At 42.9% G+C, this 57,671-nt stretch carries 53 protein-coding genes (2 of these 53 cut by a window edge); 38 read left to right on the top strand and 15 right to left on the bottom strand.

Features of this window, described 5'->3' with window-relative positions; genetic code table 11:
* The 5 genes from STRCR_RS00595 to STRCR_RS00575 form a co-directional block, all read left to right on the top strand.
* Positions 1-325, top strand: partial view of a DUF975 family protein gene (locus tag STRCR_RS00595; RefSeq protein ID WP_004227032.1) — the final stretch only. Its footprint begins 932 nt before the window's first position; the window shows 325 of its 1,257 coding nt (coding positions 933-1,257); its start codon lies off the left edge, out of view; it ends in the stop codon at positions 323-325.
* 941 nt (positions 326-1,266) lie between these two features.
* Positions 1,267-5,673: a PolC-type DNA polymerase III gene (locus STRCR_RS00585; RefSeq protein ID WP_004228830.1), complete on the top strand. Its 4,407-nt coding sequence runs from the start codon at positions 1,267-1,269 to the stop codon at positions 5,671-5,673.
* Positions 5,674-5,881: 208 nt separating this feature from the next.
* Positions 5,882-6,040 (top strand): hypothetical protein, encoded by a 159-nt coding sequence (locus tag STRCR_RS12185; RefSeq protein WP_004229868.1) that lies wholly within the window; start codon positions 5,882-5,884, stop codon positions 6,038-6,040.
* 785 nt (positions 6,041-6,825) lie between these two features.
* Positions 6,826-7,263: a MarR family winged helix-turn-helix transcriptional regulator gene (locus STRCR_RS00580; protein ID WP_004225599.1), complete on the top strand. Its 438-nt coding sequence runs from the start codon at positions 6,826-6,828 to the stop codon at positions 7,261-7,263.
* A gap of 117 nt (positions 7,264-7,380) precedes the next feature.
* The gene (locus STRCR_RS00575; protein WP_004229555.1) at positions 7,381-7,929 is read left to right on the top strand and encodes an NADPH-dependent FMN reductase; all 549 of its coding nucleotides are present in this window, start codon (positions 7,381-7,383) and stop codon (positions 7,927-7,929) included.
* A 967-nt stretch (positions 7,930-8,896) separates the two neighbouring features.
* On the opposite strand, the gene STRCR_RS00570 is transcribed toward STRCR_RS00575, so the two are convergent.
* The gene (locus STRCR_RS00570) at positions 8,897-10,330 is read right to left on the bottom strand and encodes an MFS transporter (protein WP_004229887.1); all 1,434 of its coding nucleotides are present in this window, start codon (positions 10,328-10,330) and stop codon (positions 8,897-8,899) included.
* Positions 10,331-10,508: 178 nt separating this feature from the next.
* On the opposite strand from STRCR_RS00570, the gene STRCR_RS00565 reads away from it, so the two are divergent.
* Positions 10,509-11,153 (top strand): TetR/AcrR family transcriptional regulator, encoded by a 645-nt coding sequence (locus STRCR_RS00565; RefSeq protein WP_004228848.1) that lies wholly within the window; start codon positions 10,509-10,511, stop codon positions 11,151-11,153.
* A 28-nt stretch (positions 11,154-11,181) separates the two neighbouring features.
* On the opposite strand, the gene def is transcribed toward STRCR_RS00565, so the two are convergent.
* On the bottom strand, positions 11,182-11,796 hold the full coding sequence (gene def, locus STRCR_RS00560) for a peptide deformylase (RefSeq protein ID WP_004229969.1): 615 nt from the start codon (positions 11,794-11,796) through the stop codon (positions 11,182-11,184).
* Positions 11,797-11,874: 78 nt separating this feature from the next.
* Positions 11,875-12,528 (bottom strand): Crp/Fnr family transcriptional regulator, encoded by a 654-nt coding sequence (locus STRCR_RS00555; RefSeq protein ID WP_004227710.1) that lies wholly within the window; start codon positions 12,526-12,528, stop codon positions 11,875-11,877.
* 89 nt (positions 12,529-12,617) lie between these two features.
* Here STRCR_RS00555 and STRCR_RS00550 point away from each other — a divergent pair, with 89 nt between their 5' ends.
* The 10 genes from STRCR_RS00550 to STRCR_RS00500 all read left to right on the top strand — a co-directional run bounded on the left by STRCR_RS00550 (position 12,618) and on the right by STRCR_RS00500 (position 25,633).
* Positions 12,618-13,790 (top strand): MFS transporter, encoded by a 1,173-nt coding sequence (locus STRCR_RS00550; RefSeq protein WP_004226522.1) that lies wholly within the window; start codon positions 12,618-12,620, stop codon positions 13,788-13,790.
* A 581-nt stretch (positions 13,791-14,371) separates the two neighbouring features.
* On the top strand, positions 14,372-15,202 hold the full coding sequence (locus STRCR_RS00540) for a hypothetical protein (RefSeq protein ID WP_115265117.1): 831 nt from the start codon (positions 14,372-14,374) through the stop codon (positions 15,200-15,202).
* A gap of 162 nt (positions 15,203-15,364) precedes the next feature.
* Positions 15,365-15,634 carry a 30S ribosomal protein S15 gene (rpsO, locus tag STRCR_RS00535; RefSeq protein ID WP_002998712.1) on the top strand — a complete coding sequence of 90 codons (270 nt, stop codon included), beginning with the start codon at positions 15,365-15,367 and terminating at the stop codon, positions 15,632-15,634.
* A gap of 460 nt (positions 15,635-16,094) precedes the next feature.
* Entirely contained in the window at positions 16,095-18,764 is a 2,670-nt protein-coding gene (adhE, locus tag STRCR_RS00530; RefSeq protein ID WP_004228226.1) for a bifunctional acetaldehyde-CoA/alcohol dehydrogenase, read from the top strand.
* Positions 18,765-19,595: 831 nt separating this feature from the next.
* Positions 19,596-21,872, top strand: coding sequence for a polyribonucleotide nucleotidyltransferase (pnp, locus tag STRCR_RS00520; protein WP_004226327.1), 2,277 nt, complete (start codon positions 19,596-19,598; stop codon positions 21,870-21,872).
* Positions 21,865-22,614 (top strand): SseB family protein, encoded by a 750-nt coding sequence (locus STRCR_RS00515; protein WP_004227385.1) that lies wholly within the window; start codon positions 21,865-21,867, stop codon positions 22,612-22,614. The genes pnp and STRCR_RS00515 overlap by 8 nt, the downstream gene beginning before the upstream one ends.
* Positions 22,615-22,625: 11 nt before the next feature.
* Positions 22,626-23,210 carry a serine O-acetyltransferase gene (cysE, locus tag STRCR_RS00510; protein ID WP_004229686.1) on the top strand — a complete coding sequence of 195 codons (585 nt, stop codon included), beginning with the start codon at positions 22,626-22,628 and terminating at the stop codon, positions 23,208-23,210.
* Between the two features lie 70 nt (positions 23,211-23,280).
* The gene (locus STRCR_RS12180; RefSeq protein WP_003048902.1) at positions 23,281-23,457 is read left to right on the top strand and encodes a hypothetical protein; all 177 of its coding nucleotides are present in this window, start codon (positions 23,281-23,283) and stop codon (positions 23,455-23,457) included.
* A gap of 432 nt (positions 23,458-23,889) precedes the next feature.
* On the top strand, positions 23,890-25,233 hold the full coding sequence (gene cysS, locus STRCR_RS00505; RefSeq protein WP_004226942.1) for a cysteine--tRNA ligase: 1,344 nt from the start codon (positions 23,890-23,892) through the stop codon (positions 25,231-25,233).
* A complete protein-coding gene (locus STRCR_RS00500; protein WP_004227328.1) occupies positions 25,226-25,633 on the top strand; it encodes a Mini-ribonuclease 3 in 408 nt (135 codons plus the stop codon). Before cysS ends, STRCR_RS00500 begins: the two co-directional genes overlap by 8 nt.
* Positions 25,634-26,416: 783 nt before the next feature.
* Here STRCR_RS00500 and pbp3 read toward each other — a convergent pair.
* Positions 26,417-27,652 carry a D-alanyl-D-alanine carboxypeptidase PBP3 gene (gene pbp3, locus STRCR_RS00495; RefSeq protein ID WP_004229241.1) on the bottom strand — a complete coding sequence of 412 codons (1,236 nt, stop codon included), beginning with the start codon at positions 27,650-27,652 and terminating at the stop codon, positions 26,417-26,419.
* Positions 27,653-27,887: 235 nt separating this feature from the next.
* Positions 27,888-29,255 carry an aspartate kinase gene (locus STRCR_RS00490; protein WP_004226580.1) on the bottom strand — a complete coding sequence of 456 codons (1,368 nt, stop codon included), beginning with the start codon at positions 29,253-29,255 and terminating at the stop codon, positions 27,888-27,890.
* Between the two features lie 167 nt (positions 29,256-29,422).
* Between STRCR_RS00490 and STRCR_RS00485 the strand changes: the two genes are divergently transcribed.
* From STRCR_RS00485 to STRCR_RS00400, 18 genes are all read left to right on the top strand, one after another.
* Entirely contained in the window at positions 29,423-30,079 is a 657-nt protein-coding gene (locus STRCR_RS00485) for an HAD family hydrolase (protein WP_004228050.1), read from the top strand.
* 169 nt (positions 30,080-30,248) lie between these two features.
* Entirely contained in the window at positions 30,249-31,040 is a 792-nt protein-coding gene (gene fabM, locus STRCR_RS00480) for a trans-2-decenoyl-ACP isomerase (protein ID WP_004230133.1), read from the top strand.
* 392 nt (positions 31,041-31,432) lie between these two features.
* Positions 31,433-32,386, top strand: coding sequence for an IS30 family transposase (locus STRCR_RS00475; protein ID WP_004225294.1), 954 nt, complete (start codon positions 31,433-31,435; stop codon positions 32,384-32,386).
* A 138-nt stretch (positions 32,387-32,524) separates the two neighbouring features.
* Complete coding sequence (fabT, locus tag STRCR_RS00470) at positions 32,525-32,959, top strand: fatty acid biosynthesis transcriptional regulator FabT (RefSeq protein ID WP_004229930.1); 435 nt, start codon at positions 32,525-32,527, stop codon at positions 32,957-32,959.
* Complete coding sequence (locus STRCR_RS00465) at positions 32,959-33,933, top strand: beta-ketoacyl-ACP synthase III (RefSeq protein ID WP_004225267.1); 975 nt, start codon at positions 32,959-32,961, stop codon at positions 33,931-33,933. Before fabT ends, STRCR_RS00465 begins: the two co-directional genes overlap by 1 nt.
* 64 nt (positions 33,934-33,997) lie before the next feature.
* A complete protein-coding gene (locus STRCR_RS00460; RefSeq protein WP_004227037.1) occupies positions 33,998-34,222 on the top strand; it encodes an acyl carrier protein in 225 nt (74 codons plus the stop codon).
* Positions 34,223-34,445: 223 nt separating this feature from the next.
* On the top strand, positions 34,446-35,414 hold the full coding sequence (fabK, locus tag STRCR_RS00455; protein ID WP_004228910.1) for an enoyl-[acyl-carrier-protein] reductase FabK: 969 nt from the start codon (positions 34,446-34,448) through the stop codon (positions 35,412-35,414).
* Between the two features lie 73 nt (positions 35,415-35,487).
* On the top strand, positions 35,488-36,408 hold the full coding sequence (gene fabD, locus STRCR_RS00450; RefSeq protein ID WP_004228478.1) for an ACP S-malonyltransferase: 921 nt from the start codon (positions 35,488-35,490) through the stop codon (positions 36,406-36,408).
* A gap of 9 nt (positions 36,409-36,417) precedes the next feature.
* A complete protein-coding gene (gene fabG / locus STRCR_RS00445; RefSeq protein WP_004229639.1) occupies positions 36,418-37,155 on the top strand; it encodes a 3-oxoacyl-[acyl-carrier-protein] reductase in 738 nt (245 codons plus the stop codon).
* Between the two features lie 59 nt (positions 37,156-37,214).
* Positions 37,215-38,447 (top strand): beta-ketoacyl-ACP synthase II, encoded by a 1,233-nt coding sequence (fabF, locus tag STRCR_RS00440; protein ID WP_004226416.1) that lies wholly within the window; start codon positions 37,215-37,217, stop codon positions 38,445-38,447.
* 6 nt (positions 38,448-38,453) lie between these two features.
* Complete coding sequence (gene accB / locus STRCR_RS00435; RefSeq protein ID WP_004227594.1) at positions 38,454-38,915, top strand: acetyl-CoA carboxylase biotin carboxyl carrier protein; 462 nt, start codon at positions 38,454-38,456, stop codon at positions 38,913-38,915.
* The gene (gene fabZ, locus STRCR_RS00430; protein ID WP_004229915.1) at positions 38,912-39,334 is read left to right on the top strand and encodes a 3-hydroxyacyl-ACP dehydratase FabZ; all 423 of its coding nucleotides are present in this window, start codon (positions 38,912-38,914) and stop codon (positions 39,332-39,334) included. The genes accB and fabZ overlap by 4 nt, the downstream gene beginning before the upstream one ends.
* A 201-nt stretch (positions 39,335-39,535) precedes the next feature.
* Positions 39,536-40,903: an acetyl-CoA carboxylase biotin carboxylase subunit gene (locus STRCR_RS00425; protein ID WP_004228940.1), complete on the top strand. Its 1,368-nt coding sequence runs from the start codon at positions 39,536-39,538 to the stop codon at positions 40,901-40,903.
* Between the two features lie 8 nt (positions 40,904-40,911).
* On the top strand, positions 40,912-41,775 hold the full coding sequence (accD, locus tag STRCR_RS00420; protein WP_004227176.1) for an acetyl-CoA carboxylase, carboxyltransferase subunit beta: 864 nt from the start codon (positions 40,912-40,914) through the stop codon (positions 41,773-41,775).
* A complete protein-coding gene (locus STRCR_RS00415; RefSeq protein ID WP_004229347.1) occupies positions 41,772-42,542 on the top strand; it encodes an acetyl-CoA carboxylase carboxyl transferase subunit alpha in 771 nt (256 codons plus the stop codon). The genes accD and STRCR_RS00415 overlap by 4 nt, the downstream gene beginning before the upstream one ends.
* Before the next feature lie 500 nt (positions 42,543-43,042).
* Positions 43,043-43,669 carry a hypothetical protein gene (locus STRCR_RS00410; RefSeq protein WP_004229403.1) on the top strand — a complete coding sequence of 209 codons (627 nt, stop codon included), beginning with the start codon at positions 43,043-43,045 and terminating at the stop codon, positions 43,667-43,669.
* Between the two features lie 17 nt (positions 43,670-43,686).
* Entirely contained in the window at positions 43,687-44,343 is a 657-nt protein-coding gene (locus tag STRCR_RS00405; RefSeq protein WP_004227617.1) for a DNA alkylation repair protein, read from the top strand.
* A 290-nt stretch (positions 44,344-44,633) separates the two neighbouring features.
* The gene (locus STRCR_RS00400; protein ID WP_004225415.1) at positions 44,634-44,867 is read left to right on the top strand and encodes a leucocin A/sakacin P family class II bacteriocin; all 234 of its coding nucleotides are present in this window, start codon (positions 44,634-44,636) and stop codon (positions 44,865-44,867) included.
* Between the two features lie 364 nt (positions 44,868-45,231).
* Here the strand turns inward: STRCR_RS00400 and serS are convergent, their stop codons facing one another.
* From serS to STRCR_RS00350, 10 genes are all read right to left on the bottom strand, one after another.
* Complete coding sequence (gene serS / locus STRCR_RS00395) at positions 45,232-46,512, bottom strand: serine--tRNA ligase (protein WP_004228337.1); 1,281 nt, start codon at positions 46,510-46,512, stop codon at positions 45,232-45,234.
* 258 nt (positions 46,513-46,770) lie between these two features.
* Positions 46,771-47,148 (bottom strand): DUF956 family protein, encoded by a 378-nt coding sequence (locus STRCR_RS00390; protein ID WP_004229603.1) that lies wholly within the window; start codon positions 47,146-47,148, stop codon positions 46,771-46,773.
* Positions 47,149-47,223: 75 nt separating this feature from the next.
* Entirely contained in the window at positions 47,224-48,135 is a 912-nt protein-coding gene (locus tag STRCR_RS00385) for a PTS system mannose/fructose/sorbose family transporter subunit IID (protein ID WP_004229354.1), read from the bottom strand.
* A gap of 14 nt (positions 48,136-48,149) precedes the next feature.
* Positions 48,150-48,962 carry a PTS mannose/fructose/sorbose transporter subunit IIC gene (locus STRCR_RS00380; RefSeq protein ID WP_004227884.1) on the bottom strand — a complete coding sequence of 271 codons (813 nt, stop codon included), beginning with the start codon at positions 48,960-48,962 and terminating at the stop codon, positions 48,150-48,152.
* Between the two features lie 40 nt (positions 48,963-49,002).
* Positions 49,003-50,001, bottom strand: a complete 999-nt coding sequence (locus STRCR_RS00375; RefSeq protein WP_004226457.1) for a PTS sugar transporter subunit IIB — start codon at positions 49,999-50,001, stop codon at positions 49,003-49,005.
* Positions 50,002-50,474: 473 nt separating this feature from the next.
* Complete coding sequence (locus STRCR_RS00370) at positions 50,475-50,861, bottom strand: DUF956 family protein (protein ID WP_003048817.1); 387 nt, start codon at positions 50,859-50,861, stop codon at positions 50,475-50,477.
* Positions 50,862-50,874: 13 nt separating this feature from the next.
* Positions 50,875-51,795 (bottom strand): PTS system mannose/fructose/sorbose family transporter subunit IID, encoded by a 921-nt coding sequence (locus tag STRCR_RS00365; RefSeq protein WP_004229098.1) that lies wholly within the window; start codon positions 51,793-51,795, stop codon positions 50,875-50,877.
* A gap of 15 nt (positions 51,796-51,810) precedes the next feature.
* Complete coding sequence (locus STRCR_RS00360) at positions 51,811-52,614, bottom strand: PTS mannose/fructose/sorbose transporter subunit IIC (protein ID WP_004228622.1); 804 nt, start codon at positions 52,612-52,614, stop codon at positions 51,811-51,813.
* A gap of 17 nt (positions 52,615-52,631) precedes the next feature.
* The gene (locus STRCR_RS00355) at positions 52,632-53,642 is read right to left on the bottom strand and encodes a PTS sugar transporter subunit IIB (RefSeq protein WP_004226012.1); all 1,011 of its coding nucleotides are present in this window, start codon (positions 53,640-53,642) and stop codon (positions 52,632-52,634) included.
* A 267-nt stretch (positions 53,643-53,909) separates the two neighbouring features.
* Entirely contained in the window at positions 53,910-54,722 is an 813-nt protein-coding gene (locus STRCR_RS00350) for a Cof-type HAD-IIB family hydrolase (RefSeq protein WP_004229810.1), read from the bottom strand.
* Positions 54,723-54,975: 253 nt separating this feature from the next.
* Between STRCR_RS00350 and STRCR_RS00345 the strand changes: the two genes are divergently transcribed.
* From STRCR_RS00345 to lytR, 4 genes are all read left to right on the top strand, one after another.
* The gene (locus STRCR_RS00345) at positions 54,976-56,394 is read left to right on the top strand and encodes an NCS2 family permease (protein ID WP_004228403.1); all 1,419 of its coding nucleotides are present in this window, start codon (positions 54,976-54,978) and stop codon (positions 56,392-56,394) included.
* A 102-nt stretch (positions 56,395-56,496) separates the two neighbouring features.
* Positions 56,497-56,937: a tRNA (adenosine(37)-N6)-threonylcarbamoyltransferase complex ATPase subunit type 1 TsaE gene (gene tsaE, locus STRCR_RS00340; RefSeq protein ID WP_004226629.1), complete on the top strand. Its 441-nt coding sequence runs from the start codon at positions 56,497-56,499 to the stop codon at positions 56,935-56,937.
* Positions 56,930-57,442 (top strand): GNAT family N-acetyltransferase, encoded by a 513-nt coding sequence (locus STRCR_RS00335; RefSeq protein ID WP_004228153.1) that lies wholly within the window; start codon positions 56,930-56,932, stop codon positions 57,440-57,442. The genes tsaE and STRCR_RS00335 overlap by 8 nt, the downstream gene beginning before the upstream one ends.
* A gap of 8 nt (positions 57,443-57,450) precedes the next feature.
* A protein-coding gene (lytR, locus tag STRCR_RS00330; protein WP_004229289.1) for a glycopolymer--peptidoglycan transferase LytR crosses the window boundary here: on the top strand, positions 57,451-57,671 show its 5' portion. Its footprint extends 1,003 nt past the window's final position; the window shows 221 of its 1,224 coding nt (coding positions 1-221); its start codon is at positions 57,451-57,453; its stop codon lies beyond the right edge, outside the window.

Raw genomic sequence — 57,671 nt, 5'->3', positions numbered from 1 at the left:
TGAAAAGGTTGCCGAGAAGCGCAAAGAGCGCGAAGAAAAAGAAGCTAAAAATCCTAAAAAGAAAACATCTAAAAAAACTAAGACAGCTGATAAGAAGTCGGTTGAATCCAAAGAAACAGAAAAACGAGCGGAAAAAGTAGAGGATTCTAAACCAGAAGTTCAAAAAGAATCTAATAAGAAAAGCCTTGAGGCTGAAAAAGAGGCAAGAGAGCAGGCCAGTCAATCGTCCAAGAAGCCAGGATCTAAGTTAGACAAGGTTTATCACTCAACGTCTAAAAAACCTAAGATCAAAGCTAAAAAGAAAAAAGGTAAGAAGCGTAAGTGATTATCTAAACCTTTTGTATTTGTGAAAAGGTAAGATAATCAAGCTGTCTAAAACTAAATCTATAAGGAATGGAGTAGACAGTTGCAGTCAATCTACCCTATTTAAGGCAGTTAACATGAGAGTGGGACTCAATCAGTAGAGGCTGGGCAAAAAATCCTCCAGTATTCCTTTTTTGAAATAAACTCTTGGCGCAGTGGTTGGCAGTGAGACTAGCTCTGCTAGCCCTATCTACAATCTTCAACTGTCTCCCAGACAGTTGAACTCCATTTTTCCACAAGGTCAAAGCAGAAAACCTAGCCAATTGTGCGGGGGTGGGAATACGAACCAAAATTTTCAATTTTGGGGTTCTTTCCCACTCCTTTGATTTTCCTCGCTCTCCCATTTAAGGCTCAGGCCTCTGCCACTTTCCTATTTTAAGGTGACAGGCTTTGGCAGTCTATCCCCAGACTGCCAAAGCCCACTGGAGCATTTCAATCCCACCCCCGAACAGTTCAAAAGGCCTGAGAGACCTTTTGAGGTTAGAAACAAGATGAACAAATATAGGTTGGCCACTATCACTTGCATGGCAGTTAAGCAGTCTAGGGGACTGTTTAAGGGGGCACCTGAAGATAGGAATGCGCCCCAAGAGGACCGCCAATCAGCAGTGGTTCATTGGTGCTAAAGCACCTAATAAACTGTGCAGGGGTAAGACTTCTTGGCCTAGCCAACAAGTCTTACCCCCAACCACTGCGTCAATCTAGTTCGAACTATAATAATGTTAACGAGGCAGGACTTTGTCCAGCCTCTTTTTGCCTTGACTAAGGGAATTTATGGCCTAAATATGCTATAATATAAGGGCTAATTGGCCAAGGCTGGGTTGAAATTTAAGTTAAAGGTCTAGGTCAAATGCTACAAGTATCATCAGGAGCCTCGTCATTTTTAGGAAAAAACGGGAGTAAGTCATGTCAGAGCTATTTAAAAAATTGATGGAACAGATTGAAATGCCGCTTGAGATGAGACAGTCTCAGGCCTTTTTGTCTGCCGACATCAAGGAAGTCAAGGTTCATGCCCTTAGTCGTCAATGGGATTTTCATTTTAGTTTTGAGCAAATTTTACCAATTGAGCTCTATCAAGAGCTGGCTTATCGCCTTGTTTCGACCTTTAAGGCAGCAGACATTAAAGCTACCTTTACCATTGAGGTAGAAAATAGGGATTTTTCTGATTCTGATTTATTACAGGCCTACTATGCAGAGAGTTTTAACCACCCCCTTTGCTCCAGTGCCAGCTTTCGCTCGAGCTTTTCAAATCTGACGGTCTCTTATGATCAAACCAAGGAACAGATTCTTATCCATGCTCCAGACTTTTTGAATAATGACCATTTTAAACAAAACCATCTGCCTAAGCTGGAGCAGCAGTTTGCTCAATTTGGTTTTGGTCCGGTTTCTTTTGCCATTGAGGTTGATGAGGATAAGACTCAAGAGCTTACTCAAGCCTTTGAGTCCAGCCGACATAAGAAGATTGAGCAGGCTCAGGAAGAAAATGCCCAAGCAGTTGCTTCTCTGGAAGCCTCTATGCCATCTCAGGAAGAGTCAGCGCCGGCTCCTCAATTTGATTACAAGGAAAGAGCGGCCAAACGTCAGGCTAGTTTTGATAAGGCGGAAATTACGCCGATGGTTGAGATTGAAACTGAGGAAAACCGTATTGTCTTTGAGGGAATGGTTTTTGATGTGGAACGTCGGACGACGCGGACCGGCCGGCACATCATCAGCTTTAAGATGACCGACTATACTTCTTCCTTTGCTATGCAGAAGTGGGCCAAAGACGATAATGATCTCAAAAAGTACGACATCATTGCCAAAGGAGCCTGGCTCCGAGTTCGAGGAAATATTGAAAATAACCAATGGACCAAGACTCTGACCATGAATGTGCAGGACGTGAAGGAAATTGTCCATAAGGACAGAAAAGACTTGATGCCGGAAGGACAGAAGCGGGTTGAATTTCACGCTCATACTAATATGTCTACCATGGATGCCCTGCCTACGGTTGAACACTTGATTGACAAGGCGGCTAGTTGGGGGCACACAGCAGTTGCTATTACCGATCATGGAAATGTGCAGAGCTTCCCTCATGGTTATCATCGGGCCAAAAAGGCTGGCATCAAGGCCATCTTTGGTTTAGAGGCCAATATCGTTGAAGACCGAGTGCCCATCACCTATAATGAAGTCTCTATGGACTTGCATGAAGCGACCTACGTTGTCTTTGACGTGGAAACCACGGGGTTATCTGCTGTTAATAATTCCCTGATTCAAATTGCAGCCTCCAAGATGCACAAGGGGAATATCATTGAACAGTTCGATGAATTTATCAATCCTGGACATCCTTTAAGCCAATTTACGACTGATTTGACAGGGATTACGGATAACCACCTTAAAGATGCCAAACCCCTCTTGCAAGTTTTGCAAGAATTTCAAGAATTTTGTAAAGACACTGTCTTGGTGGCCCACAATGCCACCTTTGACGTCGGCTTCATGAATGCTAATTATGAACGCCACAACCTACCTATCATTACTCAGCCTGTTATTGATACCTTGGAGTTTGCTCGCAACCTCTATCCTGAGTATAAGCGCCATGGTCTAGGCCCCCTAACTAAGCGCTTCCAAGTTGCTCTGGATCACCACCACATGGCCAACTACGATGCGGAAGCAACTGGGCGCCTGCTTTTTATCTTCATTAAGGAAGCGCGTGAAAATCGTGGCATTAATAATTTAGCCGACCTTAATACAAAATTAGTATCGGAAGATTCCTACAAAAAAGCCCGTGTCAAACATGCCACTATTTACGTGCAAAATCAGATTGGTCTTAAGAATATTTTCAAGCTGGTCAGTCTGTCTAATGTTAAATATTTCGAGGGTGTGGCTCGGATTCCCAGAACGGTGCTAGATCAATATCGAGAAGGCTTGCTTTTAGGCTCGGCCTGCTCAGAAGGGGAAGTCTTCGATGCTGTTCTCTCCCATGGGGTCGATAAAGCTCTTGAAGTAGCTAAGTATTATGATTTTATCGAGGTCATGCCACCGGCTATCTATCGCCCCTTGGTTGCCCGTGAGCTTATTAAAGACGAAGAGGGAATTCAGCAGGTTATCCGTGACTTAATTGAGGTTGGACGCAAACTCAATAAGCCAGTTCTGGCAACAGGCGATGTCCACTATCTTGAGCCAGAAGACCAGCTCTACCGAGAAATTATCGTTCGCAGTTTGGGACCGGGGGCAATGATTAACCGTCCAATTGGTCGAGGTGAAGATGCCAAACCAGCCCCCCTGCCCGATGCCCATTTTCGAACCACCAATGAAATGTTGGATGATTTCGCCTTCTTGGGTGAAGACTTAGCCTACGAAATCGTTGTAACCAATACGCAAAAATTTGCTGAACGGTTTGAAGAAGTGGAAGTCGTCAAGAATGACCTCTATACGCCTTACATTGATAAGGCTGAAGAAACTGTTGCGGAAAAAACTTACGCCAGAGCCTTCGAAATCTATGGCAATCCTCTGCCGGACATTATTGATCGCCGTATTGAAAAGGAATTAACTTCTATTTTAGGGAATGGTTTTGCTGTGATCTATCTGGCTTCCCAAATGTTGGTTGACCGTTCCAATAAGCGCGGCTATTTAGTCGGTTCGCGTGGTTCTGTTGGATCTAGTTTTGTGGCGACCATGATTGGGATTACCGAGGTCAACCCTATGCCCCCCCATTACATCTGCCCAAATTGTCAGTATTCAGAATTCATCACCGATGGTTCGGTCGGATCAGGTTTTGATTTGCCAGATAAAGATTGTCCAAACTGCGGTCACAAGTTGATTAAGGATGGTCACGATATCCCCTTTGAAACCTTCTTGGGATTTGATGGTGACAAGGTTCCTGATATAGACCTTAACTTCTCTGGGGACGACCAGCCATCTGCCCATTTAGATGTTCGCGATATCTTTGGTGAAGAATATGCCTTTCGGGCCGGAACCGTTGGTACTGTCGCGGAAAAGACAGCCTATGGCTTTGTCAAAGGGTATGAGCGCGATTACAATAAATTTTACCGTGATGCTGAAGTTGACCGTCTTGCCATGGGGTCAGCCGGTGTTAAGCGGACAACAGGTCAGCACCCTGGCGGTATCGTTGTTATTCCAAACTATATGGATGTCTATGATTTTACGCCGGTTCAATACCCTGCTGATGATACCTCGGCAGAATGGCAAACGACCCATTTTAATTTCCACGATATTGATGAAAATGTCCTCAAACTCGATATTCTGGGCCATGATGATCCAACCATGATTCGTAAGCTTCAGGACCTGTCAGGGATTGATCCTACAGACATTCCGGCCGACGATCCAGATGTCATGAAACTCTTCTCAGGCACGGAAGTCCTTGGCGTTACGGAGGAACAAATTGGTACACCTACGGGTATGCTGGGAATCCCAGAATTTGGTACTAACTTTGTTCGAGGGATGGTTGATGAAACGCACCCGACAACCTTTGCCGAATTGCTCCAGCTCTCTGGGCTCTCCCACGGTACGGATGTTTGGCTGGGCAATGCTCAAGATTTGATCAAAGAAGGCATTGCTACTCTTTCAACGGTTATCGGCTGTCGTGACGATATCATGGTTTACCTCATGCACGCAGGCCTTGAGCCTAAAATGGCTTTTACGATTATGGAGCGGGTTCGTAAGGGACTTTGGCTTAAGATTTCTGAGGAAGAGCGCAACACCTATATTCAAGCGATGCGGGATAATAATGTTCCAGATTGGTACATCGAATCTTGTGGTAAGATCAAATATATGTTCCCTAAGGCCCATGCAGCGGCCTACGTTATGATGGCCCTGCGGGTAGCTTACTTCAAAGTGCATTATCCTATCTACTACTATTGTGCTTACTTTTCTATTCGGGCTAGAGCCTTCGAACTCAAGACTATGAGTGCCGGACTGAATGCTGTTAAGGCTCGCATGGAAGATATCGCGAATAAACGCAGGAATAACGAAGCTTCTAACGTTGAGATTGACCTTTACACCACCCTAGAAATTGTCAATGAAATGTTGGAGCGCGGCTATAAATTCGGTCAGCTAGATCTTTATAATAGTGAAGCAACTGAATTCAAGATTGAAGGTGATACCCTGATTCCGCCATTTGTCGCTATGGATGGTCTTGGTGAAAATGTTGCTAAACAAATTGTTGCTAGCCGCCAAGAAGGAGAGTTCCTGTCTAAAACCGAGCTGCGTAAGCGCGGTGGTGTTTCAGCAACCCTAGTCGAAAAAATGGACGAAATGGGTATTTTAGGTGATATGCCAGAAGATAATCAGCTATCTTTATTTGATGATTTCTTTTGATTATTTACAGCGATTGCTTCAGTGGGGTGCAACTCCTTCGCTAATAGCCAAATGCAACACTGTTCGGTTGTCTTTCATCCCATCAGCTGTTAAACAACTTATAAAATTTAGGGAAACCATCTAGCATAAAAATCTATATAAGTATGACAGCTAATGTTAACTCGCGAAAGGAAAACAGTACGAAGGTCGAACAAGAAGGGAGATTTCAATGCAATTAGATATCAAATGGGATGACAAATCCAAAAACGAACATTTTGATTACCATTTAGAAATTTCTGGTAAGCAGGCTTTTGGGGTAACCATAGTCATCTGTGGGACAGTTATTCTAGGAAAATGTTTGAAAGCTATATACAGCAATAAACACTAAAAACACCACTAAACATTTAGCATAAAGTGGTCAGGACAGACAATTTTTATTTTGAAATTTATTTGTCATTACATCAAGCTTCTTGATATAAAAAGTAAAACCGAACACATTAGAATTTTCACCTTTAAAAATCTAATCGTGTTCGGTTTTTAATATTACTGTCGGATTATGGTGCGTCATACCCTTTGAAAGTCAAAACGATAGGCCGTTGCTTCAGACGATACTAAGTAAAGCAACAGGTTAGTAAGGAAACAAGGTAAGTTAGTAGGGGCTTTGCTTTCGTCAAGGTTCCACAGGACCTGACGTGTTAAGCCTGATAGCAGCGGATTTAACCAAGGCCCCGCCTTGTCTATTTTGTGATTTTCAGAAAGTATAAACTGATGAAGCACATGATATTGTCTGTGAGAACGCTGCTCAAAGATGTCTATTCCAGCCTCGAAAGCCTCAAGAAGTCAACTCGCTTGCTTGACGTACTTTTTAGTGCTACAATGAATGAGATTGGATGTCATTTTAGGAAAGAATTACTAATTAGTGCAAAACGTTTGACAGGAAAATTCTTTCGCTCTACAATAATCACACCCTGCTTAATAGCTGGCGCATTTGAGTCAAATTTGCGCATGTGAGCAGAGAAGAACGTAGAAAGGAAGCCTTCCCTAACAGACCCTCTATAACCTGAATCTAGATTTTTCACAATTCCGAGAAGTCTAGATTCTAAAGCTTAGTGGCTAAATGCCTCTTCTGCTTAGGTTGTTCTGTCTCGTTTTGTTGGTTTTAGGAGAACGTCCATGACAAAATTTAAGAATTCTGCTGTCAAGAGTATGGTTGTAATGCGTAAGGCATTTCGAACTATTGATACCAGAGTTTCCGCAACTTTCCGTGATTTTGATTTAACACCTGCTCAATTTAGTGTCTTAGATGTCCTTTATGCTAAGGGTCCTCTGCGTATTGGTGATCTGATTTCTAGTATCTTATCAACGTCAGGCAATATGACCATTGTCATTAAAAATATGGAAAAAAATGGCTGGGTCCAACGTCGGGTCAGCAGAAAGGACCATCGCGCCTATATTATCTCGATTACAGATAAAGGGCGACGCATTATAGAAAAAGCCCTACCGGCTCATATTGAGGCCGTTGAAGAAACCTTTAGCGTTTTGACTGAAGATGAGCAAAACCAATTAATTGAACTTTTGAAGAAATTCAAAACTCTTAATGATAAGGACTGAGCAAATTACTGTGCAGTCTTTTAATTTAATGCTATTATTACTACATAGTAATAATATGCAGGGCAGTTTTATGTCAAGCATTACTAAAAAATCTATTTCAAAAGGAAAACCAAAAAAATGAAAAATATTCTTTTTATCGTTGGCTCGCTTCGTGAAGGATCCTTCAACTATCAAATGGCTGAACAAGCTGAACAAGTTTTAGCTGAAAAAGCTAAGGTGTCTTATCTTGACTGGTCGCAAGTGCCAATGTTTAATCAGGATCTTGAAACACCAGTTTTGCCGGCTGTTCAAGCTGTTCGCGATGCCGTTGAAGCAGCAGATGCTATCTGGATCTTCTCACCAGTTTACAACTTCTCAATCCCAGGTTCTATTAAGAACCTTTTGGACTGGTTGTCACGTGCTAAAGATCTTTCAGATACAACAGGTGTTTCAGTCTTTCAGGATAAAGTTACAACAGTTTCTCTCGTAGCTAACGGTGGTACTGACCAGACAGCAGAAATTTACCGCAACCTTTTGCCATTCATCCGTACTAATTTCGTTGACGAAGTGACGACTTCTCGTGTTAATGATTCGGCTTGGGCGGATGGTCAATTCGTTGCTGAGCAAGAAACTCTGGAACAGCTGAACAAACAGGCTGATGCTCTTCTAGCAGCTTTGGCTGACTGATACTAAAGCAATAGAAAAGAGTGTGGGACAGAAGTCGATTTTTTATATAAATTGACTTCGTCGTCCCACTTCCGTACAGTTGATTAGGAAGACCGCTAACAATTACGGCGTAGTTAAACAGTCCAGTGGACTGTTTAAGAGGGTGCCTGAAATGCCAGGGTAAGGACTCCCAATTACTGCGTCAAACTGTTATTACTGAAAAAATAGAAGGCTGGAATACTTTTTTCCAGCCTCTTTTTGAAAGTTGAAAACACCTTCCAGCAAGCAGAATTAGAAAGATTTTAAGATTTTTGAAACCATCAAATGGGTACTGTACGTCCTCTACTTTATTGCTTTACATAAGAAAGGTAAACAAGATAGCTACTAGATTATTGAAAAGACAGAGGCTGTAGCCTATTCATCACAGTTACAAAACCAGTCACAAATCTCCTGTCTTCGTAAATACTCTGAACTTCTGGAGCAGGAAACAAGAAAGGGTGATGAAAAGTTGGAGAAAACCAAAAAGTAGAGAGGCAAAGCCCCCACCCTCCAATCATTTTGGCCAGCTATCACAACTTAAAAGCCTTTTTAGAAGGCATTGCAGAAATATCTTTTTCAACTATAGGAGCAAATCACAGGTAAAAAAGATGGGGTAAAGGCAAAGGACATGCCAAATTTAATAATAGCTGCCTGACTAGCCGAGGTCGTTGTAGGGCTAGCCATCATCACCACAAAGCCACCGATAGATAAATTTAACAGCTAATAACACCGCGATACCAAAGACGTAAAGACCATGTATGTTCCATCTAAGCTTTTTAAAGTTTCTAGGTCCTTGTAATAATTAGAGAAACAACCAAACTAGGGCGGCAAAGACGACTGAACTCAAACTAGCGACTAAAGCTGGTTCAATTTGTGATAAGTGCTCATGAGTCATAAATAGAATTTAAACCAAGTAGTCAAGAACGAGAAAGGCAGGGACTAGGACAAGCTATTTTATCTTATTTCTAGAGAGAGTTTTTGATATTTTTTTATCAGCTGTCCCTTTTAGATAGTCTTTTCTCCTAGGGAAGAGGAGGGTCAAAGCCAGCATCAGAATCATGAAAGGAATCCAAATCTTGTAGATGGAGATATAGGCATCTGCCATAGTGCTTGGTGTATAGAGCTTTAGGGCCTTAAGATTATTGGTCGCCATAGAAATGAAGACAGAAACGGCTAGAACAGAGCCGATTTGACGGACAACTCCAAGAACACTTTGGGAGGAAGTTAAGAGCTCCCCTTGCAGACTGGAGGCCGCCAAGACATTGACAGGACCAGCAATAGTCCCAAAGCCGATACCGAGAATAATAGTAGCAGCAGTCATTTCCCAAGTCTTGGCAGGGTTAACGGTGACTAGTAAGCCATAGGAAAGGAGGATGCTCCCCAAACCGATTAGGACCAAAATCCGTGGGCCTAGCCTATTGATGAGCAGGCTTCCTAGACCACCAAAGATGAAGACAATGATGGACATAGGTAAGAGAATGAGAGCTGCACCAAGCTCCGCCTTACTTTGCACGTTGGTGAAGTAGGTTGGGAGAATAACGAGCACACCGACATAGAAGAACTGCACGACCGTGGCTATAAAGGTGGAGGCAGAGAACTCTCGGAATCTAAATAGATTAAGGTTAATCATAGGGTGCTCAATCCGCTTTTCCAGAGAAATAAAGATGATAAGAGCTATGAGGAAGACAAGAAAACATGCCAAACTTTTAACATCCCAAAATCCCCAGTCACGAATTTTAATGATACCAAGGGAAGCAGCAAAGAGACTCATCATAGAAAGGAGACTACCTATCCAGTCAATCTTGGTTAAAATTCGTTCGTCATTGCGAAAATGATAAGTAAAGCAAATAAGCAAAAAAGCGAATAGAACAAAGGGGAGATTGATAAAGAAAATCCAATGCCAAGACAGACTATCTGTTAAGAATCCACCGAGAGTAGGACCGATAGCGGCAGCTCCTCCTTGGGTCAGGCCTAAGGCAGCAACGACCTTAACCCGATCCTCAATGGACCAAGTGGAAATACCTAAGGTATTTCCAACGGGCAAGAGAATGGCAGCTCCAAAACTGGCAATGAGACGGCCGACTAGCAGCCAATTAAACCCTGCTGAAAAACCAGATATTAAACTGCCGCAGCCAAAGAGGCAGAGACCAAGTGCAAAGAAATGTCCCTTGCCGTAAATATCGGCGAGCTTACTTAGGGGGATAGTAAAACTGGCAAAAATAATAGTGTAAATATTGATAGCCCAAGACAGTCTGTCCAAGCCGATGTTAAAACTTTTCTGAATAGCTGGAATAGTGATATTCATGATGGTGGTATCTAGCATCACCAGAAAAACTCCCAGACACATGGCCAGTGTCAGTAAAATCTTTTTCAATTTAGTCATAATGACCTCCTTTTTGTATTCACACAAATATGAGCAATTGCTCATATTTTAGACATATTATAGTCTCACTTAGGAATCTTGTCAAGACAAAAAATGAGTCAATGCTCATGTTTTTAAGGTATTTGAGTAGCTCCATCATGTGCTATAATAGGAGTAGCTTTGATAAAGAGGAAATCACATGATAGAAAAAAAGGTTCGCTCTCCTCGGCAGGAGAGAAGCATTGAAAAACGAGAAAAAATTTTAAGGATAGCTAAGGAGCTGTTTTCAGAAAAAGTCTATTTTAATGTGACAACCAACGAAATTGCCAAGACGGCTGGTCTGTCTGTTGGGACTCTCTATTCTTATTTTGCCAGCAAGGAAGATATTTTAATTACGCTCTTGGAACGCTACAATCACGCCTTTATCGATAAGATTTTTACGGAACTCAGCACCAAGGAGTCTTTAGACCTGTTTGCTCAGGCTCCTAAAAAATGGCTGCATTCTCTGGTAGAGCAATTGCTGCGGGTAGAGGATACAAAATTTCATGCCCAGATCGAAATGCTGGCTTATGCGGTTCCTCAAGCCAAATCTCTTCTTGAAGAGCACAATGAGAAAATAAAAACTCTGACTTATCAATGTTTCTTGGATTACCAAAACAAGCAATCAGATATTAGTCTCAAAACCTTGTCACTTGTAGTCTTTGACTTTATATCCGCCTTGGTTGATGAGCTACTCTACCATGATCATAGCCCAAAAGAATTTGAACAGATAAAAAAGACTGGTATCGACAGCCTTTACCTAATTATAGATACTTATTTAAGTGAACCCCAAAACAAGCCCTGACTTTATTAGCCAGAGCTTGTTTGCTTTTTTATTGAATAATCAGCATGCCTTCCTTTATTTCGAAAGGATTGTTTTCATTGATGCGATCGTAGAACATGATACCGTTAGTGTGGTCAATTTCGTGTTGAACCACCATGGAGTTGTAGCCTCGAAGTTTGACTTTTTGTTTATTACCGTCTTTATCAAGATACTCAACAGTCACCCGTGAATGGCGAACAACGTAACCGGGGACCTCACGGTCGACAGAGAGACAGCCTTCACCGTCGGCTAAGGCTGCATCCTGTACAGAGTGGGACACTATACGAGGATTGTACATAATTTCCTGCAGACTATAGGGTTGAGCTGGTGGATTGCCTTCTTCGTCTTCAGGATTGGGGACTAGAACAGCGATAATCCGTTTAGAAATGTCTAGTTGAGGAGCTGCCAAACCAACCCCCCCTCGAAGGCCCATTTTTTCAGCCATAGCAGGATCTTGTGAATTCTTGAGAAACTGCATCATTTTTTCGCCTAGAATAATATCTTCATCAGAGAGCGGTAATTCCACATCCTTGGCAACTGCTCGTAATGTTGGATTTCCTTCACGGATAATATCGGACATATCAATCAGATGACTGGCCTTAATGATTTTTTCTTGTGGTGACATGATTAAACCTCTTTAAATGTAAAATTTATACTTGAGTTCAGTATAGCACGAAAAAATGGAGAAAGAAAGATTGGGACACTAGTTTCGAATACTAGCTATTTCTAACTGTGAACGATCGATAATTTTATAAGTCTTAAAAGCAATCTTTTTTATAATGCCTCGATCCTGCAATTGCTTGACCACTCGGCCGAGGTGGCGGTAGGAAGTCCCGAAGACATCGGCTAAAACACTGGGGTGTAACTGAAAGATGTTATCGACCTCCTGAGTCAGAATATAAGTAGCCAAGCGCTCCTTGACGGAATAGGAAATATTGGTCGAAGAGATGATGTTTTGTTGCTCCAATTTTTGAGCAAGCTGGCGACCGATCTGATAGAGAAAGAGAGGATCTTGGTAGAGCTGATCACGATTGGTCAGGGGTAATTGGATGATTAGGCTAGGCTTTAGGGCTATGACAGATGAGACACTGACCTCGCTAGTCATCAGCTCAATATCACCGATAAGGGTTGGTTGTTCCTGAGTTTCTAAGATATGTTCCTTACCATTAAAGAGCCGCCGAACAATCTTAATGTGGCCTTCGATAAAATAGAAGAGATGCTGTAAGTCCTGCCCTTGCTGGCAGATAGCCTGTCCCTTGTCGTAGGTCACAATCTGGAGTTGCTTAATATAGTGCTGAGGGAAAATACGATCTAGCTGGTATTTGTTTAGGTAGTATTCTAAGGACTTTTTTGCCATAGCGACCTCTTTTTAGGACCTATGTCCTATTTTTCTTTTCTAATTTTCATTATACTGGTATCATTACTGTTTTTCAAGAAGGAATTATTATGAAAATGACGATGGAGAAAATCAGCCTCTTGGCCTTATCCCTGATGCTGGTTTCAACCTATGCGATCTCTCCAGCCCTACCGGAGATGATTCATTATTACAGCCAGAGAGGGATTAGTCCTGACCGAGTGGAACTGCTTGTTTCCCTGCCTTCCTTTGCTATTATTGCGGTCCTATTGATAACGCCTTGGATCAGTCGGGTCTTTTCTGAACGCTTGATTATTGTCAGCGGTCTTTGTTTGCTTTCGCTGGGAGGCTTTTTCCCTTTAATTAATCAAACCTATAGCCTGGTTTTTCTCTCACGCCTGGTTTTGGGGTTTGGGATTGGTCTCATCAATGCCCGTGCTATCAGTATTATCAGTCAACGCTTTACAGGACGAGACCGCATCAAAATGCTGGGCCTTCGTGGATCAGCAGAAGTCCTAGGCTCAGCTCTTTTGACCTTTATAGCAGGTCAATTACTGAATTTTACATGGTCGGTAACTTTTGCAATTTATGCGCTAGGTTTCCTTATCTTGGGGCTTTACTTGGCATTTGTTCCTCGATCACCTGAGTTAACGCCTGTCCAGCAAGAGCCTGTTAAAGATAAAAAGCAAATAAAAACTGATCATTTAAGTCCTCGTCAATTGCTGTATATTTTATCCCTTGCCCTCTATGCAGGTTTTGTTATCCTTATTAATTCGGCTAATACTCTGAGAATTCCTCTCGTTGTGACCCAGTACGGATTGGGCAGTGCCCAGCAGGCCAGCCTGATTCTCAGTTTGATGATGCTGATGGGGATTGTGGCGGGAACATTCTTTAGCAGCTTAGTGGAGTTCCTAGGTCGCTCTTTAATGAGTCTAGTTGTCTTCATTTTGGGCTTGGGACTTCTTATCATGTGGCTGGCCCCCAATATTATTATATTGGGCTTAGGGGCTCTTCTGACAGGCTTTGTCTATAGCCTAGGTGTCACCTATGTCTTCAACCTCATCTCTGAAACCATTCACAAGCGCCACCTCCATACAGCTACCACCTTGGTTCTTCTGGGCTGTAATCTGGGCGGAGCTTGTGCCTCGCTGGTCCTGCGCCTCTTTGGCTTCTTTGCCAGCGGACCAGCAGCAGCCTTTGCTATTTTTGGAGGCCTGAGTATGGGCTTAGGTTTGGTTCTTCTATTAAAAAAATATTTTACTTAGAGAGTGGGATCAACCCAAAAATTGAATATTTTGGGTCTCACCGCGTCCTGATTTTCAGGTGGTAACCTGAAACGGTCTGGGGAGAGAATGTTTTTGACACTTGCTTTGCAAGCTTCATTTCCCGATTAAAAAGGTCTCCCAGACCTTTTTAACCCACTCCCGCACAGCTCAAAGGTTCGGAGGACCTTTTGAGGTTGAAAATAAGATAAACGCTGGTCATCACATTCGTTTAGGTTTTCCGCTCTGCCTTGTGGCAAAAGGGGGGCCAGCCAGCAGTGGTTCATTGATGCTAAAGCACCTAATCCTAATCAACTGTGTAGGGGTAAGACTTCTTGGTGCAGCCAACAAGTCTTGCTCCCACCCACTGCGACAAGAGTTTATTCCGAAACAGGAATACTGGACAAGTTTTGCCCAGACTCTTTCAATGACTGTTAGATTTGAGATTTTTAAATTTTTCTTAATTATAATACCATGGCATAAAATATTGAATTTGAGGAAATAAATGAAAAAGATAGAACCGAAAAATTTTGAAGAGAAAAGACAGGAAGAACTGACTGTTCTAGCTAAGAATGATGGGAATTATGACTAAAATAAAAGATAATCAGGTAGAAAGAAGTGTCAAAAAGAATCGAACACTAGCAATCCTAGGCTGGTCATTGTTGGGAGGATGCTCAATTTGCTTGATCTTTCTTGGAATTTTAACGCTTGCTCTTTACTATATCCTTATAAAGCCTGTCTCAATGAAGTCACATCAGTCTAGTTCTGCAAAAAGTTCTTACTTTTGGACTGAGCCAAAATCTCATGATATTGAGGAATATATGGATGCTGACTATCAGTTTGACTGGACACTAAAGGAAGTTAAGCAATTGAAAATCAATGAAACCAGTCTCAATGAAGTGCTAAAGAAACATGGGAAAGCCTCACAAGCCAGTAGTTACGATGAGGATAATAGTGAAATATATTTGGATTACAATAGTAACGACAATGATTGGCAGGTTGATGTCCATTTAACCTTCAAGAAAAATGTATTTAACAAGTACCAATTGACAGATGTTGATGGGGGATTAGTAGCTGATGATATCGAAACTGTCAAACAAGAAAACCCCATAATCGGTTGGTCACGAGAACAATTTAACCAGCTGATTGAAGGTGACTATGAAAACCAAGCTAAGGGAGGGACAAGTTGGAAGACTATCCAGAAAGCTCATCCTCATCCTTACTCTGCCCACTATCTATTTGAATATGATGAGACTTCTCCAGATGCAAAAAAAGGATCCCTAAGCTATAAGTTAGAGGTCAGGTATGGTGATGATATTGATCCCAATAGTATTGTTCTGGATTTTTTATCCCCAGATAGAGGAAAAAATTATTACCTAAGTGAGAAAGCCGGGCCAGACTCATTCTCAGGATAACTTGTTAAGGGATTAGCATTTATTCTGACCAAATTAAAATACTTTGACAGACCTCACCCATTTTGCTAGAATATAAGAGTCGCAAAGACAAACTAACTTCTTCTTGGTTGTAGGATTTGCCAAAACCTACCACTCGGATGAAGCAATAAAAGGAGAAAAAATATGGCAATTTCAAAAGAGAAAAAAAATGAAATCATTGCTCAATACGCTCGTCACGAAGGCGATACTGGTTCCGTTGAGGTGCAAGTTGCAGTCCTAACTTGGGAAATCAACCATCTTAATGAGCATATTCAGCAACATAAAAAAGACCACGCAACTTACCGTGGTTTGATGAAAAAAATCGGTCACCGTCGTAACCTTTTGGCTTACCTTCGCCGTACTGATGTTAACCGTTACCGTGATCTCATTCAATCACTCGGACTTCGCCGGTAATAAAATGATGCTGAGGGCCTTGAAAAAGGTATATGATCTTAGAGGCTGGTCAAGAACTTTTAATTTCTGAAGACAGCCATCTAATCACTAACCTTTAGCCCGAACTCGAATGACTAAGCTTGGTTTTGCAACTAAGCTTATTTTCATAGGCTGTCATCCTCAAAGAAAAAAGGAAAACAGGCAATGAAGCAGGATACTTCAAGCCTGTTTTCTCTTTTTTTCACAGACTTGCTAGTTGTTTGGACTGGTAGCTTTTTTATGGGAAAGAAAGTAGCGAAATAGCTGTTTGTGGTATAAAACCAAAAAATCGTGAAAAAAATCACAAAAGTGCTTGACATTATTTCGAAAAGGGTTACAATATTAACGTGAAGAAAATCACAAACTAATTTTTTTGAATTTTTACGAGTGATCATCTTCTTAGTCAACCATTCGTTAATGATTATCTTTGGAGGATAAATTTATGGCAAAAGCAACTAAAACTGCAGAACTCAGTGCTGAAGAATTGGCGCAACAGTATACGGGGGAACTTGTAGACAAAGCCGTAGAAGCTGAACGTGTTTACGCAACTTACTCTCAAGAGCAAGTTGATAAAATTGTTGCAGCTATGGCACTTGCTGGTTCGGAAGCTGCTCTTGAATTGGCGAAAGAAGCACACGAGGAAACAGGCCGCGGTGTTATCGAAGATAAAGATACTAAAAATCACTTTGCGACAGAATATGTTTACGAACGTATTAAAAATGAAAAAACTGTTGGCATTATTGGCGAAGATAAAGTAGCTGGCAGTATTCAGATTGCAGCCCCTCTTGGTGTTTTGGCTGGCATCGTGCCAACAACAAACCCAACATCAACAACCATGTTCAAAATTTTGGTTGCTTTAAAGACACGCAATGCGATCGTCTTTGCTTTCCACCCTGCAGCGCAAAAATGTTCTGCACACGCGGCTCAAATTTTGTACGATGCAGCGGTAGCAGCTGGTGCTCCTAAGAATATTGTACAATGGATTGAGACACCATCGATCGCTAATACCAATGCTTTGATCTCAAATAAGAAAATTGCATCAATCTTAGCAACTGGTGGACCTGGTATGGTTAATGCCGCTCTTAAATCTGGTAACCCATCAATGGGGGTTGGTGCTGGTAATGGTGCTGTTTATGTAGATGCTACGGCTCACCTTGACCGTGCAGTTGAAGACCTTCTTTTGTCAAAACGATTTGACAATGGTATGATTTGTGCGACTGAAAACTCAGCAGTGGTTGAAGCACCGATCTACAAAGAATGGTTAGCTAAAATGCAAGAAAAAGGTGCTTACTTAGTACCTAAGAAAGACTATAAAAAACTTGAGGATTTCGTCTTTAATGACAACCACGGTGTGAACGGTCCAGTTGCTGGTATGTCAGCTGCTTGGATTTGTGAACAAGCTGGTGTGAAATTACCAGAAGGTAAAGATGTACTCCTGTTTGAATTGGACAAGAAGAATATCGGTGAAAAATTATCTTCAGAGAAGCTTTCTCCGCTCCTTTCGGTTTACAAAGCGAAAGACCGCCAAGACGGCATCGAGATTGTCGCTGCCTTGCTTGACTACCAAGGTGCCGGTCACAATTGTGCCATCCAAATTGGTTCACAAGGAGACCCGTTTGTTGCAGAATTTGGAGATGCCCTTAATTCATCTCGTATCTTGGTTAACCAACCAGACTCAGTCGGCGGTATTGGCGATGTCTATACAGATGCATTGCAAGCCAGCCTAACTCTTGGAACAGGATCATGGGGGAAAAATTCATTGTCACACAACCTATCTACTGGCGACCTCTTGAACGTGAAAACTGTTGCGAAACGCCGTAATCGTCCTCAATGGGTACGTTTGCCAGAAAAAACTTACTACGAAAAGAACGCTATTTCTTACCTTCAGGATGAATATGAACCAATGAAGCGCGCCCTCATTGTTGCAGACCCAGGTATGGTTCAATTTGGCTTCGTTGATACGGTTTATGCACAATTAGCCCTACGTGATGAAAAAGTGGTGACATCGCTTTACGGCACCATCAAGCCAGACCCAACTCTTGGTCAAACCATTGAAATTGCTAAACAAATGCGTGACTTCAAGCCTGATACCGTTATTGCTATCGGTGGTGGTTCCGCTATTGATGCCTCTAAGATTGCCCGTTTGATTTATGAAGTGTCTCTTGACCGTGAAGAAGGATGGCTTGATGCTTATGAAAATGTGAGTGAGTTCTTCCTTGAATTGCAACAAAAATTTATTGATATCCGTAAACGTATTGTGAAATTCAAGCATCAAACAGAAACTCGTCTCTTCTGTATTCCAACAACATCAGGTACAGGTGCAGAGGTAACGCCGTTCGCTGTTATCACAGATGATTTCACACATGTAAAATACCCACTTGCCGACTATGAATTAACGCCACAAGTGGCTATCGTTGACCCAGAGTTTGTGATGACTGTACCAAAACGTACAGCAGCTTGGTCAGGCCTTGACGCCTTATCGCACGCCCTTGAATCTTATGTATCTGTTATGGCATCGGACTTCACACGTCCATGGTCACTTGAAGCTATCAAGTTAATCATTGAAAACTTGGAAGATGCTTATAACTATGATCCTAAGAATCCAACACTTCGTGGTGAACAAGCCAAAGAAAACATGCACTATGCTTCAACGCTTGCTGGTATGGCCTTCGGTAATGCCTTTCTTGGTATTAACCACTCACTGGCCCACAAGACTGGCGGTGAATTCGGACTTCCGCACGGTCTTGCTATCTCAATTGCTATGCAGCATGTTATCCGCTACAATGGTGTAGCAGGAAATGTCAAACGTTCAGTTTACCCACGTTATGAAGAATACCGTGCACAGCGTGATTACGCAGATATTGCCCGAGCTCTTGGACTTGAAGGCAAAGACGATGCTGAATTGGTTGAAGCACTCTGCGCACGCATTGATAAATTGATGCACGCAGTAGGCGTTGAACCAAAACTTTCAGCTAACGGAGTTACCAAGGAAGCCTTTGATGCAGCTGTTGATCGTCTAGCAAGCTTGGCTTATGATGACCAATGTACGCCAGCCAACCCACGTCAGCCATACATTGAAGATATGAAACAACTCTTGATTGATCAATTCTAAGTGACAATCGGATAGACTAGAAGGACCTGAATTTTTCAGGTCTTTTTTGGATGTCTGGCTTTTCAAGCTTTATGCTATAATAGGGCCATGTTAGTTCAGCTTCTCTTTATTTTTATACTAGCCATGCCAGCCCTAGGCCTAGTTTTTATCGGTCTAGCCCTAGCCCCAAGCTACCGCAGATTGATCTGGCTCAGTCCTTTTGGGGGACTTGTCTTTGCCCTATCTTTTTACAGCCTTTATCTAAAAAATGATACCTTTTTTTATAGCTTCTTTATTCTGGGTCCCTTTTTCTTTGGCTTAGGACTGCCACTAAATTTAACTAGATCAAAGAGGATTCAAGCCGGATTTTCTGGCTTAGGAATTATTGTCGTGTTTTTCTTGGCCTTAGTAATCATGTCCCAGATGCTTAATCATTTCTAACGCTCTTTGAAAAGTCAAATGATATGTCTTTGCTTTCGCCTTGCTGCCTTTTCAGTGCTACAAGCTGTCGTTTGCCTTATCTTCACTCTCAAGCTGTCTGTGGCTTGTTTCCTAACCTGATTTTGATTTTCTATGGCTATAGATTTCAAAGGAATATTTTGAAACCTTTTCTTAGCCTTAATCCTGTTCCTAATCTTATCATTAGCCTTCTTTTGTGGTAGAATATAAGCGATACCATGGTTTTATACAAAATTAAGTCAAGAGATCTTGCAGCAAACGTTTAAGCTTCATCTTCATTTAATTTTGTAAAAAACGGGTATCAATTTTAACTAGAACATTCAAGGATTAGCGAGGGTCAGGCTCTTGGCCTAGAAAGAGGCTCTTGCTTATCCATGAGTATGAGGTAGATTCATGGCAAAACAAACTTTTCAAATGACTTTTGCAGGGAAACCCCTAGTGGTTGAAATCGGTCAAGTAGCCAAACAGGCTAATGGTGCTGCTATTGTGCGTTATGGAGATTCAACAGTCCTCTCCGCTGCAACCATGTCCAAAAAAATGGCTACAACTGACTTTTTTCCTCTGCAAGTCAACTATGAGGAAAAGATGTATGCCGCTGGTAAATTTCCCGGTGGATTTATGAAACGGGAAGGTCGTCCTTCGACCGATGCCACTTTAACAGCCCGTTTGATTGATCGTCCTATTAGGCCCATGTTTGCCGAGGGGTTCCGCAATGAGGTGCAGGTCATCAATACGGTCTTGTCCTACGATCCAGATGCATCTGCTCCAATGGCAGCCATGTTTGGCAGTTCTCTAGCTCTCTGTATTTCTGATATTCCTTTTAACGGACCGATTGCAGGCGTTCAGGTTGCCTACCTAGACGGTGATTTTATCATTAATCCTACAACTGCACAAAAAGAAGTCTCCAGTCTGGAGTTGACGGTGGCTGGGACCAAGGCGGCCATCAATATGGTTGAGTCGGGTGCTCAAGAATTATCCGAAGATATTATGTTGGCGGCCTTGCTCAAGGGACATGAAGCCATTCAGGAATTGATTGCCTTCCAAGAAGAAATTGTCGCTGCGGTTGGTAAGGAAAAAGCAGTGGTCGAGCTCTTGCAGGTTGACCCTGAGCTTCAGGCTGAAATTATTTCAGCCTATAACAGTGATCTGCAAAAAGCTGTTCAAGTTGAAGAAAAACTGGCTCGTGAAGAAGCAACGCAGGCAATCAAGGACCGAGTTTTGGCAATCTATGAAGAACGCTATGCTGAAGACGAAGAACTCGAGCACATCTTACGTGATGTTGCTGAAATCTTAGAAGAAATGGAACATGCTGAAGTTCGTCGCCTGATTACCGAGGATAAGGTTCGTCCAGATGGCCGCAAGGTCGATGAGATTCGCCCTCTAGATGCTGAAGTAGATTTCTTACCCCAAGTGCATGGCTCAGGACTCTTTACCCGAGGCCAGACTCAGGCTCTGTCGGTCTTGACTCTGGCACCTATGAGTGACAGCAAGATTGTCGATGGCTTAGATCCAGAGTACCGTAAACGCTTTATGCACCACTATAATTTTCCTCAGTATTCTGTTGGAGAAACCGGTCGCTATGGAGCACCTGGCCGCCGAGAAATCGGTCACGGTGCTCTAGGTGAGCGAGCCTTGGCTCAAATTTTACCGCGTTTTGAAGACTTTCCCTACGCTATCCGTCTGGTAGCAGAAGTACTGGAATCCAATGGTTCCTCTTCCCAAGCATCTATCTGTGCTGGGACTCTAGCTCTGATGGCAGGGGGAGTCCCTATCAAGGCTCCTGTAGCAGGAATCGCCATGGGACTGATTTCTGATGGCAGCAACTATACCATTTTGACAGATATTCAGGGTCTGGAAGATCACTTTGGTGACATGGACTTCAAGGTGGCCGGAACCCGTCAAGGGATTACAGCCTTGCAAATGGATATTAAGATTTCAGGGATTACCCCAGAGATTCTTAAGGAGGCTTTGGCTCAAGCCAAAAAGGCCCGTTTTGAAATTCTCGACCTGATTGAACAAACGATCCCAGCTCCGCGACCTGAATTGGCTCCAACCGCTCCTAAGATTGACACTATTAAGATTGATGTCGATAAAATCAAGGTGGTCATCGGCAGAGGTGGCGAAACTATCGATAAAATTATCGAGGAAACAGGAGTCAAGATTGACATCGACGAAGAAGGAAATGTCCAAATCTACTCTCCTGACCAAGCCGCCATTGCTCAGGCCAAGGAAATCATTGCCAATCTGGTACGTGAAGCCAAGGTTGGTGAGGTTTACCATGCCGAAGTTGTCCGGATCGAAAGCTTTGGTGCCTTTGTCAATCTTTTTGATAAGACCGATGCCTTAGTTCATATTTCAGAATTGGCTTGGGAACGAACCAACAAAGTTGAAGATATCGTTAAAGTCGGCGATAAAGTCGATGTTAAAGTGATTAAAATAGATGACAAGGGTCGGGTCAATGCTTCCATTAAGGCTCTCTTGCCAAAACCTGAAGGAGATGAAAGACCGGAGACTAAAAAGCACCATCATAAGAAACGGAATCACCAGTCAGCAGGAAAGCATTCAATGACTGGAAAAGATGAATACAGTCGTCGCAAGGTTGACCACACTCACCAACCTAAGAAACAAGAAGAACAAGTAGTAGAATCCAAAGAAGGTCATCATGAATAAATTTAACTCAGAACTCGATTTTGCCTTACGTAATTTTATTGCCAATCCAGAAAACTTTTTAGATGGGTTGACCCTAGTTAACTGTCTTCACTCTATTCCAGTAATAGCGGCTGCCCAGCCCTATGCTGTTGCTATGCAAGGTCAAAAAGTTATCCCTGTTTTCAGTAATAAGAATGATTTGGACAATTTCAAGAAAGAACATCCTGGTGCTAAGACGCAGGATTGGGTAGAACGCCCCAGCATTGAAGTTTTAGAAGAGGCCGTGACTAACCGTTTGCATGGTTTGGTCTTCAATATTAAAAAAGCTGGCGACTTTGCCAACTCCACTATTTTCAAGAGCAGTGAATTGATTCAACTCATCAATACTTACACCAAGCTTTTGAACGATGTCTTGGGGGAAGAAAATCAGGGCCGAGATAGCCTACAACGTCAATACTTTGTCCCTGTCATTATCTTGACCAGTGAAGATGGTAGCTATCAACGCAGTTACCCAGCTTTGACGATTGAAAACGGAACTTACATTCCAGCCTTTTCTAGCATTCCCAGCTTTGCCAAATGGTATAATGATGGGGATTTAGGTTATCCTTTCCGCCTAGCTAAGGGAACGGTTATGACTTGGACCGTAGATCAGATTGCCCATCCAGCCCAAGGTGAGAGTGGTGTTGGTGATACCAAGGGAGTGGTACTTGATCCGCTCAACGAAAATCAAACTTTGGTGGATTGGGCTAGTATCGAAAAATAAGAGAGGTGCCTATGGGTTGGTGGAAAGAATCAATAGATATTGTTAAGCAACAGGATCCAGCGGCCCGGACTTCCCTAGAGGTGATTTTAACCTATCCGGGAATCAAAGCCCTTGCTGCTCATCGGATTTCTCACTTCCTCTGGCGACACCACATGCGACTGCTGGCTCGGATGCACAGTCAATTTTGGCGCTTTTGGACAAATATTGAGATCCATCCAGGAGCTCAGATAGCCAGCGGGGTCTTTATTGACCACGGGGCGGGATTAGTTATTGGAGAGACAGCTATCGTTGAAAAAGGAGCAATGCTCTATCATGGTGTTACCCTGGGTGGAACCGGTAAGGATGTTGGCAAACGACACCCCACTATCCGCCAAGGTGCCCTAATCTCTGCCCATTCTCAACTGATTGGTCCCATTGAGATTGGCCCCAATGCCAAAGTAGGCGCAGGCGCTGTTGTCCTATCGGATGTCCCAGCAGATGTTACCGTAGTTGGTGTCCCAGCCAAGGTTGTCCGAGTTCATGGGCGAAAGGATGAGGTGGCAATCAAGACCTTGCAAGAAGCTCGTGAGGCTAGTTATCATTCATCCCATCTCTAGGCTAGCCACTAGCGCTGACCTAGATTTAAGAAGTTCCATCAGCTCGGAAGCACGGTAAAAGAGGAAAATAATGAACTTTATTAAGAAAAATTGGTTAAATTTACTGGTCATTATTTTGGCCTTCCTCAATGTTGGCCAGCAATGGCTCTATGGCAGCCACAGCTATGCCTATATCTGGCTGGCTATCGGTATCTTTTGGGTTATCCTGACCTTTATTATCAAAGATGATGGGTCAAAAAGGAAATAGGCTAGGCTTAAGTTCCGAGCGGTCACGCTTGTTAGGTAAATGCTTGTTTCGTTCTTGATGGCAGTGGGCTTTTAGAAGTCTGAGAACATTATGAGAGTGGGACTCAATCAGTAAATCGCCATGAAATGGGGATTTCGATTTTCCTAGCTTCCCATTTTAAGGCTTAGGCTTCTGCCACTTTCCTATTTTGAGATGGCAGGCTATCCCCAGACTGCCAAGGTCAACTGGACTGTTTAAGAGGGCGCTGAGAATGGGACTGCGCCCCAAGATATCAGTGGTTCATTGGTGCTAAAGCACCTAATGGCAAGGCTAAGTTGGTATAGTCAACAAGTCTTACTCCCAACCACTGCGTCAAATTGCTCTATCTAAACTAGTTAATGGAAGGCAGGGACTTTTGTCCCACCTTCTTACTATTTCATGAGGAAAAACATTATGATAAAAATCTACGATACGATGACGCGAAGTCTGCGCGACTTTGTCCCCTTGCATAAGGATCAAGTCAATATGTATGTCTGCGGACCAACTGTTTATAACTATATCCATATCGGTAATGCTAGATCCAGTGTGGCCTTCGATACTATTCGCCGTTATTTTGAATACGCCGGTTATCAGGTTAACTATATTTCCAATTTCACCGATGTCGATGACAAGATTATCAAGGCGGCTAAGGAAGCTGATATGACGCCAAAGGACTTGGCTGATAAGTTCATTGCAGCCTTTATGGCCGACACCAAGGCATTAGGGATCAAGCCAGCTACGCAGAATCCTAGGGTTATGAACTTTATGGATTACATCATTGACTTCGTCCAAGTCCTGATAGATAAAGGTTTTGCCTATGAAACTGCGGGAGATGTTTATTTTCGTGTGCAAAAATCGCAAAATTATGCAGCTTTAGCCAATAAAACTCTAGCTGATCTGGAAGTTGGAGCCAGCGGCCGAACTGATAGTGAGACTGAGCTCAAGGAAGACCCCCTCGATTTTGCCTTGTGGAAATCTGCTAAACCGGATGAAATTTCTTGGGACAGCCCTTGGGGGCCCGGCCGGCCAGGCTGGCATATCGAGTGCTCGGTGATGTCGACTACTATTCTGGGAGACACCATTGATATTCATGGTGGTGGAGCAGACCTTGAGTTTCCCCACCATACCAATGAAATTGCCCAGTCCGAAGCCAAGACGGGAAAGACCTTTGCTAACTACTGGATGCACAATGGTTTTGTCAATGTTGACAATGAAAAAATGTCCAAGTCTCTGGGCAATTTCGTAACTGTCCATGACCTTCTCAAAACTGTTGATGGTCAAGTGCTTCGCTTCTTCTTAGCGACCCAGCACTACCGCAAACCTATCAACTTCACCGAGAAGGCTATCCATGATGCCAAGGCTAATCTCAAGTATCTCAGGAACACCTATACCCTTCCGCTGAGTGAGCAGGCTGATCAAGCTGGATTGGATAAGTTCCTAGTAGATTTCAAGGATGCTATGGATGATGATTTCAATGCCGCTAATGGTATTACGGTTATCTTTGAATTGGCCAAATGGATTAATTCAGGTCATTATAACCAAACTATAAAGGAATCTTTTGCCAAGATGCTGGAAGTTTTTGGTATCGTCTTCCAAGAAGAACGTTTAGACAGCGAAATTGAGGACCTAATTGAAAAACGCCAAGCCGCTCGGGCACAAAAAGATTTTGCAACAGCGGATAAGATTCGTGATGATCTAGCAGCTCAAGGGATTAAATTGCTGGATACCAAAGATGGCGTGAGGTGGACCCGTGACTAAAGTCAATGTCAACCTCATCAATGGTATTGCCCTAGCTTTCGAGGGGGATGCGGTCTATTCCCTCTATGTCCGCCGCCATCTGATTTTTCAAGGGCAGACTAAGCCTAATCAGCTTCATCGCCTAGCTACTAACTATGTATCAGCCAAAGCTCAAGCCATGCTGATTGAGGCCATGCTGGACCACAATCTTTTAACAGAGGAAGAAGTGGCTATTTATAAACGGGGGCGCAATGCTCATAGCCATACCAAAGCTAAAAATACTGATATCATCACCTACAAGATGTCAACCGGTTTTGAAGCCATTATGGGGTATCTTCACATGACTGAGCAAATCACCCGACTGGAGGAACTGGTTGGCTGGTGTATCAGCTATGTCGAAGAAAATAGGACGAAAAAATAAGGGAGTTAGTCTCAATCGGTAGGGCAAAGCTATCAATTGAGTCTAACTCCCTCGTTTTAGAGCTCAAAAAGTTGCGACAGCAACACTATGTATGCCATGAACGACCGACATCTTTTCCTAAGTCTCACTTTTAAAACACCACAGCGTTTAAAAATGATCTGCTGCAGAAAGAATAGTTCAGCTCTAGACTTTCCAGCACAAGCTTGATTTGAATGTCTCAATAGTTGCTTGACCTGCTTAGTGAGGTGTTCAATTTTATTTCTATTTTGCTGACATGTGGTAGGCTAGACGTTAAAGCGCGGAGTGGATTATCACAGTCAACCATTGCGTTGAACGATGGCAGTTAAGGCAATAAGGAACAAGGCCGTTGTCTAATCTTTTATTATTAGCGGTCCACTTGACAAGGGGACGTCAATATAAGCATAAGTGAGGAAATTTTCCAGATTCTTTTTCTGATCAACGAATTAACTTATAACAAGAAGCTGGGCAAAAATTTGTCCAGTCTTCTTGTTTTGGAATAAGCTCTTGGCGCAGTGGTTGGCAGCAAGTTTGTGACTCACTCCCCTGCACAGTTCATTGGGTGATTTAGCACCAATAAACTACTGCTGGTTGGTTTCCCTTTTACCTCACCACAAGGCCAGAGCGGAAAACTTAAACGTGATCATCGTTCATCTTATTTCCAACCTCACAAGGTCTCTCTAGACATCTTGTGCTGTGCAGAGGTGGGCATACAACCCAAAATTTTCAATTTTTGGGTTGATCCCACTCCTTTCGTATCTTACTTTATAACTTCTCGTTGACATAGCGGACGAAGTGGTTCCACCATACCTTGAGAAAAAAGCTCTTTTTGACAGGTTTCTGAGCCACTAAGGTCACTTGCGGTGGACCGTCTAGATAGCCTGTACCGATTAAATCGGGGTCATCATAGGTCAGAGTACCAACCTTGGTGCCTTTTTTAACTGCTGCTGTGACGGGCTTGGTTTTAACTGTAGCACTTGGTTTATGGTCGGAGCCAATCTTAGTGATCACACGGAAATCGTCTTTGGAAACCGCAGAGACGTTTTTTGATTTACCATCCAAGACTTGAGCTTTGCTGGCTTTGTAAGCCTCTCCTTCTACCGTTAGGTTGGTTAGTTGGAAATTATAAGCTACGTAGTTGAGTAATTTATTGGTAGCATCAAATCGAGCATATTCATTGGTGTCAGCATGGTCTGCATGGAGAATGACCGAGATGATTCGCATACCATTTTCAGTCGATGTTGCAACGAAGGACTGACCAGCTAGTTCAGTTGTCCCTGTTTTCAGACCATCGACCCCCTCACGAGCATAAGGCATTCCATCTAACATAAAGTTAAAAGTAGTCATGGTTGTGCCATGAAAATCCGCCTTGGTTTTCTTACTAATATCCAGAACATCAGGATAGTCCTTAATCAGGTGCTGGGCAATAATGGCGACATCGCGAGCGCTCATGAGATTTTCATCATCAGACTTAGAGCCAGGATAAATATGGTCGCCAAGATAGTTATTGTTGAGGCCAGAGGCATTAACCAGTTTAGCATCCTTAATTCCCCACTCCTTGAGCTGGGTCTGCATCATATCAACAAAGGTCGGTTCATCTCCCCCGATTTTCTCAGCCAAGGCAATAGCTGCACTGTTGGCGCTGGCAATCATAGCAGCCTTGACTAGCTCCTTGACCGTGTATTCGCGGTCATCCATAGGGACATTGCTGGCTTCAGAATTGGTTGTTAGGTCATAAGCATAATCGGAAATTTTAACCTTAGTATTCCAAGAGAGTTTGCCATTATCAATGGCCTTGTAAACCATATAAACGGTTAAAATTTTGGTGATTGAAGCAATGCCGTCTGGACTGGTTGCATCCTTTTCGTAGAGTACTTTCCCAGTTGAAGAGTCAACAGCAATAGCATGCTCAGCGGGAGCCTCGAAGTCATCAGCCTGAACTAGATTTCCAGCAAGGATTAGAGCAAGAGTCATTAAGAGGCTAATAAAAAATTTCTTCATAATCATTCCTTTTTAAAGTAGGCGGGTACAGAAAAAAGAACACCAATCAAAAAATAAGAGGTCTTTACCTTCCCACCCTTTTATTACGTGTCAAGATATATTTCCCGTAAACAATCTCCCTAATTATATCATAAATGCTAGGGTTACAAGATGACAATCTGATTAAGGCTAAGAACGCCTTCAATTTAGATGAGGCAAGATAAAAGCCCTCGAGCTGAGAGCTTTTGAAAATTATTTATTTCTTTTCATCTTCCTGACCAAAGAAGGCCTTATAAATCGCCCGAACTGCTGTTTTTTCGTGGCTGGACTTAATCACCAGCATGACGGAGACTTCACTGGAACCTTGGGAAATCATTTCGATATTAATTCCCTTGTCAGACATGGCCTTGGTTGCAGTTGACATAACCCCAACCTGATTTTTCATGTTTTCTCCAACAATCATAATGATGGAGAGGTCTCTTTCAAATTCCACCTCATCGACACCCAAGTTACGAGTCAGCTGTGTCAGGATTTCTCTTTCTTTGATGGGGGTCAGTTCCCTTTCCCGCAGAATGATGGACATATCGTCAATCCCAGTTGGAATATGTTCCCAACGGATGTTAAGGTCTTCCAAAACTTGCAAAACCTTACGGCCGAAACCGACTTCTCTATTCATCAGGTATTTGGAAATATTGATGCTGACGAATTTATCATCGCCTGAAATCCCTACAACAGGTAGTTCCTGTTTACTATGTTCTAGGACAATGCGGGTTCCTGGATGGCTAGGATTATTGGTATTCTTAATAACCAGCGGAATCCGTCCTCGATAGGCAGGGATCAAGGCTTCATCGTGCAAGACAGAAAAACCAGCATAGGCCAGCTCCCGCATTTCCCGATAGGTTAATTCCTTAATAGAGTGAGGCTTATGGACAACACCTGGATGGGCTGCGAAGATACCGTCAACATCAGTGAAATTTTCGTAGAGATCAGCCTTGACACCGGCAGCAACAATAGAACCAGAGATATCAGACCCCCCGCGGGAGAAGGTACAAATTTGCTTGTTAACAGTCACGCCAAAGAAGCCAGGGATGACCAGTACCTCATCGCTATCTCGCAATTCTTCCAGTTTATCGTAACTAGAAGGAAGAATTTGGGCGTTGCCGGGTTCGCTAGAAACAATAATACCGGCCTTACCAGGGTGCAGATAACGGGCAGGCAGACCATTCTTACGGAAGTAGGCCGCTACTAATTTAGCATTGTTATCTTCCCCAGCCGCTAAGAAGGTATCGTAGAGGAAATCGTTTCCTTCAATGGGCAGGGTGGCTAATTCTGTAATTGAAGCAGTAATCCTATCGAGGATACTGTGAGATAGGCCTAGTTCATCAATGATACCTTTGTAGCGTTTGATAATCCAATCCTGATCTGCTGAAACATCATCTTCATTGGTATACGAACGATAGTATTTAATGAGGGCGTCGGTAACCTTAGTATCCTCAGGGGTGCGTTTTCCTGGTGCTGAAACAACTACGAAGCGTCGTTCAGAGTCTGATCGGACAATATCGAGAACCTTTTTTAACTGTTCCGCAGAAGCCAGCGAACTTCCGCCAAATTTAATGACTTTCATAATAATTCCGTCTATCTTTCCTTGTGAGATTGCCTAAAATTATAGCAAAATTCAGACATCTTTTCAAATTCAGTTTTAATCCCATCAAGCATCGGTCAGCCTGTCCGATGCTTGATTGAACTTTGTCCAGACAGACTCTTTATGGTAAAATGAGGCTGAGGTTTTTCATGAAGCAAGCAATTATTTTTGATATGGATGGTGTTCTCTTTGATACCGAGGAATTCTACTACAGTCGCCGCCAAACTTTTTTAGCGGGCCTGGGCATCTCGATTGACCATCTGCCCCTTAGTTTTTTTATCGGCGGCAATATGAAGCAAGTCTGGCAAAAAATTTTAGGCCAAGATTATGGGCACTGGGATATTGCCCAGCTGCAGGCAGATTATACAGCCTATAAGATCGCCCATCCCCTCCCCTACCAAGAAGTTATTTTTTCAGACGTTTGCCCAAGTTTGGAGCGTTTGAAAAAGGCTGGACTTAAAATCGGTCTGGCCTCTAGTTCAACTAAGTCAGATATCTTGAAAGCTCTGGGGGATACGGATTTGACTGCCTATTTTGATGTTATTTTATCGGGGGAAGAATTCCCAGAAAGCAAGCCGAATCCAGCTATCTACAATACCGCGGCAGATCTCCTAGGCTTTGCCAAAACAGACTTGCTGATTATTGAAGATAGCGAAAAAGGCATCGCTGCCGGAGTTGCGGCGGGTATTGAAGTTTGGGCTCTCGAGGACAAACGTTTTGGTCTCGACCAGAGTCAGGCAGACCGTCTGATAAGCAGTCTAAATCAGGCTATGGATCTCCTCCAAGTACCTGCATTGGAAGGATAAAATAAGGGTAAGTGAGAGGCTGGATCTGACATTCAGCCTCTTTTATTACAAATATAACAAAGATAAAAGACAGTAATTCCTTGTCAAACTCGTATTTTCAGCTATAATAAGTTGGAATACGACAAAACTTTTATTTTTGTTTGAATATTAAAATAATTGGAGGTATCTTATGAATTTCTCAACCATTCTTTACGGTGTCGAAGATGGTGTAGCAACTCTAACCCTCAATCGTCCTGAGGTTTCTAACGGGTTCAATATCCCTATCTGTGAGGAAATCATCGAGGCCATTAGTCAGGCAGAAAAGGATGACACTGTGCAAATTTTACTTATCAATGCCAGTGGAAAGGTCTTTTCGGTTGGTGGAGATTTAGACCAGATGCAAAAGGCTGTTGATGCGGACGATGTTCAATCACTCGTACGGATTGCGGAATTGGTAAACACCATTTCCTTCATGATTAAACGCCTGCCCAAGCCTGTTATCATGAGCGTTGATGGACCGGTTGCAGGGGCAGCTTTTAACATGGTCTTGGCGGCAGATTTTACCATTGCCTCCGAAAAAGCTAAATTTATTCAGGCCTTTGTTGGTGTTGGCCTAGCACCCGATGCCGGAGGCCTCTTCCTCTTAACCCGTTCAATCGGTATCAATCGTGCTACGCAAATTACCATGACCGGTGAAGCTGTCAATGCTGAAAAAGCTTTAGACTGGGGATTTATCTACCGTCTAGCTGATTCTGAAAAATTAGAACGTGACACGGATCGCTTGATTAAGCGGCTGAAACGCAGTTCCCCCAACTCCTTTAGGGCTATTAAAGAGATGGTTTGGAAGAGTGAATTTGCCGGTTGGGAAGAATATGCTGACCTTGAACTAGCCCTGCAGAAATCGTTAGCCTTTACTGAAGACTTTAAAGAAGGGGTTAATGCTTTCAGTGCCAAACGCCGGCCGAAATTCACTGGGAAGTAAACAGTAGATGGATGTTAAGCAACAAAGAATTTTAGAAAAAGTAATAGAGGTATTAAATACCTGAGTGCACTTTTCTAAATTCAAGAGTTGGATGAGTCTTCAGTTTCAAGGGCCCAAATTTTTGGGAAAAAATCCAGCTCTTTTCTCGTCTTAAGCTTATCATTACGTTAAACTGCCGAAAAACCTTAAATTTGCTTTTAATTAGTAATATGGCAACTGAGCCAGTTTTGTCAAGGATAAGTTCCGGTCAGTTGATTTATTGGTAAAATGGGACCTGAAAATAAGCTGAAAGCGGAAAGTTCTAAAATGAAGTTAGCCACCTAAGAGTATCAAAAAACATCTCAGAGAGATATAATTGTAATCACCACAATAACAATTAGAAAGACTCTGAGATGCAAAACTATTATACACCAAAAAGTAAACATTTGACACTAACTGAACGTAGAATAATTGAACGTTGGCTTCAAGAAGGGCTCTCAAATCGTGAAATCGCTAGGAGATTGGCTAAAGCTCCTCAAACCATTCACAACGAAGTCAAACGTGGTCAGGTTAGACAACAAGTGCGTAAAGGAAAATTTGAGGTGATCTACTCAGCTGACTTCGCCCAAAAAGCCTATCAAAACAATCGTAAACGTTCTGTTAAACAAGTCTCCCTGACCAAGGGACTCAAAGAAAAGATAACTCACTACATCAAACAGAAATATTCTCCTGAGATGATAGTAAAGGCAAAAGGATTACCTGTTCCCATCTCCACTATTTACTACTGGATTCATCATGGACACTTAGGATTGACTAAAGCTGACATGCTTTATCCTCGCAAGGAGAAAACTAAGAAAAAGCATGCCAGTCCCAACTTTAAGCCAGCTGGAAAGTCTATCGAGGAACGACCAGAAAGCATTAACAAGCGTGAGAATGTTGGTGATTTTGAAATTGATACGGTTATTCAAACTCGGGCAAAAAACGAGTGCCTGTTGACTCTAACGGATAGAAAGAGTCGTTATCAAATCATTCGACTCATTCCCGATAAGTCCACGTCTTCAGTCAATCAAGCTCTGAAAGCAATCCTCAGGGATTATCAAATTAACTCTATCACAGCTGATAACGGGGCTGAATTCAGTCGTTTAGCAGAAGTTTTTGACCCTGCTCATATCTACTATGCCCACCCCTATTCTTCTTGGGAGCGTGGAACTAATGAGAATCATAATAGACTCATCCGGCGCTGGTTGCCTAAGGGAAGCAAAAATGCGACTCAACAACAAGTCGCATTTATTGAAAACTGGATTAACAACTATCCAAAGAAACTATTCAATTATAAATCTCCTAAAGAGTTTTTACAGACTGGCTAACTTGAACTTGAAATTTAGTATAAGCTGAAAGCCTGCCAGATCGTTAAGAAAATATTTCATTTTTCTTGCAAATGGATTTCGCATCTGATATACTTTGAATATCAAATTATTTGAGAATCGAGGTATAAGAGATATAAATTGGATTATAAACTAGTAAATGAATATCTAACCAAAGTTTTCAACAATGTCTTAGTCATTGAGGAAATGAGCTTAAAAAACAGCCGTTTTAATGATGTGTCCATGAAGGAAATGCACACTGTTGATATTATTGGTCATATTCCGGACGCAACCCCAAGCGATATTGCCCGAGAGCTGATGGTGACTTTGGGAACGGTAACAACTAGCCTGAATAAATTGGAAAAAAAGGGTTATGTTGAACGCCATCGCTCAAAGGTTGATCGCCGTGTTGTTCACCTCAATCTGACCAAAAAGGGGCGCTTGATTTATCGCCTCCATAACCGTTTCCACAAGAACATGGTGACACAAATTACAGAAGGAATGGATGAGATAGAGATTAAAACCTTAGAACGCGGGTTGCATAAGCTCTATCAATTCCTTGAGGAGTTAAAATAATGGCTTTTGCAAAAATCAGTCAAACAGCCTACTATGTACCTGAGCAGATTGTCACCAATGATGATCTGTCCAAAATTATGGATACCAGTGATGAATGGATTTCCAGCCGAACTGGTATCAAAGAAAGACGTATCAGCCGCAATCAAGAAACAAGTGAATTGGCTACTGAGGTGGCCAAGCAACTGTTGGCAAAATCAGGCAGTCAGCCTGAGGAACTTGACTTCATTATCGTAGCTACTATCTCACCCGATTCTATGATGCCGACGACAGCGGCACGTGTGCAAGCCAATATTGGTGCAACCAATGCCTTTGCTTACGACTTGACTGCTGCTTGCAGCGGCTTTATTTTCTCACTGTCCACAGCGGAGAAACTGATTAAGTCCGGTGCCTATCAAAAAGGAATTGTTATTGGAGCCGAAGTCTTATCTAAGACTCTGGATTGGTCAGACCGCCGTACAGCAGTTCTTTTTGGAGATGGTGCAGGTGGTGTCCTTCTCGAAACGAGTGAGAAAGAGCATTTCCTTGCTGAATCCCTTAACACAGATGGCAGCAGAAGCGACAGCTTGCGCTCAGGAAAGTCGGGCCTTAACTCGCCTTATTCTGAGTCTAGTGAAGATGCTCCATTCATGACGATGGATGGTCGAGCTATTTTTGACTTTGCTATCCGAGATGTAGCTTCCAGCATTAAAGAGCTTTTGGAGACTTCAGGAATTTCTGGCGATGATTTGGACTATACTCTGCTTCATCAAGCTAATATTCGGATCTTGGACAAGATGGCTAAAAAGATTGGTATTGAGCGGGACAAATTTCTGGCTAATATGATGTCTTACGGTAATACCAGCGCTGCTAGCGTGCCAATTTTGCTGGCAGAGTCGGTCGAAAATGGTATAATTAGACTTGACGGTAGCCAAACAGTGCTCCTATCAGGATTTGGTGGGGGATTGACATGGGGCAGTCTAATTGTTAAAATTTAGATAGATAACTGTGACAAACAGTATTTATAAATATTATTTTTTATTTTAAAGGAGAAATTTTAAAATGGCAGTATTTGATAAAGTACAAGAAATCATCGTTGAAGAACTTGGTAAAGAAGCAGAAGAGGTTCAAATGGCAACAACATTTGACGAACTTGATGCTGATTCACTTGATGTCTTCCAAGTTATCTCAGAAATCGAAGATGCTTTTGACATCCAAATCGAAACTGAAGATGGTTTGAATACTGTTGGTGACTTGGTTGCCTACGTAGAAGAAAAAACTAAATAAGTTCTTTAAGGGACTGGGAGCTTTTCCCAGCCTTTGAATTTTTGTGCTTTAGTCACGAAGATGTGGCCTTGAATCGTCTTGGTTCTTCTGAATAATTCGCAAGGCTGCAAGGTGGAAGAGGAAACTCATCCGCCTTCTTCTTTAGACCGATACTTTGATACTCAAACTTTGACGCTCAAAGTTATTGGAGTGTTAGCAACTTATTAAGAAGGTAAGTAATTATATGAAAACTCGGATTACAGAATTATTGAATATTAAATACCCTATTTTCCAAGGGGGTATGGCATGGGTAGCAGACGGCGATTTAGCAGGAGCTGTTTCCAATGCTGGAGGACTTGGAATTATTGGTGGTGGTAATGCCCCAAAAGAAGTTGTCAAAGCTAATATTGATAAGGTAAAATCTATTACTGACAAACCTTTCGGTGTCAACATCATGCTTTTGTCTCCTTTTGCTGATGATATTGTTGACCTTGTTATTGAAGAAGGGGTTAAGGTAGTAACAACAGGTGCTGGCAATCCAGGTAGATACATGGAACGTCTGCACGATGCTGGTATTACAGTGATTCCTGTAGTTCCGAGTGTTGCCCTTGCCAAACGTATGGAAAAACTAGGTGCTGATGCGGTTATCGCAGAAGGTATGGAAGCAGGCGGTCATATCGGTAAACTGACAACCATGACTCTGGTTCGTCAAGTGGTTGAAGCTATTGATATCCCTGTTATTGGAGCAGGCGGTGTGGCAGATGGTCATGGTGCGGCAGCAGTATTTATGCTGGGAGCCGAAGCCATCCAAGTGGGAACCCGTTTTGTTGTCGCTAAGGAATCTAACGCCCATCAAAATTTCAAGAATAAATTGCTCAAGGCTAAGGACATCGACACAGTCGTTTCTGCCAATGTTGTTGGTCACCCAGTTCGGGCTATCAAAAATAAATTATCTTCATCTTACGCTCAAGCTGAAAAAGATTTCTTAGCTGGAAAGATTACTGCTCAAGAGATTGAAGAACTTGGTGCGGGCGCCCTTCGCAATGCTGTCGTTGATGGCGATGTGCAAAACGGTTCAGTCATGGCAGGTCAAATTGCCGGCTTAGTTCGTAAGGAAGAAACCTGTGAAGAAATTTTGAAGGATCTCTACTATGGCGCTGCTAATGTTATCAAGGAACAGGCTGAACGCTGGGCAGACGTATCAGAAGACTAATCAAGCGAAGACCTTAGGTGGCTGACTAAGCTTAGCTTAGCAACTATCTCTAGCCAAACTTGGAGGAAAGACTGTGACAAAAACAGCATTCTTATTTGCTGGTCAAGGAGCTCAGAAGCTCGGCATGGCCAGAGATTTGTATGATACTTATCCGGTTGTTAAGGAGACTTTTGACACTGCTAGTCAAATTTTGGGTTATGATGTGCGCGATTTGATTGATCACGATGAAGAAAAACTTAATCAAACCCGCTATACGCAGCCAGCCATCTTAACAACATCGGTTGCGATTTACCGCCTCTTGAAGGGAAAAGGTTATGAACCCGATGCAGTTGCGGGGCTTTCTCTAGGAGAGTATTCAGCCTTGGTAGCTGCAGGTGCCCTGCCATTTGAAGAGGCCGTAGCTCTCGTAGCGAAGCGTGGTGAATTTATGGAAACAGCCGCACCAGCAGGTACTGGAAAGATGGTCGCTGTCATGAATACGCCTGTAGAGGTTATAGAAGAAGCCTGCCAACGAGCTTCTGACAAGGGATATGTCAGACCCGCTAACTATAACACACCATCGCAAATCGTTATTGGTGGCGATGCTGCAGCGGTAGATGCTGCTGTTGAAAATTTGAAAGAGTCTGGTGCTAAGCGTTTGATTCCGCTCAAGGTCTCAGGTCCCTTCCATACGGCTCTTTTAGAGCCTGCGAGTCATCAGTTAGCTGAGGAGTTAGAAAAAGTTACCTTTTCTGACTTTAAACTTCCTCTGGTTGGTAATACTGAAGCCAAGGTTATGGATCACTCAGAGATTAAGTCTCTCTTGGCCCGCCAAGTCATGGAACCAGTTCGTTTTTATGATTCAATTGCGACCATGCAAGAGCTAGGTGTGACTTCTTATATTGAGATTGGTCCTGGAAAGGTTCTTTCGGGTTTCATGAAGAAAATTGATAAAGCTGCAAACCTATCCCAAGTTGAAGATTTGGCTAGCCTTCAAGCCCTGTTAGAAAAATAGGAGATTCTTATGGAATTAAGCAATAAAAATGTATTTATTACGGGTTCAACCCGCGGTATCGGTTTAGCTATCGCTCATAAGTTCGCTAAACAAGGTGCAAATATTATTCTTAATGGCCGTTCAGCAATTTCGGATGAGCTCTTAGCTCAATTTGCTGGCTATGGCGTTAAGGTTGTAGCCATTTCAGGAGATGTCTCTGATTCAGCAGATGCTAAACGCATGATTGATGAAGCCATTGCTAGCCTAGGTTCAGTTGATGTCTTGGTAAACAATGCCGGTATCACCAATGATAAACTTATGCTCAAGATGACCGAAGAAGACTTTGAGAAGGTACTCAAGATTAATTTGACTGGGACCTTCAATATGATTCAGGCGGTTTTGAAACCGATGAGCAAAGCCCGTCAAGGAGCAATTATCAATATGTCATCTGTTGTCGGCCTTATGGGTAATGTCGGTCAAGCTAACTATGCTGCTTCTAAAGCAGGCTTGCTTGGCCTAACCAAGTCGGTTGCCCGTGAAGTGGCTGGCCGCAATGTACGAGTTAACGCTATCGCTCCGGGCTTTATCGAATCAGATATGACCGATGCTATTCCTGAAAAAGCCAAAGAATCTATGCTGGGTCAAGTTCCCATGAAAAGAATTGGCCAAGCTGAAGAAGTTGCTGATGTGGCAATATTCTTGGCGGGTCAAGAATATATCACAGGTCAAGTCATCGCCATTGACGGTGGTATGACCATGCAAGGCTAGTCGCATGACTAGATAGCTTGTCCAATTATTATAAAAACCAAGAAAATTGAGGAAGAATTATGACTTTTAATCGTGTTGTTGTAACAGGTTACGGTGTCACATCACCGATCGGACACACCCCAGAAGAATTCTGGAATAGTTTGGAAAATGGGAAAATCGGTATCAAACCTATTACTAAGTTTGATGCATCAGAAATTCCTGTCCATAATGCTGGTGAAATCCAAGATTTCCCGTTCGATAAATACTTTGTCAAGAAAGACAAAAACCGTATGGATATGTATTCTCTTTATGCTATCTACGCGACTATGGAAGCACTTGAAAATGCCAAGCTGGATATGGATCAAGTCGATCGTGACCGGACAGGTGTTATTGTTTCCTCTGGTATCGGTGGCTTGCAAGAATTGCAAGACCAAATCATCCGGATGCACGAACGTGGTATGAAACGGATTCAGCCAATGTTTATCCCTAAGGCTCTTTCAAATATGGCTGCGGGGAATATCTCACTGAAGCTTGGTGCTCGCGGTGTAAGTAAATCTGTTACCACCGCTTGCGCTTCTGCCAATGATGCTATCGGTGAAGCCTTCCGTGAAATTAAATACGGTATGCACGATGTCATGTTTGCTGGAGGTGCTGAAGCCTCTATTACTAAGATTGGTATCGGTGGTTTCAATGCCTTGACTGCCCTTTCTACAACTGAAGATCCAGCTCGTTCAGCAATTCCATTTGATAAAGATCGCAACGGCTTTGTCATGGGTGAAGGTGCTGGTGTCTTGGTCCTTGAAAGCTTGGAGCACGCTCAAAAACGTGGTGCCACTATCTTGGCGGAAATTATCGGTTACGGTGCTAACAATGATGCTTACCACATGACAACGCCAACTCCAGATGGGTCTGGAGCCGCTAAAGCTATGCGTCTAGCCATCAATGAAGCTGGAATTATGCCTGAACAAGTTGGCTATGTCAACTCCCATGGGACCTCAACTCAGGCCAATGAGAAAGGTGAAAGTGCAGCTATTGTCGCTGTTCTCGGTAAGAATGTCCCAGTATCTTCTACCAAATCCTTCACTGGTCACTTGCTCGGTGCAGCTGGCGGTGTTGAAGCAATCGCGACAATCGAAGCAATTCGCCATGGCTTCCTGCCAATGACAGCTGGTACTAGGGAACTGTCAGATGACATTGAAGCCGATGTCATCTACGGTGAAGGCCGCAAAGCCGATGTTGAGTATGCTATCTCAAATACTTTTGGATTCGGTGGTCATAACGCTGTTCTCGCATTCAAACGCTGGGAGGACTAATTCAAGATGAATATTTCAGAAATCAAGGATTTGATGAGTCAATTTGACCAATCAAGTTTGCGCGAGTTTGCCTACAGTAATAATGGTGAATCTCTGGTCTTGAGTAAGAACGATACTAAGTCTGCTGCTCCAGAGACTCAGCCTGTTGTTCCTTCGGCAACATCGGTTAGCCCAGCCTCAGCTGAGTCTGTAGTTGAGCCGGTACCGACACCCGCAGCTGAATCAGTTGCGGAAGGGGACCTAGTCGAAAGTCCTTTGGTTGGGGTTGCCTACCTTGCTCCAGCTCCTGATAAACCAGCCTTCGTTTCAGTTGGTGATCGTGTTAAAAAGGGTCAAACCCTTTTGATTATCGAAGCTATGAAGGTTATGAATGAAGTTCCGGCACCTAAGGACGGTGTGGTAACGGAGGTTCTTGTCACCAACGAAGAAGTGGTTGATTTTGGAAAAGGATTGGTACGCATCAAATGATGGACATTAACAAGATTAAAGAAGCCCTACCGCATCGCTACCCAATGCTTTTGGTTGATCGAGTGTTGGAGATGTCTGAGGAAGAAATTGTGGCCATAAAAAATGTCACTAGCAATGAACCTTTCTTTGAAGGACACTTTCCAGAATATCCTGTTATGCCAGGAGTCCTGATTATGGAGGCTCTTGCTCAAACCGCTGGGGTTCTGGAGCTTTCTAAAGAAGGTAACCATGGTAAACTAGTCTTTTATGCTGGTATGGATAAGGTTAAATTCAAAAAGCAAGTAGTACCAGGGGATCAATTGGTGATGACCGCTAAGTTTATCAAACGCCGTGGTTCTATCGCTGTTGTTGAAGCCAAGGCAGAAGTCGATGGTAAATTAGCAGCTAGCGGTACCCTGACTTTTGCTCTAGGCAAATGATCGTCGTGAGTTGGCTTTTTAGCCGGCTCTTGACTAAGCATGAAAAACTCAAGTACTGAAAAGAAAGATTAGCGAAAAGATTTTTCAACCTAACAAATAGAGACTGGCTGGATAAAGGATTCCAAAGATAGGGAGCCCTAGCCAGCTAGTTTCTTTTTCAATACGAACGCTTAAGTTTTGCATCTTACTGAAAGGCAGAATATGTTTAAGAAAATTTTGATTGCCAATCGTGGCGAAATCGCAGTGAGGATCATCCGAGCGGCACGTGAATTGGGCGTAGAAACTGTTGCCATCTATTCAGAAGCTGATAAAGAGTCCCTCCATGTCCTCCTAGCTGATGAAGCTATCTGCGTTGGACCAGCTCGTTCGACAGATTCCTATCTTAATATGAATGCGGTCTTATCAGCTGCTATTGTCACAGGAGCAGAAGCCATCCATCCTGGTTTTGGTTTCTTGAGTGAAAACTCTAAGTTTGCTACCATGTGTGAAGAAATGAATATCAAATTCATCGGTCCTTCTGGAGCCATCATGGATAAAATGGGGGATAAAATCAATGCCCGCTCTGAGATGAGTAAGGCGCAGGTCCCTGTTATTCCTGGCTCAGACGGTGAGGTTATGACTGCTGAGGATGCCTTGAAGATTGCTGATAAGATAGGCTATCCCGTTATGCTCAAGGCCTCTGCTGGGGGCGGTGGTAAGGGAATTCGGAAGGTAGAAAAATCTGAAGATTTAGTTTCAGCCTTTGAATCAGCTTCTCAAGAAGCTTTGGCAACCTTTGGCAATGGAGCCATGTATATCGAGAAGGTTATCTACCCTGCCCGTCATATTGAGGTGCAAATTTTGGGAGATAGCCATGGTAACGTTATCCACCTAGGAGAACGCGATTGCTCCCTCCAGCGTAATAACCAGAAGGTTTTGGAAGAAAGTCCTTCCATCGCTATCGGTTCCAGCCTACGGTCGAAAATGGGAGACGCTGCTGTTCGAGCTGCTAAAGCAGTCGGCTATGAAAATGCTGGGACCATTGAGTTCCTGTTAGACGAGGATTCTGGCAATTTCTACTTTATGGAAATGAATACCCGGATTCAAGTTGAGCACCCCGTTACCGAGTTTGTTACTAATGTCGATTTAGTCAAGGAACAAATCAAGGTGGCTAATGGGCAAGAGCTGTCTTACAGCCAAGATGATATTAAAATCACCGGCCATGCTATTGAATGTCGGATTAATGCTGAAAATCCTAAATTCAACTTTGCCCCAAGTCCTGGTAAGATTACGGATCTCTATCTGCCAGCTGGTGGTGTCGGTATGCGGGTAGATTCAGCTGTCTATCCCGGCTACACCATTCCGCCTTATTATGATAGTATGATTGCTAAAATCATCGTTCATGGGGAAAATCGTTTCGATGCTCTGATGAAGATGCAGCGGGCCCTCTACGAATTGGAAATTGATGGAGTCCTGACTAACGCCGACTTCCAATTGGATTTGATTTCTGATCAAAATGTCATTGCTGGGGATTATGATACCTCGTTCTTGATGGAGAAATTTTTACCAGCTTATAATCAAGAGGATTAGGAGACTCTATGGCTTTATTTAAAAGAAAAGATAAGTATATTCGAATTAATCCTAATCGGTCTTTGAGAACACCTGAGAAGGCTAAACCGGAAGTTCCAGATGAACTCTTTGCTAAGTGTCCCGGCTGTAGACATGTGATTTACCAAAAGGACCTAGGGGCTGAAAAGATGTGTCCAGCCTGTGGCTATAACTTTCGAATTTCAGCCTCAGAGCGTTTAGCTCTGACGATTGACTCCGGTAGCTTCAAGGAAATGTTCACGGGCTTTGAAAGCAAAGATCCCCTCAACTTCCCAGGCTATAAGGACAAACTGGCTGCTGCCAAGGAAAAGACTGGCCTAGACGAGGCTGTTATGACTGGAACGGCTAAGATTGGTGGCCAAGACTTGGCCTTAGCTATTATGGACTCTAATTTTATCATGGCTTCTATGGGAACTGTTGTTGGAGAAAAAATCACCCGCCTCTTTGAATATGCAACAGAAAATCAGCTTCCAGTTGTTATTTTCACTGCATCAGGTGGTGCTCGGATGCAAGAGGGCATCATGAGCCTCATGCAGATGGCTAAAATTTCGGCTGCTGTCAAACGCCATTCCAATGCGGGTCTCTTCTATCTAACCGTGCTGACGGATCCAACGACCGGTGGAGTCACGGCTTCCTTTGCTATGGAAGGAGATATTATTATCGCTGAACCTCAGGCTCTTGTCGGTTTTGCTGGTCGTCGTGTGATTGAAACTACGGTTCGTCAAACCCTGCCAGAAGGCTTCCAGAAATCTGAATTCCTTTTGAAGCATGGCTTTATTGATGCTATTGTCAAGCGGACAGAAATGAAGGAAACCATTGCTAAATTATTAGCCTTTCATGGAGGTGCCAAATGAGTGATGTTGCCCGTATTTTAAAAGAAGCCCGTGATCAAAGCCGGATGACGACGCTGGATTATGCCAAAGAAGTTTTTGATGACTTCTTTGAACTTCACGGAGATCGTCATTTTGCTGATGATGGTGCCGTAGTTGGTGGATTGGCCTATTTAGATGGTCGACCTGTAACAGTGGTAGGTATTCAAAAAGGGAAAAATCTCCAAGATAACCTCAACCGTAACTTTGGACAACCCAATCCTGATGGCTATCGCAAAGCCCTTCGCTTAATGAAACAGGCTGAAAAATTTGGCCGTCCTGTTGTGACTTTTATCAATACAGCGGGTGCCTATCCAGGCATCGGCGCAGAAGAGCGCGGACAAGGAGAGGCTATTGCTAAAAATCTAATGGAAATGAGTGATCTCAAGGTCCCAATCATCGCTATTATCATTGGTGAAGGAGGCTCTGGAGGAGCACTAGCATTGGCCGTCGCTGACAAGGTTTGGATGCTGGAACACACGATTTATGCTATCCTCAGCCCAGAAGGCTTCGCTTCCATTCTTTGGAAAGATGGCTCTAGAGCCACCGAAGCAGCTGAATTGATGAAGTTAACAGCTGGTGAACTCTACAATAGACAAGTTATTGACAAGGTTATTCCAGAGCATGGCTATTTCACCAGCGAGATTGTTGAAAATATTAAAACCAGTCTTGTTGAAGAATTGGACCGTCTCAGTCAACTTCCTTTAGACCAGTTGTTGGAAGAACGTTATCAACGCTTTAGAAAATTCTAATTAAAATAAGAAACAAAAAAAGCCTGGGCAAATTTGTTCAGGCTTTCTGCTTTGGAATAAACTTTTGGCGTAGTGGTTGAGAGCGGAACAAAAATCAGTAAATCGTGGTAGAATTACGATTTTGATTTTCCTCGCTCCCTTATTTTAAGGCTCAGGTAGAAATCCTCCGCTGGAGCATTTCAATCCCACCTACGCACAGTTGATTAGGTTGGACGCTGTCACTTGCATGGCAGTTAAACAGTCCAGTGGACTGTTTAAGGGGGCGCCTGAAGATAGGAATGCGCCCCAAGATAAGGGACCGCCAATCTGGTAAATTTAGAACAATACTGACACTGACGACTCTGGACTTTTGTCCTAGGCTCTCACAGGAAATGAAACGGTCTGGAAAGAGGCCGTTCCAGGTCACTGCCTAGAGATTAAGAAGTGCTGAGACCCAAAATTTTAAATTTTTGGGGTTGATCCCACTTCCTTTTATCGCCTCCTAGTATTATAATAAACCTATGTTAACCGCAATCAATAACTATCTGGCTTATCAAGGCCAAAAATATATCAAACCTGAAAAATCAGGGACGCAAGCTTCTGCTATGCAGGATTTGCGGATCTTGGCTCAAGCTGCTCGTCAGGAATTCGCTGAAATCAGTCAAGGACTTGCTCAGCGAGTAGCACCTTTTGAACCTGAACGGGTCAGTCAATGGATGAATCAAGCTCAGGTCTGTCGGCCTCATTTTTGGTGTTATTATCGTCTACCTTCTGATAGCCCAGAGGATGTAGCTATAGCCATTCGCCTCTATGGTCGCAAGGATAACTTTGGTATCTCGGTGGAGGTCAGCTTTGTGGAGCGCAAAAAATCAGAAGATACCTTGTCCAAACAAAACAAGGTCTTGGCAGTGCCAATTGCTGAACCTCTTTACTATTTTGCCCAAGAAGCTGGTGTTAGCCGAAAAGTGGAGGGGAATGAAGAAAACCGATCCAAGCTGCAAGAAGCTGTCGAATCAGGAACTGTCCGAAAGGTACTGGTCAAATATGATATTCCTATAGAAGTGGGAACGTCTCTAGATTCACTAACAGATCAGCTGACCTTGGGGGTTGATCGGGTTCTACCTTACTATGATGCAACGAAAAACTAGAATTTACGAAGAAATAAATGGATTATAAAGAATTAAAAGCTCTTTTTGAAGCCCACCAAGACCCTGAAAATGCCCTTGCCATGGCTAAATACATGCGCAATCAGTTTCGTTTTTATGGTTTGAAAACAGCTGATAGGAGGGCTCTTTACAAGGGCTTTCTTAAAGAAGCAAAGAAAAAACAAATACCAGACTGGCAGTTCTTGGATCAATGCTACGAGGATAGCCACCGAGAACTCCAGTATTTTGTTTATGACTACCTGCTGGCACTGAACAAGTATTTAACCTATGAGGATATTGCTCATATCCGTCATTATATCAAAGACAAGCCGTGGTGGGACACCATTGATTTTCTATGCAAGGTAATCGGCAGTATTGGCTTGAGAGATGACAGGGTGGCTCCTTTAATGTTAAGTTGGTCGCAGGATGAAGATCTTTGGATCAGAAGGGCGTCTATCGAGCATCAGCTTGGTCTAAAAGAAGAGACCGATAGAGACCTGCTGGAAAAAATTCTCCTTAACAATTTCAGTAGTCAGGAATTTTTCATCAACAAAGCTATAGGCTGGGCCTTGCGGGATTATTCAAAGACCAATCCAGATTGGGTCAGGCGGTTCATCGAGAAATATGGAAATCAAATGTCTTCCTTAAGCGTAAAAGAAGGCAGCAAGTATCTTTAAATAAGAATGCTGACTATCAAAAAACCAGACGGTCATTAGGACGTCTGGCTTTTTCTCATGTGCATAGCTAATAATAATATTGACAGTTTTCCATTAATAGCAGAAATAGCATAATCTGTAGCATTATTTTCATTTGAAATTAAAAATTCTTTTTCTTTAGGGGGCAATAACGTAAGTATTTAGTTTCATTAACAATGACGCTTTAGGGGTTCACAGGCCAGCTAAAAAATTTTATAATAACGGCTGTCAGGTAAAAAACTGGCAAATAAAAATAAAAGAGGTATAATCTTATGACAACTCAAACATTGGAACAATTTGACGCAATGACTGTTCAAGAACTGGCTGCTATTGAAGGTGGAGCCACAGTTGAAGATGATGGATCAACATATTATGGTAATGGACTGTATTGCAGCGAAGATAAAGGTTGCTGGGTAGACACTGGCCGCTTGATTACTTCTCTTGTAAACAATATCCCCGCCCAATGGTTTACTGGTGGCAAATCTGGTTGGAATTCCAACTATTAATTTGACCACTTCAGTATTAGTGGTTGAATCCAAGTAAACACAGCACTAACGCTTAGTTGCCATACTTCAATTTAACTATGAAAAACAAAAAGAAGCGAATTGATTATATTATTGGCAAAATAGGCTAAGATGCTTGTCTAGATCAAGAGGGTATCAGATAAAAGATATTATTTATCTTGAACCTAGAGAAGAGCAGAGATTTTCAAATCTATTTTCAAGGATGTGAATGCTAAGCTGTGTTACGAAGGGTTTCTATAAGAAAAGTAAAGATGGAGCAGTTGCTTGCTCCATCTTTTTTTGTAAACTTTGTAAGCGTCTGATTAAAAAAACAGACTTCCCAATTGGAAATCTGCTTGAACTGGTTTTAACTATTATGGGCAATCACTTCAACCCCACCCATATATGGACGAAGTACTTCTGGAATCGTGATAGAGCCGTCTTCATTTTGATAGTTTTCAAGGATAGCAGCGACGGTACGACCGACAGCCAAGCCTGAACCATTGAGGGTATGGAGAAGCTTGACTTTACCATCAGCTTCATCACGGTAGCGAATCTGCGCCCGGCGAGCTTGAAAATCTTCACAGTTTGAACATGATGAAATTTCACGGTAGGTATTTTGTGCTGGGATCCAGACTTCAAGGTCGTAGGTCTTAGAAGCTGAGAAGCCCATATCTCCAGTACAAAGTGTAATCACACGATATGGGAGTTCCAATTTTTGAAGGATACTTTCAGCGTTAGCTACCATTTTTTCTAGTTCATCGTAAGAGTTCTCAGGCTTAGCAAATTTCACCATTTCAACCTTATGGAATTGGTGTAGACGGATCAGTCCGCGTGTATCTCGACCAGCAGAACCAGCTTCTGAGCGGAAGGATGGACTCATAGCTGTGAATTTGATTGGTAAATCTTTACCATCGACAATCTCATCACGGTAGAAGTTAGTCAAAGGAACTTCAGCTGTTGGAATGAGAACATAGTCAGAATCGGCTAATTCAAAGGTATCTTCTTTGAATTTTGGATATTGTCCCGTTCCGAACATGGAATCATGGTTAACCATGTAAGGAGGAATCACCTCTGTGTAGCCTTCCTTAGCATGTTCATCTAGCATAAAGTTGTAGATAGCCCGTTCTAAACGAGCTCCTAACCCCTTGTAAAAGAGGAAACGTGAACCAGTGACTTTAGCCCCGCGTTCCCAATCCAGAATATCTAAGCCTTCTCCCAAGTCCCAGTGAGCTTTAACCTCGAAATCAAAGTTGCGCGGTGTTCCCCAGCGGCGAACTTCAACGTTTTCATCTTCGTCTGCCCCAACTGGTACATCCGCGTGTGGCATATTAGGCAGGGTTACAACGATATCGTTGAGTTCTTGGTCAACCTCAGTTAGTTCCGCATCAATAGCCTTGATTTGAGCTGAAACTTGCTGCATTTCAGCAATCTGCTCGGAAGCATCTTCCTTGTTGCGTTTGGCTTGAGCGATAGCAGCAGAAGCGATATTACGGTGTGCCTTGAGTTCTTCGGATTTAACTAGCAGATCACGGCGTTTAATATCCAATTCCTTGAGCTGGTCCAAAGTTTCAGCCTTGACCCCACGGCTGGCCAAGTTTTTAGCAACATCGTCAAAATTTTGTCGGATACGTTTTAAATCTAACATAAGTCCTTCTTTCTAAATAAAAAGCACAGCCAGTATTTTGTTGGAGTGCCTGAGGCACGGTTCCATCCAACTTCACTAGCTGTGCACTTGATTGCTATTTAATTGAGTGATAACGGTAGAATTTCGATCAAACCTCTTTATCTGCTCGCAGCATCCGCAGACTTTCTGGAAAAGCTGACTGACCTACTTATCCGCTGTCCCCATTATATAAGAAAAGACTTAAAATGTAAAGCTTACAGAAAAGTCATTCTGCCTTACTTAGTTCTTATTTTTCTTAAAGAACCTTGTGGGGATTTCCCAAATTTTTTGCCAGAGAGTAGGGAGTCTGACAATCTTATCGTTCCCCACTTTATCTCGGGCGAGTTTAAGAATTTTACCTGAATCTTTTGAGGCAAAGAGGAATTTTCCTTGTTTGGTAAAAACTTGAAAATGACGGCTGATTTTGCGACCGGAAACATTAGCCCCAATCTTTTCTACCGATGCCCAGGGAATTTGAATATTGTCTTCTGGATTGTTGTCGTTGTAGAATTCCAAAGCCTTGTCGCCAACCATATACTTGCCGACCTTGTTACCCATGCCCATGTAAAAGACACCAGTTGTTGCTAAATCTACCGTGTGATTAAGTGATTGTGCCATAGCCCCTACCTTATGTATTTTTGTCTATTATACCATAGAAAAAGAGAGCTGAAGCCCTCTTTATTTTTAGTGCTTTTACATCAATCCAATAACATGGGCAACGATACCAACGGCGAAGAGAGCCAAGATGATAACGATTGGAGAAACCTTTTTCTTGAGCAACCACATACAAAGGAAGGTAAGCAGAAGTCCCATCAAACCAGGGATAAGGGAATCCAACTGGCCTTGTAGGGGATTAGGCTTATTCTGGGTAAGACTAAGGTCATTAGCCACTTGTCCAAGAATCTCTTGGAGCTTGCCACCAGTAACAGCACCGTTAGGAAATTCGATATAGGCCCCTTTAGATAGCTTTGTAGCAGGGAGATCGACAGTAAATTTAACATTTACCCAGCGCTCAACCAAGGCCGCTAAGATGAACATACCAAGGATTGTAGCACCCTTGGTAATCTTTTGAAGGATACCACCTGAAAGGTCTTTTGTAATTTCAGAACCAGCCTTATAGCCCAATTCCTGCGTATACCAGAGGAAGGCCATACGGATAATATTCCAACCAAAGAAGAAAATCAATGGTCCGACAATGTTACCAGCTTGAGCAAGCGAAGCACCAAGAGCACCGAGGATAGGGCGAACGGTAAACCAGAAAACTGGGTCACCGATACCAGCTAAAGGCCCCATCATACCGATTTTAACCCCTTGAATAGCAGCATCATCGATCTCCGCACCATTAGCCTTTTCTTCTTCCAAAGCTAGTGTTACCCCAATGATAGGAGCAGCTACGTAAGGGTGGGTGTTAAAGAACTCCAAGTGACGTTCCAAAGCTGCAGAACGATCTTCTTGGGATTTATATAGTTTTTTGATGGCTGGGATCAGTGAGTAAGCCCAGCCCAAGTTTTGCATCCGTTCATAGTTCCAAGAACCTTGCAAGAAAGTCGAACGCCACCAAACTTTACGACGATCAGATTGTGATAATTGAATTTTTTCAGTCATGATGATGCCCCTTTCTAGTAGTCTTCCAAGATGTCGCCAATTGGGTCGCCAGAACCAGCAGAACCACTGGTTGAGCCGCCGCCTTTATTAGCCATATCAGACAGATTGAGGTAAATAAGTGCCATAGCAACACCGATTGTACCAAGGGCGATCAAGGTGAAGTCAGAAACAGCAGCAAAGACAAAACCGAGAGCAAAGAATGGCCAGGTTTCGCGGGTTGCCATCATATTGATAACCATTGCATAACCAACGGCAACAACCATACCACCACCGAGAGTCATACCATCTTTCAGCCAAGCTGGGATAGCATTCAACATTCCTTGTACAGTTGAAGTTGGCAAAGCAAGCAGAAGTCCGACAGGGACAGCGATACGGAGACCTTGAAGCAAAAGGGCTACAAAGTGAGAACGTTCAACTGCTCCAATGTTGCCTCTTTTAGCAGCAGCATCAGCACCATGAACGATACCAACTGAGATTGTACGGACAACCATGGTAAGAGCAAGGCCGGCAACAGCAAGTGGAATAGCTACCGCTTGAGCAACACCGACACCAGATTTAGTGAAATCGCCCCCCTTAACCATGATGACAGCAGCAGCAGTAGCAGCAAGAGCAATATCTGGTGCTACTGCTGCCCCGATATTAGCCCAACCGAGGGCAATCATCTGCAGCCCACCACCAAGGATTAAACCGGCTTCCAAGTGACCAGTTGCTAGGCCGATTAAAGTACATGATACCAAGGGTTGGTGGAATTGAAATTGGTCCAAGATACCATCAAGCCCTGCAAAAAAGGCGATGATGAGGACCAAAATAATAGAAATAACTGACATTATTCTAGTTCCTTTCGTTTTCTATGTATGATAAAGCTAATTATTGGATGTGAGCTTTTTCGATAAGGTCAAACAAGTCTTTTTTAGAATCATTTGGCACTTTGCGCACATCAAATTTAACACCGAGGTCACGTAGTTTTTCGAAAGTTGCTACATCGTCTTTATCCATCGACAAAACGTTGTTGACAACAGTCTTACCAGTTGAGTGAGCCATAGAGCCAACATTGAGTTCTTTGATTGGCACCCCGCCTTCGATAGCTTCGAGAGCCTCTTGTGGTGTTTCAAACAAAATGAGTGCATGCGTATTACCGAACCGAGGGTCTTTAGCTGCTTCGATCAACTTCTTGATTGGAACAACATTGGCTTTCACGCCGTTTGGTGCTGCTTGCTTGATCAAGCTTTTACGCAACTCATCTTTAGCAACTGTGTCGGATGCAACAATAATCCGATTGGCTTTAGAAGATGGTGTCCAACCAGTTGCCACTTGACCGTGTAGGAGACGTGTGTCCACACGCGCTAAATTAATTTTGAGCTTACCATCTCCAATGACGGTTCCTTCTGGGATAGCACCAGAAGGCTGCTGCCCAGCTGGAGCTGCAGCACCAGCTGCCGGAGCCTCAACAGGGTTAAGCTCTTCAGGAAGCGGTTTGATACCATCTCTTGCTTCCTTAATGATATTTGCCGCTACTTGATCAACACCTGCATCAGCCGCCATCATGCGCTCTGTGTAGGCCTGAATCAGCATTGGCAAGTTTAGTCCTGTGATGATAGCGATCTTACGATCGGTCATTTCACCCATGACACGACTGGCTTGGTTAAATGGTGAACCAGACCAGAGGTCAGCTAGGACTAGAATTTCATCGTCAGCCTCAAATTGTGCGATAGCATCGTTGAAGTGTCCATAAAGGTCGTCAGGCCCTTCGTTTGGCATGAAGGTCACAACTTGAACCTTTTCTTGCTCACCAAAAATCATGGAGCCAGATTGGTGGATACCTTCAGCGAATTTACCGTGGCTGGCAATAATAATACCGATACCCATTCTTGATTTTCCTCCTTTTTATTTAGTTGTCCCCGCACTCCTCACTAATCTCTCCCTTGACTTTTCTCTCAGAGCTTAGGGACAGTCAAGAACAAGTCTATTGTAAAACGCTTTCAGAGAAAAGTCAAGGTTAATTGATGAAAAAAATCACATATTTTCAAAAAACGCCAAAAGCTTTCAAATGAAAGAAAATCTCAGGGAATATAAAATCAGCCATTTTCATATAAATGACTGATTTTTGCTAACTTTATGATAGGTTTTGAAAATTCTTACAAGAAAGTTTTCCTAACAGTCTGGCTCGACTCACATTCGTGATGGATTGAGAGTCGAACAGAAACCAGTACAAACCAGTACTTCGAAGAAATTGATTTTCCCCACTTTCTCGTCTGTATGGAAGAAAAGGTTATCACTGATATGTGTTGTGATAATAAAAAAGATTGAAAATCAATTGAGATTTCCAATCCCTTACAATCTTACCTTTTCTTTATGATCAATTGAGCAAGATCTTTAAATCGTTGTTTCAAAATTGCGCCGACACTGGGTGCCTTTCTTAGGCTTTCACGAGGAATCCGTTGCTGAATAGCCTTGAGTGTCTCTCGGCTTTGACGGCTGGCAAAACGCAAGCGCCCATTGTGCTTGGTACGAACCTCAAAGCGTGGAATATATTTACCACCAAAGTAGATATCAGCAACCACATAGGTAACTTCTGTCCAAGGAATCTGAATATAATCCTGTAATTTAGTCTCGTTATAAAACTCAAAAGCCTGATCGCCGACCATGATATTGCCGTAAATAGGCCCTTCCCGGAACCAAGTGCCCTTTGAGGTGTGATCCATTTTTGTATTCAGCGATTTAACCATGGGATGTCTCCAATTAGATTAAACCGATAACATGGGCAACGATAGCGACAACAAAGATTCCCAAGATAATCAGAATTGGAGAAACTTTTTTCTTAAGTAAATACATACACAAGAAAGTTAATCCAAGAGCAGCAAGACCCGGAACCAATTGGTCTAAGTTGTCTTGCAGGGTGGTTACCTTGTTGATATCCAAGGATTTACCATTACCTAGATTATACTGGATAAGGGCCTCTTTAATTCCTTTAGCACCAGATGGGATTTTACTCCAGTCGATATAAGCTCCAGGTTGTTGTTTAACAGTTGAGACAACAGGTGTGAAGGTAATGGTTACCCAACGTTCGATAAGGGCACCGATGACAAACATCCCCATCATAGAAGCACCACGTGTTACTTGTTGGAGGAGATTCCCTGACAAGTCATCAGTAATAGCAGTTCCGGCTTTGTAACCAAACTCTTGAGTGTACCATTTCACGACTGCTGCCATGACATTCCAGAGAACAAAGAAGAGAATGGGTCCGAGAACGTTACCGGAAACGGCCAAACTTGCTCCCAAAGAGAGAAGGATTGGGCGAAGAGTAAACCAGAAAAGTGGGTCACCAGCACCGGCAAGAGGTCCCATCATACCGACTTTAACCCCAGAAATAGCAGCGTCATCTACATTAGCCCCATTAGCCCGTTCTTCTTCCAGAGCTAAGGTAACACCGAAGATTGGATTAGCCATGAATGGATGGGTATTAAAGAATTCCAAGTGACGTTTAAGAGCAGCAGCTCGGTCTTCTTTAGAACTGTATAGTTTCTTGATGGCAGGGATGAAAGTGTAAGCAACCCCACCGTTTTGCATCCGTTCATAGTTGAAAGAACTCAAAAGAAAGTATGAGCGGATAAATGTTTTAATCCGATCTGATTTTGTTAGAGTGATTTTTTTATCAGCCATTATAGGTCCTCCTCATTAAAAGTCTTCTAAAATTTCACCGAGTGGGTCACCTGAACCACCGCCGCTGTTTGAAGATCCATTAGATCCGCTAGCTTCGAGGGCGAGGAAGAGGAGAGCAAGGCAGGCACCGATGATACCTAAACTGATCAGGGTGAGTTGTTTGATGGCAGCCAAAGCAAAACCAATGAAGAAGAATGGCCAAACTTCACGACTAGACATCATATTGATAACCATGGCATAACCAACGGCTACGACCATTCCTCCACCTAGGGTCATCCCTGTTGTGAGCCAATCGGGCATAGCTTCTAGTCCACTACGAACGACACCTACTGGAATCAACATCAGCAGAAGGGCTGGAACAGCAACACGCAGACCTTGCAGGGCCATACCGATAAAGTGCCATCGTTGGATACTAGCGATATCAGCCGATTCAGCACGGCTATCCATGATGTGAGCGATGAAGACCGTAGCAGTCCGAACAAACATAGTCAAAGCTAGTCCGGCAACAGCCAGAGGAACGGCCAGACCGATAGCAGTTCCGATTCCTTTGGACCCTTGTCCACCAAGCATCAGAATGATGGCAGAAGCGACGGCAGCCAGAGAGGCATCTGGTGCCATAGCTGCACCGACATTGGCCCAGCCCATGGTGATCAACTGGAGACTTCCTCCTAGCATGACACCGAGTTCTAAGTTACCGGTTACCAATCCAATAAGTGAACAAGCAACAACGGGTTGGTAGGTTTCAATTTGGTCGTTAACAGAACTACACCCGATAATAAAGGCGACAATAACGACTAAAATGATTTGTATGGTACTCATTTATGTATCCTCCAAGATTATGATTTTTCGGCTAATTTCTTTTCAGCCGATTGAATAAGAGCGTCAATATTTGCAGGGCTGTCAGCTGGTACACCGCGAACATCAAATGCCACGCCCATAGCTTGCAATTCCTTAATAGCATCAACATCGGTTTGGTCAAATGATAAGGCCTTGGTGACGTTGACTTTCCCTTCTTTATAGGCAGAAGAACCAAGGTTGATTTCCTTGACTTCGACTCCAGCCTTGATAGCTGCTAGAGCATCTTCTACTGATTCAAAAAGAAGCATGGCACGTGTATCACCGAAGCGAGGGTCGTTGTTAGCTTTAACCATATTTTTGATAGGAATAACATTAACCATCACCCCGCTTGGAGCAGCCTGTTTAATCATATTAGTACGCAGTTTATCGTGACAAACAGTATCAGATACAACGATAATACGATTTGGATTGGTGGAGTGCGTCCAGCCTGTGGCTACCTGCCCGTGAAGCAGACGGGTGTCCACACGCGCTAAAACGTAATCAATCTTTCCATCTCCTAAGACAGTTCCTTCTGGAATGCTTCCTTGAGGGACTGAATTTTCAGCAGGTGCTGCCTCAGCCCTTTCCTCTTCTGGCGTGAGATCTTGCGGAAGGATTTTGACACCTTCCTTGGTTTCCTTGTAGATGTTTGCGACAACAGCATCAACACCTCCATCAGCAGCCATCAAGCGCTCTGTGTAGGCTTGAATCAGCATTGGCAAGTTGAGACCTGTCATGATAACGATCTTGCGTTCAGGATTTTCCTCCATCAGACGACTGGCCTGATTAAAGGGTGAACCAGACCAAAGATCGGCAAGAACAAGGATGTCATCGTTGGCTTCAAACTTTGCAACAGCATCTTGGAAATGTTCATAGAGGTCGTCAGGACCTTCATTTGGCATGAAAGTGACAACTTCAACCTTCTCTTGCTCCCCAAAAATCATGGAGCCAGATTGGTGGATACCTTCAGCGAACTTTCCGTGGCTGGCAATAATAATACCGATACCCATTCTTGATTTTCCTCCTTTATGTAGTTTCTCTGAGAGTTCTTTTGGATTTTTTCTCTCAGAAATCCAAGAATACTTCCATTATAGATAGCTTTTAGCTAAAAAGCAATAAAATCTTAAGAAAAATAGGTATATTTAGCTATATTTTCCAAAAACAGTCAAAAAACATCAAAAAAATTCAGGAATTTAAATAAAAATAATATTCCCATTAAAAAAATCAGATCCAGTTTCTAGGAGTCTGACTTTGGATATTCGCATATTTGATGAGACTTACAAGAAGAGTTCTGCTAACTGTTTGGCAACGCCATCTTCATCGTTACTGTATTTTGTCCTAAAATCCGCAAAGGGGAGGAGGGTATCGCTGGCATTCTTCATGGCATAGCCTGTACCGGCAAAGGCCAGCATTTCAGTATCATTGTGCTCGTCACCAAAAGCAATAAGATCGTTCTTGTCTTTGCGCAGCCGCTCAAGCAGGTGCTTTAAAGCAAAAGCCTTGTTGACGCCTTTGGGAGAAAATTCCAGAATATTAAGGGGACCGCCCCAGGAATCCACTTCTAACTGGTTATCGAAGTGCTGACGAATATCCTGAGCAAGTTGATACTTGTCGGCAGCGTGAGTCTGCATGAGCAGCGCATTGGGATCGCGGGTGATTTTCTCAGGTTTAAGCTCCATTTTATCGATGATTTTTTTGACCCCAAAGATTTCTGGCGGAATCAGCTGGCGATTTTCCATCGTAATATAGAAGTGCTTACGATATTCACTGGCGAGAAAATCTGTTTCAAAGGTTTGATAATTCTCCAGTACATCAAAGAGATATTGTTTATCAATTCTCCTACTGAACTCCCCAGCCCATTTAGTCTCAGGGATATGGGTTAGGGCACCGTTGAAATTAATCATAGGACCACCTAACCCCAGACGTTTGTAGGGAGCGATGGACATTCGATAAGGCCGCCCTGTTACAATGATAACTTGGTGACCTTGGCTTGCGACCTGCTTGAGGATCTCTACGGTATAGTCTGAAATGGTATTGTCACTGCGTAAGAGTGTTCCATCTAAATCTAAGGCGATAATCTTGTTAGTCATGTCTCCTATTATAGCAGAAAAGCTTTCTGGGACCAAAGCTCGGCAATTTTTCAGAATCAGAGCGGCTTTTTGTCTGCTGGCAGGGAGCGTTCAATCTTGATAAGTAAAGGGGATAAAAAATTGGCTAAAAATATTGATTTCCGAACATTTATCATATATAATAGTTGTATCGTTCAAAATAATCGAACGAACTTAGCAGATAACCATGAAGTTACCTGCAAAATTACTATCTTTTGGAGGAAGTAGATTTCCAATGGAAAAATTTTTCAAATTGAAAGAGCACGGAACAGATATTCGTACAGAGATTATGGCAGGTTTGACTACCTTCTTTGCCATGTCCTATATTCTCTTTGTCAATCCAGCTATTCTGAGCCAAACTGGTATGCCGGCTCAAGGTGTTTTCTTAGCTACTATTATCGGAGCTATCGCTGGTACTCTCATGATGGCTCTCTATGCTAATCTGCCTTACGCTCAAGCACCAGGTATGGGGCTCAATGCCTTCTTTACCTATACGGTTGTCTTTTCATTGGGCTATACCTGGCAGCAAGGTTTGGCCATGGTCTTCTTGTGTGGTGTTATTTCCCTTATTATCACTCTAACTAAGGTTCGCAAGATGATCATTGAGTCCATTCCTTCCTCGCTAAAATCTGCTATTTCAGCAGGTATCGGAATTTTCTTGGCTTATGTCGGGATTAAGAATGCTGGTTTGATCCAATTTGCTATCGACCCGGGTAAGTACACTGCAGCTGGCTCCTTGAAAGGGGCCCAGGCTTCAATCACTGCTAACTCAGCGGCTACGCCAAGCCTGGTCCACTTTGATAATCCAGCTGTCATCTTGGCTTTGATTGGTTTAGCTATTACTATTGTCTTCATCGTTAAGGGGATGAAGGGTGGTGTCATTATTTCCATCGCCTTAACCACTATCGTTGGGATTTTTATGGGGGTGGTTGATTTGGATGCCATCAGCTGGAAAACAACTAATCTTGGCGCGTCTTTCCATGATTTTAAAACACTTTTTGGCGCTGCTCTAGGCGGTAAGGGCTTGGGTTCTCTCTTTGCGGTACCAGCTAAAATTCCTGGTGTCTTGATGACTATTTTGGCTTTCTCCTTGACCGATATTTTTGATACTATCGGAACATTGATTGGAACTGGTGAAAAGGTTGGTATCATCGCTACAACTGGAGAAACTCATGAATCAGTGGGTCTAGATCGTGCTCTCTATTCTGATTTGGTCGGGACATCTGTCGGAGCTATTGCCGGAACTTCAAACGTTACAACTTACGTTGAATCCGCAGCTGGTATCGGTGCGGGTGGACGAACCGGGATGACTGCCCTAGTCGTAGCAGTACTCTTTGCTATCTCAAGCGTCTTTAGTCCTCTCGTTTCTATCGTACCAACACAGGCAACTGCTCCTGTTCTCATTATTGTGGGGATCATGATGCTGTCTAATCTCAAAAATATCAACTGGGAAGATTTGGCCGAAGCGGTACCGGCCTTCTTTACATCAGTTTTCATGGGCTTTGCCTACAGTATTACTTACGGTATCGCAGCTGGATTCATTACCTATACTTTGGTCAAAATTATCAAGGGCCAAGCCAGAGATATTCATCTTATCCTGTGGATTTTAGATATCCTCTTTATCCTTGACTTTATCAGTTTAGCTCTGCTATAAATTCATCAGAAAAAGCTATTGCGATAGCTTTTTTTAGCTATTTCCAAAAGGAAATACTGGTAAACAATTGGAAGGCTGAGGCATTTTTGATATAATACTCTTATGTTTTATAGTCATAATGAAGCCGAGCTGATAGCTATTGGTTCTAGGATAGGGCAATCTTTGCAAGCGCAGGATGTCCTTATTTTGACCGGAGATCTTGGTGCTGGAAAAACAACTATCACCAAGGGAATTGCCAAAGCCCTTGGTATTTCGCAGATGATTAAGAGTCCCACCTATACGATTGTCAGAGAATATGAAGGGGATTTACCTCTCTATCACTTGGATGTTTACCGTATCGGTGATGACCCAGATTCGATTGACTTAGATGATTTTCTCTTTGGTGACGGGGTTACCGTCATTGAATGGGGGGAGCTTCTGGCTAAAAATTTACCGAGCGATTACTTGGAAGTTATCATTGATAAGTCGGGGGACGGCCGGCAGGTTTCCTTTAAAACTAGGGGGAAGCGCTCAAAAGAACTGTTGGGGTCTATTAATGGCTGAAAAAGAGGTGCTTTTTGAAGAAGCCCAGTCCAGCGATGCCGCTCAATTAGTTGATTTTTTAGCTCAGGTAACAGCTGAAACAGATCTGATTAGTCAAACGGGTCCAGCACTGACTGAAGCTGAAATGACAAATTTTCTGCTCAAGCAAGCAGAAAATCAGAGAGCTATCTGCCTCTTGGCTAAACTAGATTCACAGGTGATTGGCACCTTAAATGTAGTTGCCTGCCAAAAAGATGGCAACTGGTTTGGTGATCTTTTCTTAGTTGTTGGTCGGGCTTATTGGGGCTACGGTATCGGTCAAACCCTCTTAGAAATGGTTCTAGACTGGGCAGAAACCATGCAGACTTTAGATGGTCTGATACTGACGGTTCAAGTTCGCAATAAAAGGGCCCTCCATATCTATCAGAAGTTTGGCTTTAACATTGACAGTCTCCAGCAAGCTGCCTTAGTGAATAGAGAGAACAATACGCTTGATGTCTATACTATGTCTAGATTAATAAAGTAAGGACTTATATGAAACTTGGAAGAAAAATACTTTTGATGTTGTTAACAATTTTTGTAACAACCTTTGTCGCAGTGCTTGTCTACACAGGAAATGCCCTTAATTTTTCCAACAACCAGTTAGGAAAAACCTTCAAGCAATTTGGGAAAAACAGTTCTGCTATTGAACAAACTAAGCCTTTCTCTATTCTCTTGATGGGGGTTGATACCGGTGATAATCAACGTAAGGAAAC

This window comes from Streptococcus criceti HS-6, from assembly GCF_000187975.2.
Taxonomy (GTDB): Bacteria; Bacillota; Bacilli; order Lactobacillales; family Streptococcaceae; genus Streptococcus; species Streptococcus criceti.
The sequence above is the reverse complement of the archived record's forward strand: the minus strand, read 5'-3'. Positions and strand labels throughout refer to the sequence as shown.

What these genes read in the sequence shown, in the direction of transcription:
- STRCR_RS00585 (WP_004228830.1), top strand. Translation starts at nt 1,267, where the DNA reads ATGTCAGAGCTATTTAAAAAATTGATGGAACAGATTGAAATGCCGCTT.
- STRCR_RS12185 (WP_004229868.1), top strand. Translation starts at nt 5,882, where the DNA reads ATGCAATTAGATATCAAATGGGATGACAAATCCAAAAACGAACATTTT.
- STRCR_RS00580 (WP_004225599.1), top strand. Translation starts at nt 6,826, where the DNA reads ATGACAAAATTTAAGAATTCTGCTGTCAAGAGTATGGTTGTAATGCGT.
- STRCR_RS00575 (WP_004229555.1), top strand. Translation starts at nt 7,381, where the DNA reads ATGAAAAATATTCTTTTTATCGTTGGCTCGCTTCGTGAAGGATCCTTC.
- STRCR_RS00570 (WP_004229887.1), bottom strand. Translation starts at nt 10,330, where the DNA reads ATGACTAAATTGAAAAAGATTTTACTGACACTGGCCATGTGTCTGGGA.
- STRCR_RS00565 (WP_004228848.1), top strand. Translation starts at nt 10,509, where the DNA reads ATGATAGAAAAAAAGGTTCGCTCTCCTCGGCAGGAGAGAAGCATTGAA.
- def (WP_004229969.1), bottom strand. Translation starts at nt 11,796, where the DNA reads ATGTCACCACAAGAAAAAATCATTAAGGCCAGTCATCTGATTGATATG.
- STRCR_RS00555 (WP_004227710.1), bottom strand. Translation starts at nt 12,528, where the DNA reads ATGGCAAAAAAGTCCTTAGAATACTACCTAAACAAATACCAGCTAGAT.
- STRCR_RS00550 (WP_004226522.1), top strand. Translation starts at nt 12,618, where the DNA reads ATGAAAATGACGATGGAGAAAATCAGCCTCTTGGCCTTATCCCTGATG.
- STRCR_RS00540 (WP_115265117.1), top strand. Translation starts at nt 14,372, where the DNA reads ATGACTAAAATAAAAGATAATCAGGTAGAAAGAAGTGTCAAAAAGAAT.
- rpsO (WP_002998712.1), top strand. Translation starts at nt 15,365, where the DNA reads ATGGCAATTTCAAAAGAGAAAAAAAATGAAATCATTGCTCAATACGCT.
- adhE (WP_004228226.1), top strand. Translation starts at nt 16,095, where the DNA reads ATGGCAAAAGCAACTAAAACTGCAGAACTCAGTGCTGAAGAATTGGCG.
- pnp (WP_004226327.1), top strand. Translation starts at nt 19,596, where the DNA reads ATGGCAAAACAAACTTTTCAAATGACTTTTGCAGGGAAACCCCTAGTG.
- STRCR_RS00515 (WP_004227385.1), top strand. Translation starts at nt 21,865, where the DNA reads ATGAATAAATTTAACTCAGAACTCGATTTTGCCTTACGTAATTTTATT.
- cysE (WP_004229686.1), top strand. Translation starts at nt 22,626, where the DNA reads ATGGGTTGGTGGAAAGAATCAATAGATATTGTTAAGCAACAGGATCCA.
- STRCR_RS12180 (WP_003048902.1), top strand. Translation starts at nt 23,281, where the DNA reads ATGAACTTTATTAAGAAAAATTGGTTAAATTTACTGGTCATTATTTTG.
- cysS (WP_004226942.1), top strand. Translation starts at nt 23,890, where the DNA reads ATGATAAAAATCTACGATACGATGACGCGAAGTCTGCGCGACTTTGTC.
- pbp3 (WP_004229241.1), bottom strand. Translation starts at nt 27,652, where the DNA reads ATGAAGAAATTTTTTATTAGCCTCTTAATGACTCTTGCTCTAATCCTT.
- STRCR_RS00490 (WP_004226580.1), bottom strand. Translation starts at nt 29,255, where the DNA reads ATGAAAGTCATTAAATTTGGCGGAAGTTCGCTGGCTTCTGCGGAACAG.
- STRCR_RS00485 (WP_004228050.1), top strand. Translation starts at nt 29,423, where the DNA reads ATGAAGCAAGCAATTATTTTTGATATGGATGGTGTTCTCTTTGATACC.
- fabM (WP_004230133.1), top strand. Translation starts at nt 30,249, where the DNA reads ATGAATTTCTCAACCATTCTTTACGGTGTCGAAGATGGTGTAGCAACT.
- STRCR_RS00475 (WP_004225294.1), top strand. Translation starts at nt 31,433, where the DNA reads ATGCAAAACTATTATACACCAAAAAGTAAACATTTGACACTAACTGAA.
- STRCR_RS00465 (WP_004225267.1), top strand. Translation starts at nt 32,959, where the DNA reads ATGGCTTTTGCAAAAATCAGTCAAACAGCCTACTATGTACCTGAGCAG.
- STRCR_RS00460 (WP_004227037.1), top strand. Translation starts at nt 33,998, where the DNA reads ATGGCAGTATTTGATAAAGTACAAGAAATCATCGTTGAAGAACTTGGT.
- fabK (WP_004228910.1), top strand. Translation starts at nt 34,446, where the DNA reads ATGAAAACTCGGATTACAGAATTATTGAATATTAAATACCCTATTTTC.
- fabG (WP_004229639.1), top strand. Translation starts at nt 36,418, where the DNA reads ATGGAATTAAGCAATAAAAATGTATTTATTACGGGTTCAACCCGCGGT.
- fabF (WP_004226416.1), top strand. Translation starts at nt 37,215, where the DNA reads ATGACTTTTAATCGTGTTGTTGTAACAGGTTACGGTGTCACATCACCG.
- accB (WP_004227594.1), top strand. Translation starts at nt 38,454, where the DNA reads ATGAATATTTCAGAAATCAAGGATTTGATGAGTCAATTTGACCAATCA.
- fabZ (WP_004229915.1), top strand. Translation starts at nt 38,912, where the DNA reads ATGATGGACATTAACAAGATTAAAGAAGCCCTACCGCATCGCTACCCA.
- STRCR_RS00425 (WP_004228940.1), top strand. Translation starts at nt 39,536, where the DNA reads ATGTTTAAGAAAATTTTGATTGCCAATCGTGGCGAAATCGCAGTGAGG.
- accD (WP_004227176.1), top strand. Translation starts at nt 40,912, where the DNA reads ATGGCTTTATTTAAAAGAAAAGATAAGTATATTCGAATTAATCCTAAT.
- STRCR_RS00415 (WP_004229347.1), top strand. Translation starts at nt 41,772, where the DNA reads ATGAGTGATGTTGCCCGTATTTTAAAAGAAGCCCGTGATCAAAGCCGG.
- STRCR_RS00410 (WP_004229403.1), top strand. Translation starts at nt 43,043, where the DNA reads ATGTTAACCGCAATCAATAACTATCTGGCTTATCAAGGCCAAAAATAT.
- STRCR_RS00405 (WP_004227617.1), top strand. Translation starts at nt 43,687, where the DNA reads ATGGATTATAAAGAATTAAAAGCTCTTTTTGAAGCCCACCAAGACCCT.
- STRCR_RS00400 (WP_004225415.1), top strand. Translation starts at nt 44,634, where the DNA reads ATGACAACTCAAACATTGGAACAATTTGACGCAATGACTGTTCAAGAA.
- serS (WP_004228337.1), bottom strand. Translation starts at nt 46,512, where the DNA reads ATGTTAGATTTAAAACGTATCCGACAAAATTTTGACGATGTTGCTAAA.
- STRCR_RS00390 (WP_004229603.1), bottom strand. Translation starts at nt 47,148, where the DNA reads ATGGCACAATCACTTAATCACACGGTAGATTTAGCAACAACTGGTGTC.
- STRCR_RS00385 (WP_004229354.1), bottom strand. Translation starts at nt 48,135, where the DNA reads ATGACTGAAAAAATTCAATTATCACAATCTGATCGTCGTAAAGTTTGG.
- STRCR_RS00380 (WP_004227884.1), bottom strand. Translation starts at nt 48,962, where the DNA reads ATGTCAGTTATTTCTATTATTTTGGTCCTCATCATCGCCTTTTTTGCA.
- STRCR_RS00375 (WP_004226457.1), bottom strand. Translation starts at nt 50,001, where the DNA reads ATGGGTATCGGTATTATTATTGCCAGCCACGGTAAATTCGCTGAAGGT.
- STRCR_RS00370 (WP_003048817.1), bottom strand. Translation starts at nt 50,861, where the DNA reads ATGGTTAAATCGCTGAATACAAAAATGGATCACACCTCAAAGGGCACT.
- STRCR_RS00365 (WP_004229098.1), bottom strand. Translation starts at nt 51,795, where the DNA reads ATGGCTGATAAAAAAATCACTCTAACAAAATCAGATCGGATTAAAACA.
- STRCR_RS00360 (WP_004228622.1), bottom strand. Translation starts at nt 52,614, where the DNA reads ATGAGTACCATACAAATCATTTTAGTCGTTATTGTCGCCTTTATTATC.
- STRCR_RS00355 (WP_004226012.1), bottom strand. Translation starts at nt 53,642, where the DNA reads ATGGGTATCGGTATTATTATTGCCAGCCACGGAAAGTTCGCTGAAGGT.
- STRCR_RS00350 (WP_004229810.1), bottom strand. Translation starts at nt 54,722, where the DNA reads ATGACTAACAAGATTATCGCCTTAGATTTAGATGGAACACTCTTACGC.
- STRCR_RS00345 (WP_004228403.1), top strand. Translation starts at nt 54,976, where the DNA reads ATGGAAAAATTTTTCAAATTGAAAGAGCACGGAACAGATATTCGTACA.
- tsaE (WP_004226629.1), top strand. Translation starts at nt 56,497, where the DNA reads ATGTTTTATAGTCATAATGAAGCCGAGCTGATAGCTATTGGTTCTAGG.
- STRCR_RS00335 (WP_004228153.1), top strand. Translation starts at nt 56,930, where the DNA reads ATGGCTGAAAAAGAGGTGCTTTTTGAAGAAGCCCAGTCCAGCGATGCC.